This is a genomic window from Arthrobacter bambusae (assembly GCF_022606295.1).
GTDB lineage: Bacteria > Actinomycetota > Actinomycetes > Actinomycetales > Micrococcaceae > Arthrobacter > Arthrobacter bambusae_A.
Genome location: NZ_JAHHZS010000017.1, coordinates 56,874 through 106,562, shown reverse-complemented (window position 1 = coordinate 106,562; position 49,689 = coordinate 56,874). Strand labels below are relative to the sequence as shown.

At 65.5% G+C, this 49,689-nt stretch carries 44 protein-coding genes (1 of these 44 cut by a window edge); 20 read left to right on the top strand and 24 right to left on the bottom strand.

Going from position 1 to position 49,689, the window contains the following annotated elements:
• Positions 1–30: 30 nt before the first annotated feature.
• Positions 31–1,182, bottom strand: coding sequence for a resuscitation-promoting factor (locus KNN17_RS13380; protein ID WP_241709521.1), 1,152 nt, complete (start codon positions 1,180–1,182; stop codon positions 31–33).
• Between the two features lie 265 nt (positions 1,183–1,447).
• A complete protein-coding gene (locus tag KNN17_RS13375; protein WP_241709520.1) occupies positions 1,448–2,332 on the bottom strand; it encodes a TatD family hydrolase in 885 nt (294 codons plus the stop codon).
• Positions 2,333–2,519: 187 nt separating this feature from the next.
• On the opposite strand from KNN17_RS13375, the gene KNN17_RS13370 reads away from it, so the two are divergent.
• From KNN17_RS13370 to KNN17_RS13360, 3 genes are all read left to right on the top strand, one after another.
• On the top strand, positions 2,520–3,596 hold the full coding sequence (locus tag KNN17_RS13370) for an AAA family ATPase (protein ID WP_241709519.1): 1,077 nt from the start codon (positions 2,520–2,522) through the stop codon (positions 3,594–3,596).
• A 22-nt stretch (positions 3,597–3,618) separates the two neighbouring features.
• Positions 3,619–5,040, top strand: a complete 1,422-nt coding sequence (locus KNN17_RS13365; RefSeq protein ID WP_241709518.1) for a DUF58 domain-containing protein — start codon at positions 3,619–3,621, stop codon at positions 5,038–5,040.
• A gap of 134 nt (positions 5,041–5,174) precedes the next feature.
• A complete protein-coding gene (locus KNN17_RS13360; protein ID WP_241709517.1) occupies positions 5,175–7,529 on the top strand; it encodes a transglutaminase TgpA family protein in 2,355 nt (784 codons plus the stop codon).
• Between the two features lie 166 nt (positions 7,530–7,695).
• On the opposite strand, the gene KNN17_RS13355 is transcribed toward KNN17_RS13360, so the two are convergent.
• Together KNN17_RS13355 and rsmI are read right to left on the bottom strand one after the other, a co-directional pair.
• The gene (locus tag KNN17_RS13355; RefSeq protein ID WP_241709516.1) at positions 7,696–9,177 is read right to left on the bottom strand and encodes an NAD-dependent succinate-semialdehyde dehydrogenase; all 1,482 of its coding nucleotides are present in this window, start codon (positions 9,175–9,177) and stop codon (positions 7,696–7,698) included.
• A 210-nt stretch (positions 9,178–9,387) separates the two neighbouring features.
• Positions 9,388–10,311: a 16S rRNA (cytidine(1402)-2'-O)-methyltransferase gene (gene rsmI, locus KNN17_RS13350; protein ID WP_372489678.1), complete on the bottom strand. Its 924-nt coding sequence runs from the start codon at positions 10,309–10,311 to the stop codon at positions 9,388–9,390.
• 68 nt (positions 10,312–10,379) lie between these two features.
• On the opposite strand from rsmI, the gene KNN17_RS13345 reads away from it, so the two are divergent.
• Entirely contained in the window at positions 10,380–12,026 is a 1,647-nt protein-coding gene (locus tag KNN17_RS13345; RefSeq protein WP_241709515.1) for a dolichyl-phosphate-mannose--protein mannosyltransferase, read from the top strand.
• Between the two features lie 95 nt (positions 12,027–12,121).
• Here the strand turns inward: KNN17_RS13345 and KNN17_RS13340 are convergent, their stop codons facing one another.
• Together KNN17_RS13340 and KNN17_RS13335 are read right to left on the bottom strand one after the other, a co-directional pair.
• Positions 12,122–13,237: a TIGR01906 family membrane protein gene (locus KNN17_RS13340; protein WP_241709514.1), complete on the bottom strand. Its 1,116-nt coding sequence runs from the start codon at positions 13,235–13,237 to the stop codon at positions 12,122–12,124.
• A 146-nt stretch (positions 13,238–13,383) separates the two neighbouring features.
• Positions 13,384–14,376 carry a stage II sporulation protein M gene (locus KNN17_RS13335; RefSeq protein ID WP_241709513.1) on the bottom strand — a complete coding sequence of 331 codons (993 nt, stop codon included), beginning with the start codon at positions 14,374–14,376 and terminating at the stop codon, positions 13,384–13,386.
• 139 nt (positions 14,377–14,515) lie between these two features.
• Here KNN17_RS13335 and KNN17_RS13330 point away from each other — a divergent pair, with 139 nt between their 5' ends.
• Complete coding sequence (locus KNN17_RS13330; protein ID WP_241709512.1) at positions 14,516–15,316, top strand: RDD family protein; 801 nt, start codon at positions 14,516–14,518, stop codon at positions 15,314–15,316.
• A 64-nt stretch (positions 15,317–15,380) separates the two neighbouring features.
• Here KNN17_RS13330 and KNN17_RS13325 read toward each other — a convergent pair whose 3' ends face one another.
• The 5 genes from KNN17_RS13325 to KNN17_RS13305 all read right to left on the bottom strand — a co-directional run bounded on the left by KNN17_RS13325 (position 15,381) and on the right by KNN17_RS13305 (position 20,498).
• Positions 15,381–16,613 (bottom strand): L,D-transpeptidase, encoded by a 1,233-nt coding sequence (locus KNN17_RS13325; protein ID WP_241709511.1) that lies wholly within the window; start codon positions 16,611–16,613, stop codon positions 15,381–15,383.
• 116 nt (positions 16,614–16,729) lie between these two features.
• Positions 16,730–18,061: a L,D-transpeptidase gene (locus KNN17_RS13320; protein ID WP_241709510.1), complete on the bottom strand. Its 1,332-nt coding sequence runs from the start codon at positions 18,059–18,061 to the stop codon at positions 16,730–16,732.
• A gap of 120 nt (positions 18,062–18,181) precedes the next feature.
• Complete coding sequence (ahcY, locus tag KNN17_RS13315) at positions 18,182–19,675, bottom strand: adenosylhomocysteinase (RefSeq protein WP_241709509.1); 1,494 nt, start codon at positions 19,673–19,675, stop codon at positions 18,182–18,184.
• A 42-nt stretch (positions 19,676–19,717) separates the two neighbouring features.
• Positions 19,718–19,957: a Trm112 family protein gene (locus tag KNN17_RS13310; RefSeq protein WP_241709508.1), complete on the bottom strand. Its 240-nt coding sequence runs from the start codon at positions 19,955–19,957 to the stop codon at positions 19,718–19,720.
• Between the two features lie 163 nt (positions 19,958–20,120).
• Positions 20,121–20,498 (bottom strand): DUF3499 domain-containing protein, encoded by a 378-nt coding sequence (locus KNN17_RS13305; RefSeq protein ID WP_171983396.1) that lies wholly within the window; start codon positions 20,496–20,498, stop codon positions 20,121–20,123.
• A 97-nt stretch (positions 20,499–20,595) separates the two neighbouring features.
• Here KNN17_RS13305 and KNN17_RS13300 point away from each other — a divergent pair, with 97 nt between their 5' ends.
• Entirely contained in the window at positions 20,596–21,114 is a 519-nt protein-coding gene (locus tag KNN17_RS13300; RefSeq protein WP_241709507.1) for a metallopeptidase family protein, read from the top strand.
• Here KNN17_RS13300 and KNN17_RS13295 read toward each other — a convergent pair.
• The 3 genes from KNN17_RS13295 to KNN17_RS13285 are packed head-to-tail and all read right to left on the bottom strand — an operon-like array spanning position 21,108 to position 26,642.
• Positions 21,108–22,769 (bottom strand): DUF5719 family protein, encoded by a 1,662-nt coding sequence (locus tag KNN17_RS13295; protein WP_241709506.1) that lies wholly within the window; start codon positions 22,767–22,769, stop codon positions 21,108–21,110. The two genes, KNN17_RS13300 and KNN17_RS13295, sit on opposite strands and share 7 nt — an antisense overlap.
• Entirely contained in the window at positions 22,762–26,097 is a 3,336-nt protein-coding gene (locus tag KNN17_RS13290) for a glycosyltransferase family 2 protein (protein ID WP_241709530.1), read from the bottom strand. The genes KNN17_RS13295 and KNN17_RS13290 overlap by 8 nt, the downstream gene beginning before the upstream one ends.
• Positions 26,097–26,642, bottom strand: coding sequence for a WhiB family transcriptional regulator (locus tag KNN17_RS13285; protein WP_241709529.1), 546 nt, complete (start codon positions 26,640–26,642; stop codon positions 26,097–26,099). The genes KNN17_RS13290 and KNN17_RS13285 overlap by 1 nt, the downstream gene beginning before the upstream one ends.
• Before the next feature lie 364 nt (positions 26,643–27,006).
• Between KNN17_RS13285 and KNN17_RS13280 the strand changes: the two genes are divergently transcribed.
• The gene (locus tag KNN17_RS13280; RefSeq protein ID WP_241709505.1) at positions 27,007–27,705 is read left to right on the top strand and encodes a TIGR03089 family protein; all 699 of its coding nucleotides are present in this window, start codon (positions 27,007–27,009) and stop codon (positions 27,703–27,705) included.
• Here the strand turns inward: KNN17_RS13280 and KNN17_RS13275 are convergent.
• Positions 27,692–28,264 (bottom strand): GtrA family protein, encoded by a 573-nt coding sequence (locus KNN17_RS13275; protein ID WP_241709504.1) that lies wholly within the window; start codon positions 28,262–28,264, stop codon positions 27,692–27,694. The genes KNN17_RS13280 and KNN17_RS13275 overlap by 14 nt on opposite strands.
• 171 nt (positions 28,265–28,435) lie before the next feature.
• Here KNN17_RS13275 and KNN17_RS13270 point away from each other — a divergent pair, with 171 nt between their 5' ends.
• From KNN17_RS13270 to KNN17_RS13255, 4 genes are all read left to right on the top strand, one after another.
• Positions 28,436–29,623, top strand: a complete 1,188-nt coding sequence (locus KNN17_RS13270; protein WP_284763997.1) for a 5-(carboxyamino)imidazole ribonucleotide synthase — start codon at positions 28,436–28,438, stop codon at positions 29,621–29,623.
• Positions 29,620–30,213 (top strand): 5-(carboxyamino)imidazole ribonucleotide mutase, encoded by a 594-nt coding sequence (gene purE / locus KNN17_RS13265; protein ID WP_241709503.1) that lies wholly within the window; start codon positions 29,620–29,622, stop codon positions 30,211–30,213. Before KNN17_RS13270 ends, purE begins: the two co-directional genes overlap by 4 nt.
• 76 nt (positions 30,214–30,289) lie before the next feature.
• Positions 30,290–31,540: a mannose-6-phosphate isomerase, class I gene (manA, locus tag KNN17_RS13260; RefSeq protein WP_241709502.1), complete on the top strand. Its 1,251-nt coding sequence runs from the start codon at positions 30,290–30,292 to the stop codon at positions 31,538–31,540.
• A gap of 2 nt (positions 31,541–31,542) precedes the next feature.
• Positions 31,543–32,478 (top strand): lipid II:glycine glycyltransferase FemX, encoded by a 936-nt coding sequence (locus tag KNN17_RS13255; RefSeq protein WP_241709501.1) that lies wholly within the window; start codon positions 31,543–31,545, stop codon positions 32,476–32,478.
• Positions 32,479–32,510: 32 nt separating this feature from the next.
• Here KNN17_RS13255 and KNN17_RS13250 read toward each other — a convergent pair whose 3' ends face one another.
• Together KNN17_RS13250 and glpX are read right to left on the bottom strand one after the other, a co-directional pair.
• A complete protein-coding gene (locus KNN17_RS13250) occupies positions 32,511–32,855 on the bottom strand; it encodes a hypothetical protein (protein WP_241709500.1) in 345 nt (114 codons plus the stop codon).
• Positions 32,856–33,057: 202 nt separating this feature from the next.
• Positions 33,058–34,077: a class II fructose-bisphosphatase gene (glpX, locus tag KNN17_RS13245; protein ID WP_171983398.1), complete on the bottom strand. Its 1,020-nt coding sequence runs from the start codon at positions 34,075–34,077 to the stop codon at positions 33,058–33,060.
• 204 nt (positions 34,078–34,281) lie between these two features.
• Between glpX and KNN17_RS13240 the strand changes: the two genes are divergently transcribed.
• The 6 genes from KNN17_RS13240 (at position 34,282) to KNN17_RS13215 (ending at position 40,370) form a co-directional block, all read left to right on the top strand.
• Positions 34,282–35,001: a DUF4245 domain-containing protein gene (locus KNN17_RS13240; RefSeq protein ID WP_372489677.1), complete on the top strand. Its 720-nt coding sequence runs from the start codon at positions 34,282–34,284 to the stop codon at positions 34,999–35,001.
• A 9-nt stretch (positions 35,002–35,010) separates the two neighbouring features.
• A complete protein-coding gene (locus KNN17_RS13235) occupies positions 35,011–35,625 on the top strand; it encodes a carbonic anhydrase (protein ID WP_078105935.1) in 615 nt (204 codons plus the stop codon).
• 98 nt (positions 35,626–35,723) lie between these two features.
• A complete protein-coding gene (locus tag KNN17_RS13230) occupies positions 35,724–37,160 on the top strand; it encodes a class II fumarate hydratase (protein ID WP_241709499.1) in 1,437 nt (478 codons plus the stop codon).
• A gap of 132 nt (positions 37,161–37,292) precedes the next feature.
• Positions 37,293–37,961 carry a TetR/AcrR family transcriptional regulator gene (locus KNN17_RS13225; RefSeq protein ID WP_241709498.1) on the top strand — a complete coding sequence of 223 codons (669 nt, stop codon included), beginning with the start codon at positions 37,293–37,295 and terminating at the stop codon, positions 37,959–37,961.
• The gene (locus tag KNN17_RS13220; protein ID WP_241709497.1) at positions 37,958–39,682 is read left to right on the top strand and encodes an MDR family MFS transporter; all 1,725 of its coding nucleotides are present in this window, start codon (positions 37,958–37,960) and stop codon (positions 39,680–39,682) included. Before KNN17_RS13225 ends, KNN17_RS13220 begins: the two co-directional genes overlap by 4 nt.
• Positions 39,683–40,169: 487 nt before the next feature.
• Positions 40,170–40,370 (top strand): hypothetical protein, encoded by a 201-nt coding sequence (locus KNN17_RS13215; protein WP_241709496.1) that lies wholly within the window; start codon positions 40,170–40,172, stop codon positions 40,368–40,370.
• Here the strand turns inward: KNN17_RS13215 and KNN17_RS13210 are convergent.
• Positions 40,358–40,831: an NUDIX hydrolase gene (locus tag KNN17_RS13210; RefSeq protein WP_241709495.1), complete on the bottom strand. Its 474-nt coding sequence runs from the start codon at positions 40,829–40,831 to the stop codon at positions 40,358–40,360. The two genes, KNN17_RS13215 and KNN17_RS13210, sit on opposite strands and share 13 nt — an antisense overlap.
• Before the next feature lie 164 nt (positions 40,832–40,995).
• Positions 40,996–41,577, bottom strand: coding sequence for a prepilin peptidase (locus KNN17_RS13205; RefSeq protein WP_241709494.1), 582 nt, complete (start codon positions 41,575–41,577; stop codon positions 40,996–40,998).
• A gap of 59 nt (positions 41,578–41,636) precedes the next feature.
• Between KNN17_RS13205 and KNN17_RS13200 the strand changes: the two genes are divergently transcribed.
• A complete protein-coding gene (locus tag KNN17_RS13200; protein WP_241709493.1) occupies positions 41,637–42,407 on the top strand; it encodes a hypothetical protein in 771 nt (256 codons plus the stop codon).
• Between the two features lie 153 nt (positions 42,408–42,560).
• A complete protein-coding gene (locus tag KNN17_RS13195; RefSeq protein ID WP_241709492.1) occupies positions 42,561–43,205 on the top strand; it encodes a GNAT family N-acetyltransferase in 645 nt (214 codons plus the stop codon).
• Between the two features lie 144 nt (positions 43,206–43,349).
• Here the strand turns inward: KNN17_RS13195 and KNN17_RS13190 are convergent, their stop codons facing one another.
• Both KNN17_RS13190 and KNN17_RS13185 read right to left on the bottom strand, forming a co-directional pair.
• On the bottom strand, positions 43,350–44,624 hold the full coding sequence (locus KNN17_RS13190; protein ID WP_372489676.1) for a PhoH family protein: 1,275 nt from the start codon (positions 44,622–44,624) through the stop codon (positions 43,350–43,352).
• Between the two features lie 372 nt (positions 44,625–44,996).
• Positions 44,997–45,758 (bottom strand): isoprenyl transferase, encoded by a 762-nt coding sequence (locus KNN17_RS13185; RefSeq protein ID WP_078105947.1) that lies wholly within the window; start codon positions 45,756–45,758, stop codon positions 44,997–44,999.
• A 243-nt stretch (positions 45,759–46,001) separates the two neighbouring features.
• On the opposite strand from KNN17_RS13185, the gene trhA reads away from it, so the two are divergent.
• Positions 46,002–46,643 (top strand): PAQR family membrane homeostasis protein TrhA, encoded by a 642-nt coding sequence (trhA, locus tag KNN17_RS13180; RefSeq protein WP_241709490.1) that lies wholly within the window; start codon positions 46,002–46,004, stop codon positions 46,641–46,643.
• Here the strand turns inward: trhA and KNN17_RS13175 are convergent.
• The 3 genes from KNN17_RS13175 to mca form a co-directional block, all read right to left on the bottom strand.
• Positions 46,640–48,871: a thioredoxin domain-containing protein gene (locus KNN17_RS13175; RefSeq protein ID WP_241709489.1), complete on the bottom strand. Its 2,232-nt coding sequence runs from the start codon at positions 48,869–48,871 to the stop codon at positions 46,640–46,642. The genes trhA and KNN17_RS13175 overlap by 4 nt on opposite strands.
• On the bottom strand, positions 48,849–49,154 hold the full coding sequence (locus KNN17_RS13170; protein WP_078105950.1) for a hypothetical protein: 306 nt from the start codon (positions 49,152–49,154) through the stop codon (positions 48,849–48,851). Before KNN17_RS13170 ends, KNN17_RS13175 begins: the two co-directional genes overlap by 23 nt.
• Positions 49,155–49,224: 70 nt before the next feature.
• On the bottom strand, positions 49,225–49,689 hold the 3' portion of the coding sequence (mca, locus tag KNN17_RS13165) for a mycothiol conjugate amidase Mca (RefSeq protein ID WP_241709488.1). The gene runs 441 nt beyond the window's last position; 465 of the gene's 906 nt are visible here — the last part of the coding sequence; its start codon lies beyond the right edge, outside the window — the gene reads right to left on this strand; it ends in the stop codon at positions 49,225–49,227.

Genomic DNA, 49,689 nt, shown 5'->3' with positions numbered 1-49,689 from the left:
GAGATTCCGGACCCGGCCAATTTCACGTGCCTAGCTGGAAGCTGCCCATCCGCAGCCCCACGGCGACAGGCCGCGCTGAGCGTAGACGCGGTTGGCGATGTCGATCTGCTGGGCCTTGCTGGCGGCGGCGGCGTTGGGAGCGTAGGCGCCACCGCCGTTGCCGACCCAGGTCTGGATGTCGAACTGCAGGCCACCGTAGTAACCGTTGCCGGTGTTGATGGCCCAGTTCCCACCGGACTCACACTGTGCGACTTTGTCCCACATTGCCTCGTTCGGCGCCCCGGTGGGTCCGGAGGCCACAGCAGCGGCGGGGGCAGGCTGGGGACGCGCCTTGGTTCCGACCGTCACCTTCGCAGGGACGGGCTGGACCGTGACGTCAGAGGAGACCAGGGTCCTGGAAGCCTCTCGGCCATCCACCAGGACGAGTTTGAACGTCTTGCTGAGCAGCCCGAGGACACCTTCCTGGGTTACCGTCTTCTGGTCGCTGAACTGGGTGGGGTCCTGGGTGGTGACCGTGTCGAAGGGAACGTTCTCCGTCTCGGTGGCGGTCTTGCTCGTGTCCACCCGGGAAACCTTGATCACCATGTTGGGGACAACGGGGGCCGAGTTCGGCTGCGAAACCCGGTCGTTCGCGCCGAGCGAGACGCCGGCATCACTGAGCACGGTGCCTACGTCGGGCGCCGTCGTTGTCTTCGAAGAGCTCTGGCCATCAACGATCAGGCTGATCGTCTTGGGGGTCAGGATCGAAACGTAGGATCCGGAAACGGCCAGCTGGGTGTCCTTCGGCTGGGACACAGCCGAAGCGCTCGCGACGCCGAGCTCGGAGACGAGGCCTTCGACGTTGGGAGCCGTGGTGTTGACCGTCCGTTGGGCGCCATCGAGGCTGACGGTGACGGCCTTGGCCAGGTTGACGTTGATGATGGAGCCGTTCTGCACCGAGGTATTCAAAGCCGGTGAAACCCGGTCTTCGGCCTTCAGGTCGACCTTGGCTGCCTTGACCACCTGGTCAACGGTATTGCCGAAGGTCTGGACGGAACTCACTTTGCCGTCGACGTTGAGGGTGACTGATTTGTTGTTGCCCGTAAAGGCAACCACTCCCAGTACCAGCGCCGAAAGAACCAGCAGCTGCGCACCGACCTTGACGAAACTGAACTTGCCGCCCGTGGTGAAGAACTTGACCATGTTTGCCCGTAACTTTTGGACCATCCGGGCACGGGGAAAAGCGCACAGGGGCCTCCTGCCGCGGTCCCGAAGCAGGCAGAAGCATGCTGGAGGACTGCAGCGGAGCTGGGCGCCGCCACACTCAATTCAACTAAAAACACCAATTGCGAACGGAGTAAGTTGTCCGAAGGCCTTCCCCGACCCCGGCTACTGGTTACCCACTGTAACCGAAGCGTTATAAAGTGACCAAGATTTTTACATACCGGGTATGTAGTGCGACTTCTGCTCAGTCCCAGGATCCATATGTCGCCACGGTGTTTTGGGCCAGTTGCGAGCACAGCGCCGAAAGCTCGGTTCCCGTCACTTCAGCCATGGAACGGACCGTGTACGGGACCATGTAGCTTGCGTTCGGACGGCCCCGGTAAGGGTGCGGAGTGAGGAACGGGGAATCGGTTTCGACGAGCAGCAGTTCCGGATCCGCGATGGCCAAGGCGTCCCTCAGGTTCGCCGCATTCTTGAACGTCATGGTGCCGGCAAAGGACATGTACCAGCCGTTCATGTTACAAATCCGTGCCAGTTCTTCATCGCCCGAGAAGCAATGGAATACCACCCGCTCCGGGGCCCCCTCCTCCCGCAGGACCTGGACGACGTCGTCATGGGCGTCGCGGTCGTGGATCTGGAGGGTGAGGTCCAGCCTCTTTGCGATATCGATGTGGCGGCGGAAAGACTGGCGCTGGTGCACTAGGCCCTCGCCGTGGGTGCGGAAGAAATCAAGCCCGGTTTCGCCGATCGCGCGCACCCGTGGGTGGGCAGCCAGCTCTTCGATTTCCGCGAGAGCCGATTCCAGCTCTCCGCGGCCCGCGTACACGGGGGCGTCGTTGGGGTGGATGGCGACAGCTCCGAGGAGCCGCCGGTCGGCGTCGAGCGCCTGGACCGTGAACCGCGACGACTCCAGGTCGCAACCCACCTGCACCGCGCCCTGGACGCCCACGGCTTCGGCCGCGTCCAGGGCATCCGCCACCGCGACGTCGATCAAGCCGTGCCGGAAATCGAGGTGCGTGTGGTTGTCCATCACGGGGACCGGCAGAGGCTCGGGCGCAGGTGGGTACTCCTTGCGGGAATCGCCGGTATCCGGCGCGCGGTAGGAAGCCGGTGGGAGGGAATTGCACATGGATCCACCCTATCTTTCCCTGCTGATGCCTCCCTGACCGTTGCCGCATCCCACCCATGCCACTTGCTTCGGAAAGCTGCCCCTGTCTGCGGCGGGCCTTGGCTGGGTAGTCTGGTACAAAGGCGGTATATCCCGGCCAGGGCACCGCCGCCCGGCCGGGGTGCCGTCATGGCTGAGGGGATAGTCCATGGACTCAAAGCGACACGGCACCGTTGATGAACAGTTGGTACGGGACGAGGCCGTGGTTGCCCTGCCGCCTGAGCGCGAGTCCTTCAACGGGCACAAGCAGACGGTCATGGACCCTGAGCAATTCCACGCTGCCGGTGAGAAGATCCTGGCGGCCATCAACAAAGTCATCGACGGCAAAGCCGAGGCCGCAAAACTTGCCCTCACCGTGCTCCTCGCCCAAGGCCACCTGCTGGTGGAGGACGTCCCGGGTGTCGGCAAGACGCTGCTCGCCAAAACCCTCGCCCGCACCATCGATTGCAGGGTCAGCCGTATCCAGTTCACCCCGGACCTGCTTCCCTCGGACGTCACGGGGGTCTCGATCTACAACCAGTCCTCGCGCCAGTTCGAGTTCCGGATGGGCGCGGTGTTCGCCAACATCGTGATCGGAGACGAAATCAATCGCGCCTCCGCGAAGACGCAGTCAGCCCTCCTTGAATGCATGGAGGAACATCAAGTGACGGTGGACGGCCATTCGTACCAGCTGGGCGAACCGTTCATGGTTGTCGCGACGCAGAACCCCATCGAGATGGAAGGCACGTATCCGCTTCCGGAGGCACAGCGGGACCGTTTCATGGCCCGCATCTCGATGGGCTACCCGGACAAGCTCTCCGAAATCGAGATGCTCGAGACCCATCAGGCGGTCTCGCCCCTCGCCAAAGTCACCCCGGTGGTCACCTCCGCCGACGTGGCCGCGATGATCGCCACGGTGCAGCAGGTCTACGTCTCCCAATCCGTCAAGGAATATACGGTTGCCTTGGGCCGGGCCACCCGGGACAGCGCCCGGCTGCGCCTCGGAGCCAGCCCCCGCTCCCTGCTGCAACTACTGCGGGCGGCCAAAGCGACCGCCGCCCTGGACGGAAGGGACTTCGTCCTCCCTGACGACGTCATTTCCGTAGCCGAGTCCGTCCTGGCACACCGCATCATCCTGGACCGCAAGGCCGCGAGTTCCGGTGACACCCCGCAAAGCATCATCCGGGCCATCCTGGCCTCCCTCCCCGTCAGCCAAGACGCTGGCGCGGAACGCCGCGGCGCCTAGGGCAGCGAAGAAGGGGGCAGGCATGGCGCTGATCGATCTACTTCCGAAGCATCTGTTCACGAACCGGGGCTGGGGCTTGCTTGCCAGCGGCGTAGGTTCCTTGCTGCTGGCCCAGATCATGGGCAGGCGCGATCTGCTGGCCCTCGGGATCTTGCTGTTGGTGCTGCCGCTGGTATCGCTTGCCGGCGTCCGTATCCTCAAACCGCGCTTCCAGGTATTCCGCGAATTCCATCCCGCGTCCGTGGAGACTTCCTCCACGGCCACCGTGCGGCTGGCCGTGGCACGAACCGGCGCCGCCGCCGGACCGGTGATCATGGAGGAGCAATTGCCGGCACGTTTCGGCGAACCTCCGGCCTTCCGCTTTCCTGCCCGTGCCGCGTCCGGCGGCACCAGCCGCTACGAATACCATTTGCGCTCCGGCAAGCGCGGCCAGTTCAGGATCGGCCCGGTGACGGCCGAGTTCTGCGATCCCTTCGGCTTGTCGCTGCATCGCCACGAGATCGACGACGGCGACATCCTCACCGTAACGCCGGCCGCCGTCGAACTCCCCGCCACCGGGCTGGCCGGCGCACGCGGAAACGACGGCGTGACGGCCACCCGGATCCGGGCCAATCCCAGCGACGACGACGTGATGACCCGCGAATACCGGCACGGAGACCCCATGAGGCGAGTCCACTGGGCCGCGACAGCGCGGCACGGCGAACTCATGGTGCGGCAGGAGGAATCCGTCACCACGCCCGAGGCGACCATCATCCTGGACCAGCGCTATTCCGCTTTCGTGTCCGGCTCCGCCGCGGTCTTCGGTCCTACCCACGAGGACGCTTTCGAACTGGTGAGCAGCGAAAACTTCGAATGGGTGGTGACGGCAGCGATGTCGATCAGTGCCCACCTCGCCGACCGCAACTATTCGCTGCGTTTCCTCGATGCTGCAGGACACCCCGCGTTCCGCGCATCCCGCTCCGCACCGTATCCCGAAACCGAGGAATTCAGTGGTCTGGGAGGCCTGCAGTCCATCGCCGAAAGCCTGGCCGCCATCCAGCTAAGCGGCCCGCGGCATGTCCACGGCGAGCGCAGCCACAAAGAGGCCGCCGGCGTCGCCGATGGTGCCGAAGCGCCTTTCGACGACCATCTGATGGATAAGCTCGCGGCACACCGCCTGCGTGGTCCCGTCCTCGCGCTGCTCGGCAACATGCCGCTCTCGGAGGCCCGTGCGTTGGCGCCGGCCGCAGGCTACGGGGCCAACGCTTTTGCCCTCGTGGTGACCGACCACCCGCACCATGTCCAGCCGGTCATCGAAGCCTTGAAACTGGGCGGCTGGCGGGCCGTCGCCGTGAGTTCGAGGACAGACCTTCCCGCTGCATGGGCCGGTTTCGACCAAGGAGAGATCGTCGCCGCCGCTGCGGCAGCGATGGACGTCCGCCGTGGCGCGGCGGTGCCGCGATGACCACTACCTCCAGGAACGGCGCTCCGGGACGTTCCCCGCTCCCGGCGCCGGCAACGGCAGGCAACACCCCGTCGCGCGGCCCGGGAAGGTGGCTCCGCCCGCGAAAGGCAGGGCCGGGAGCCTACCCTTGGGCAATGTCCGCGGCCATCGCCGTCGCCGTCCTCGGAGCGTCACTCTCACTCAATGGGGTCTTCAGGGGCTGGGTGTGGCTGGTTCCCGCGATCACCACGGTGTTCATCGTCGGATTGACCCTGGCTGTCCTCCGTGCCCTGGGGGTCCACCCGGTGCTCACTACCGTGGGCGGCTTGGTCGCGTTGGTCTTCATCCTCGACTTCACGTTCTTCCGGCCGGAAAGCATCGCGGGCTTCATTCCCTCCGGCGCTACCCTGGACACGCTGGGCCAGTTCCTGAAACGGGCCGGCGAAACCGTGGTGTCGGAGACCGCCCCCGTCTCCCCGAACGCCGGAATAGTGTTTGTCGCCTGCGCGGGCCTGGGCTTGGCGGTTGTCCTGGTCGATGCCCTGGCGGTCCCGCTCGGCATGCCTGCGACGAGTGGCCTGGGCCTGCTGGTTGTCCTCGTTTTCCCGGCGACCATCAAGCCGCAAAGCGTCGGGCTCGCCGGGTTCCTCGCCGCCGCCGTCGGCTTCATTCTGATCCTGGGTTGCAGCCAGTGGTTCGCACCGGACTCGCGGCTGCAGAACGACACCGCCCACGGCACGGGGCAGCTCAAGCGGTCCATGGTGATCGGTGGCGTGGCCTTGGTTCTGGGGTTGCTGTTGCCGTTGGCGGTTCCGGGATTCGAGCGCGGGACGTTTCCCGTGGGTTCCCGGCTGAACCCGTGGGGCGTCTCCAACGGCCTGAATCCCATGATTACGCTCGGCAACAGCCTGCGGAATCCTACCGGCGACGGCAGCATCACCTATGCCACGAGTTCCACGGCCCCGGTGTACCTGCGCTCCGTCACCATTGACAAGTTCGACGGCGATACCTGGGCACCGGACGACCGGGAGGCCTCCCGGCGCATCGGACCGGGCCGGATGGCGCCGGACTACCCGCTCCCCTCCGAGTTGGTGCGCCAGGTGACGGTGATCGATACGGGGCAGTTCACCAGCCCGTATCTCCCGGTCCCCTATGCCCCGACAGCCGTCAACGGCCTGAGCGGACGCTGGTCGTGGGATCCTGAGACGCTCAGCATCCGTGGCGAGGACGGCACGACGAGGAACCAGCAGTACACGGTGTATTCAGCGCTGCCGGCCCTGACATCGGCAACGTTGAGCCAGGACAACGCCAAGCCCACTTCCATCTCGCAGGATTTCATCCAGTTGCCGGGCAACGTTCCGGACATCGTGAAGAACACCGCCAAGACGGTGACGGCCGGCGCCAACGGCAATTATGCGAAGGCGATGGCGATCCAGGACTACCTGCGCTCGTCCCAGTTCACCTACTCACTGCAGGCTCCCGTGCAAGGCGGTTACGACGGCAACGGGATGTCCGTGCTGGCGGACTTCCTGCAGCAGAAGAGCGGCTATTGCGTTCACTTCGCCTCCGCGATGGCGGTCATGGCGCGGCTCGAGGGAATCCCCAGCCGCATCGCCGTGGGCTACGCGCCGGGCCACTCCACAGGCGCCACGGTTGCCGTGGCTGGACAGGAACCCCTGCCGGAGTTCCAAGTGGATTCCCGTGACGCCCATGCCTGGCCTGAGCTCTACTTCGAAGGAGCCGGCTGGGTCGCCTTCGAGCCAACGCCTTCCCGTGGCGTGGTCCCGGCCTACGCGAGCGAGCCTGTGGCAGCGGGCGGCCCGAGCACCAACCTGCATGACGAGAACCTGGTGCCGGGTTCCTCGACTCCCGCGCCGAGCACCGCCGCTGTGCCTCCGCTTGCGGCTCCGGGGGTCGGAGCGGGCACGGCCACGGGCTCGGGAACCGTTCTTTACGTCACCGCGGCCGCGCTCCTTTTGGCGGTGTTAGTGGCCTCCCCGCGGTTGGTCCGCTCCGGCATCCGGGCGCGGCGCTTGAGGCCCGCGCGGGCACGACAGCGCGGTTCGGGACACGCGGCCGGCCCGGGCCCGCCCCGGGACGGCCCGGTCCTGGCATGGGCTGAGCTCCAGGACCTCGCCACGGATTACGGCGTACCGCCGGTGCCCAGCGAAACGCCGCGGCATTTCGCGGCCCGATTGGGCACCTCGGCTGCGCTCGGAGCACCGGTGGCGGCAGCGTCGCCGTCGGGCGCTTCCGACGACGCCGGGCGGCGCGCGCTTGCGTCACTCACGGGCGACTTCGAACGGCAGCGTTACGGTCCCCCGGCGGGAATCCCCGCGATTGCGGCAGCGGAGCAAGCGAACTCGGCCGCGGCCCGGATCGCGGCGGTCCGTGCCGCGTTCCGGCGCAATGCCTCCTGGATTGCCGTCTTGCGGGCGGACTGGTTCCCGCCGTCCTTGATGTCCAGGTGGTTCCAACTCCTGTGGTCGCCCTTCCGCTGGCGGCCCTGACCCAACTAGCTCGCATTAGATGTCGTTATGGGCCTCGAAAACGACAACAAATGCGAGTCAGTTGGGCTTGGAACGGCAAAGGCAGGGCACCGGAACCCAAATGTTCCAGTGCCCTGCCCTTCACTCAACGGCAGTTCCCCGTTGCGAGAGGTCCGCCGAAGTTCTACTAGTCGGCGTACGGATCCGCGATGCCGACGTACTGTGTGGTGAGGTATTCCTCGATGCCTTCGAATCCGCCTTCACGGCCCAGCCCGGACTGCTTCACGCCGCCGAACGGTGCTGCGGCGTTGGAGATGACGCCGGCGTTGAGGCCGAGCATGCCGGTCTCGATCCTTTCGCTGACGCGCAGTCCACGGTTCAGGTCCTTGGTGTAGACATAGGCGACCAGCCCGTACTCGGTGTTGTTGGCCAGGTTGATTGCCTCGTCTTCGCTCTTGAACGTGATGATCGGGGCAACAGGTCCGAAGATCTCTTCCTTCAGGATGCGGGCGTCCGCGGACACGTTCTTGAGCACGGTGGGCTGGTAGAAGTAGCCCGGGCCGTCCACCGGGGCGCCGCCGGTGACGGCAATCGCGCCGTTGGCGACGGCGTCGGACACGAGTGCATGCACCCCGTTGCGGGCCTTGCCGTCGATCAGCGGGCCGACCGTTGAGTCCGGCTCGGTGCCGCGCGCGGTGTTGAGTGCCGAGATCTTGGCAGCGAACTTGTCGGCGAAGGCGTCAGCGATGGAGTCGTGCACAATGAAGCGGTTGGCTGCAGTGCAAGCCTCGCCCATGTTGCGCATCTTGGCCGCGACGGCGCCTTCGACGGCCTTGTCCAGGTCAGCGTCCTCGAAGACCACGAACGGCGCGTTGCCGCCGAGCTCCATGGAGCTGCGCAGGACCTTGTCCGCGGCTTCGCGCATGAGGGACTGCCCGACGGCGGTGGAGCCCGTGAAGGAGATCTTGCGCAGGCGGTCGTCCTTGATGAGGGGCCCGGTGACTGCGCCTGCCGTGGAGGTCTGGATGACGTTGAGCACACCTGCGGGGAGGCCGGCTTCCTGCATGACCTGCGCGAAGAGCAGGCTGGTCAGCGGGGTCAGGTTGGCGGGCTTGAGGACCATGGTGCAGCCGGCAGCCACCGCGGGGGCGATCTTGCGGGTAGCCATGGCCAGCGGGAAGTTCCACGGCGTGATCAGCAGGCAGGGACCAACGGGCTTCTTCTGGACCAGGATGCGGTTCTTGCCGTCCGGAGCCGCGGAATAGCGGCCGCTGACGCGGACGGCTTCCTCGGAGAACCAGCGCAGGAACTCGGCACCATAAGCTACTTCGCCGCGGGCTTCGGCCAAGGGCTTGCCCATTTCCAGGGTCATGAGCAGCGCGAAGTCTTCTGCGCGCGCCGTGACCAGCTCGAACGCGCGGCGCAGGATTTCGCCACGCTCGCGGGGAGCCGTACGGGCCCAGGAGGCCTGCGCGGCTGCGGCGGCGTCCATCGCCGCGGCGCCGTCTTCCACTCCGGCGTCGGAAATACTCACGAGCACCTTGCCGGTGGAGGGATCCTCGACGTCGAACGTCTTGCCGGATGCCGCAGGCAGCCACTGGCCGTTGATGAGCAGCCCCGTGGGAACGGATGCGAGAAGTTCGCTTTCGCGATCGGCGGTAACAGTCACAGTGACTCCTTCGTCAGTCAGCGCAGCTTGTAGGGATGCACCAACACTTGATTTTTGTGGAATTACTGTCACGGTACTGCCCGCCGCGAAGCAGTGTCTACGCCTTCGCGCACTGCCGCGGGGGGTGGAGTTTGTGCAGTTGCACAGCCCCTGGTGAGGCGGAAGCCACCGCACCCGCCAGTACGGCACTACCGCGCCGCGAGCACGGCCTTAACGCGCCGCGAGCACAGCGGAGTAGAGCTCGCGCTTGCTGATGCGGGCCTCCTCGGCCACCGCCGCCACGGCTTCCTTGAGCCTGATGCCTTGTGCAATGAGTTCATTGACCGCGGCAACATGGTCTTCGGGCTTGCCTGGCGCCTGTTCGGGGGCGCCGGCCACGACGACGGCGATCTCGCCGCGGACCTCGTTGTTCTCGGCCCACTCCAGCAATTCCCGGACGGTTCCCCTGATGACCTCCTCGTAGGTCTTCGTCAATTCACGGCAGACCGCGATGCGGCGGTCAGAACCAAACCGCTCGTGCAGGGCGCGGAGCATGGGCTCAAGCCGGTGCGGTGCCTCGAAAAACACCATCGTCCGCCGTTCGTCGGCCAGGTCCGCAAGCCGGGAGCTGCGTTCTCCGGCTTTGCGCGGCAGGAATCCCTCGAAACAGAAACGGTCCGTGGGCAGCCCCGAGAGCGCCAGCGCCGTCAAGACGGCGGACGGGCCCGGGAAGGCTGTGACGAAGAGCCCGGCCGCCACGGCTCCCTCCACGAGGCGGAAGCCGGGGTCGGACACTGCGGGCATGCCGGCGTCGCTCACCATGATGATGGTCTTGCCGGCCCGCACGTGATCCAGCAGTTCCTCGGTCTTGGCGGCCTCGTTGTGCTCGTGGTAGCTGATGACGCGGCCGGACACGGTGATGCCGAGCGACTGGACCAGCCGGTGCAGGCGCCGGGTGTCTTCCGCGGCGACGATGTCGGCCGTCTGCAACAACTCGATGAGCCTGCTGGAGGCATCGCCGACGTTGCCGATGGGGGTGGCGGCCAGCACGATCCGGCCTACGCCGTCGGGCAGCACGGGAAGAGCCTGCTCCTCGAGGGGCTCCGCCGGGTCGGGAACGGTGGTTTCATCCGGGGAGCTCAGCTGTTCAGTCACCCAACAAGCCTAATGCCCCGGCTGCGGCTTTCAGTGAGCTACCGGAGCCGAAAGGTAGCATGGGCTGAGTGACCGATACCTCCGTGCGCCCCGCCCCGCAAACCTGGTTGATACGGCCCCGGGAGGCTTTTACGGCCGAGGCCCTGCGGACGCGGCTCATTGGCAGCATCCAAAGCTGGCGGGATTATCCGCCGTCGTTGAGGCTGTGGTTCTGGCTGATCCCCACGATCACGGCCGTGATCGGCGGAATCCTGCGTTTCGTCCGCCTCGATGATCCGCACAGCCTGGTCTTCGACGAGACCTACTACGTCAAGGATGCCTACTCGCTCCTGGTCAGCGGATACGAGCGCAGCTGGCCGGACAAGGCCAACGACGCCTTCAATGCGGGCAACCCCAACGTCCTGCTCAACTCCCCCGAGTACGTGGTCCATCCCCCGGTGGGGAAATGGATGATCGCCTTCGGGATGTGGCTCTTCGGTTCGGACAACTCCTTCGGCTGGCGGTTCTCCGCCGCCCTGACGGGCACCCTCTCCATCTTCCTGATCGCCTTGATCGCCTTGAAGCTGTTCCGTTCCCACATCCTGGGCGCGGTCGCGGGGCTGCTGCTCGCCGTCGACGGCCACCACCTGGTCATGTCGCGGACGTCCCTGCTGGACATCTTCCTGATGTTTTGGCTGCTCGCAGCCTTTGGCGCCTTGCTGATGGATCGCGACGACGGCCGGCGGCGCCTGGCGGCACGGCTTGCCGCGCTGGCAGCCGCTTCCAAGGACGGACGGCCGACGGCGTTGCACCTCGCCTCGGGCCCGTGGCTCGGATTCCGGTGGTGGCGGCTGGCGGCCGGCGTCTGCCTCGGCTTGGCGGTCGGCACGAAGTGGTCGGCCCTGTTCTTCGTTGCCGGTTTCGGCCTGATGACCGTCTTCTGGGACATGAGCGCCCGGCGCATCGCGGGCATCCGGAGCTGGCCCAGCGCGGGAATCATCAAGGACGGCATTCCCGCATTCCTCACCATGATCCCGGTGGCCGGTGCCGTGTATTTGTCGACGTGGACCGGCTGGTTCCTCTCCAAGGACGCCTATTACCGGCACTGGGCGGACACGAATCCCTCCGCCACCTGGGGCTGGATTCCGGGGCCGTTGCGTTCCCTTGCCTATTACCATGTGCAGGCCTACAACTTCCACCAGGGCCTCAGCTCGCCGCACCCGTATTCGGCCAGTCCATGGACCTGGCTCGTCATGGGGCGCCCCACGTCGTTCTACTACGAGTCCCCCAAGCCGGGAACGCCCGGCTGCGACCTGCCCAACTGCACCTCGGCAATTCTGTCCGTCGGCAACCCCGTGGTCTGGTGGGGTGCCACGATCGCGCTCTTTGTGGTCCTGTTCTGGTGGGCCGGACGCCGCGACTGGCGGGCCGGGGCCATCCTGGCGGGCGTCGCCGCGGGGTACCTGCCCTGGTTCATGTACCCGGAGCGCACCATGTTCTACTTCTATGCGCTCTCCTTCGAGCCTTTCCTGGTCCTGGCCCTCGTCTATGGCTTGGGCCTGGTGCTGGGCAGGAGTGACGCTCCTCCGTGGCGCCGCCGGTCCGGCCTGTACCTGGTGGGCCTTGTGGTTGTCCTTGCCGTGCTGTTGTCGGCGTTCTTCTATCCGGTCTGGACGGCGGAAGTGATCAGCTACCAGGACTGGCACATCCGCATGTGGATGCCTTCCTGGATCTAAGGGGGCTGCTCCGAAGGGCGGGCACACACAAAGGAGCGGCCCGCCCGGGATTGGAGATTCCCGGGCGGGCCGCTTCTTTCGTTGGTGGCGAAGTGTTACTTCTCCGGCACGCCGGTTTCCACGGGAGCCTCCGTGTCAGTGTTCGCGGCGTCTTCCGCAGCGGCTTCATTCCTGGGAGGAAGTCCGCGACGACGGCGGGTAGGCCAGGTGAAGATGAGGGTCAGCAGCGCCGTGAGGAAGACCAAAGCGCCGATCGCGATTCCGGAGTCCATCCAGTACTGCCCCGGGAACAAGCGGATCAACGTGTCGTCGAGCGCAAAGGTCCAGGTGCCGTTGGCGAAGAAGATGTGGTGGAAGTCCGTGAAGAACTGCTGCCAGCCCAAGGCCGCTAGCGTGCCCAGTCCGATAATGAGCACCAAGGTGACGATCGAACCGGCAAACAGTCCGCGGCGGATCCCGCCGGTGCTCCGCTTGCGCAGATAGATCATTGCGATGATGCCAATGATGATCATGAGGGCACCGGCGCCGAAGGCGGAGAGAATCACGGTCTTGACGTCGGCCATGTGGGCAACTTCGCCCTCCTTGAACAGCTTCTCGCCGTTCTGGTTGACGAGGTCGCCCAAGTATCGTGGCCCGGACCAGTTGGTCAGGTAGTCCACCGCATAGGAACCATAGGTCATGCGGTCATCGGCGTTGAAGCCGTAGCCGTCGCCGGGGAATCCCGGCCGGTAATACTCCACCCACAGGAACAGCGGGCTCGCCACGGCGCGGATTGCGAGTATCAGCAGGACCACGGGGTAGAAGACAGCCAGCAGGACCTGGAAAATGCGCGGCGCCAGCGGCTTGGCGTTGGCAGCCTGCTCCCGCTCGTGGTTGCGGCGTTCCACCTCGGCTTCCGGGGGACGGACCTGAAGGGCCGACGTCGGCAGCGGCTCTGCGAAGAGGGCCGGTTCCGGCCCGGTCTCCGCAGCCTCTGCGGCTTTGCGGTCGGCCCGGCTCTCCGGCTGTTGTCCTGCCAGGGGCTCGGCTGGCGCATTTCCTTCCTTGGGCGCCCGCTTCGAAGAGTCCCGGGGTGCGTCAGCAGCACCTGCCGGGCGCGCGTCAGCGGCCGTGGACTTGGGGGCGGGCTTCATCCATTCGAAGGCCGGCTCATCGCCGCCGTCGTGGATATCCGCGTCCGGGTCGTTGGGGATCGGGCTCTTCTCGGTCACTTGGATTTCACTTCCGTAGGATTCACATGCCGGAGCAGGAACGGTCCGCTGGCAATCTTCTCTGCCTTTGAGCCTACCGTCAGCCCTCGCGGAGAGACGATGAGCCACCCCGGCGGACGTCGGATTGCGGCCGGACCCGGGCGCCGTCAGGCGGCTATCTCACGGTAACCGGCGTCGTTTGCGTCCAGGTCGCCTGTGGCGCCGGCGCGGAATGCCCGTCCGCCCAGAACCAAGGCATAGACCCAGTATGCCGCGAGAACGAGCGAACCGATCAGGATCTTGGCCCACACTGGAAGCGGGCTGGGCGTCACAAAGGCCTCGACGAGTCCCGAAACGAACAGGACAAGCACCAAGCCAAGTGCCACCGTGATCAGGGAGCGCCCCTCGTCCGCCACTGCCTGCATCCTGCGCCGCGGTCCCGGGGCAACCATGGCCCAGAATATGCGTAGTCCGCCCGCGGAGGCGATGAACACGGCTGTCAGCTCCATGAGGCCGTGCGGCAGGATGTAGCTGAAAAACACGTCCATCTTGCCGGTGGCGGCAAACACACCCGCAGCAATCCCCAGCCCCTGTGCATTTGCGAACAGCGTGTACGGCACCCAGAATCCGGTGATGCCCAGGGCCACGGCCTGCGCGCCGATCCATGCATTGTTCGTCCAGACGGCGCCGGCGAAGGACGCAGCAGGGTTCTCGGAGTAGTAGCCGACGAAGTCATGGTCGACGTATTGCTTCACGGCATCGCTGCTTCCCAGGGCCCGCAAAGCGTCCGGCGACGTTCCGATCCAGAGCGTGTAGGCCGCGGCAACAAGGCAGAAGAACGTCCCGCACCCTACCGTGAGCCACCGCAGGCGGTAGAACGCGGCCGGCAGGGAGACCACGAAAAAGCGGGCGAGGTCTTCCATGAAGTTCGATCTCGCCCCGGTGAAGCGGGTTCGGGCCTGCGCGAGGGCCGCCGACAAGGACGCCGAGAGTGCGCTTTCCGGCGCCACGGATCGAATGAGGGACAAGTGTGATGACACCACTTGGTACAAACGCAGGAGCTCGTCGGCTTCGCCGCCGTCGAGGCGCCGTTTGTGCGCGAGCTCATGCAAACGGGACCATTTGGTCCCGTTCACGACAGAGAAGGCATCCATGTCCACGGCTCCACCCTAATCCCAACCTTCGCCAAACAGTCCCACATCCCAGCAAACCCTGCTCCACGGCCGTTGCCGCCGCTAGACTCGATCCAGCGGGAGCCGTCCGGTCCTGCGGACATCGTGGCAAGGCTTGGGGGCGGGCTTGAGTTCGATCATTACCGGCGAGGCCGTGGTCCTCGAACTGCGGCCGGCGTCATTCGGGGCAAGGGCGCTCGGGCTTATGCTCGACGTCCTGGTTCAGGTTGTTTTGTTGCTCGGCCTGTTGTTCCTGCTCGGTATGGTGGCGCCGGATGTGGACGCGGCAGCGGGCCGTGCCATGGCCTTGTCCAGCGTGGTGCTGTGCCTCGTGGTCGTCCCCGTTGCGGTGGAAACGCTGAGCCGCGGCCGCTCGCTGGGCAAGTTGGCCACGGGGCTCCGGATCGTGCGCGACGACGGCGGATCCATCCGTTTCCGGCACGCGGTGATCCGCGGGTTGATTGGTTTCCTGGAGATCTACGCAACGTTCGGCGGATTGGCGATCGCCGTCGCGCTGTTCAACGGCAAGTCGAAGAGGCTGGGAGACGTTGTGGCCGGTACGTATTCGCTCAGGCAGCGCGTTCCTTCCGAACCCAAAATCCTTGCCTACGCGCCCCCGTACTTGCAGGCGTGGGTGGGACTCGCGGACATCGGCAGGGTTCCGGACGGCACGGCGCGGCGGGCTTCGCAGTTCATCCAGCAGGCTTCCCGGATGGCTCCGCGCTCGCGTGCCAGCCTGGCGGCAGCCCTCGCAACGGAACTGGCGGCGTACGTCGCCCCGCCTCCCCCGCCCGGAACAACGCCGGAGGGCTACTTGCACGCAGTACTGGGCGAGCGGCGAAACCGGGACCTGGAACGGCTGCGCCGCGCAGAACAACGCAGCGCCGTCGTCGGGGATCGACTCAACAAGCTCCCGTTCACGGGCTAGTGCAGACGCGCGCACCCACGGTGCGCACCGCCGTCGGGCCATCTGCGGCACGTTCCGGAAGCGCTCAGCGCTTTGCGTAGCGTGTCCAGTCAATGTTCCAGTCGCCGAAGCCTTCAAGCGGTTCCACTGCGGGGGCGCCGGTGTTCAGCACCTGCACCACGTCCCCTGTCCGCATGTTATTGAAGAACCAGGCGGCGTCGTCAGGGAGCAGACCAACACAGCCGTGCGAGACGTTGTCCACGCCAACGGCCCCGTACGCCGAGGGCAGCGCTTGGTGCACATACACCCCTGAGTTCGTGAGCCGGTTGGCGTGCTCGACGACGAGCGGCGCGTAATAGCCCTTGTCACCGGGTTTGAGGCCGATGCTGCCCGCATTGAACCTGGAATGGCGTTCCTGCTCCATGATCACGGCGTAGCCGGTGGGCGAAAGCCAGTCCGGGCTTCCGAGGGTGACAGGAGCAGTCTTGACGAGTGCGCCGTCGAAATACACTTTCATGGCCTTGGTGGCGTCATCCACGACCGCTATCCGCTGCGGACCGGTCGTGAACGTGGACCTGACGTTGGAATTGCCGATCATTCCGCTGCCGAAGTCCCTGCCGAACAAGGGCAAGTCCACGGCGACCCTCGTGTCGGCCGCCCAGAATGCTTCAGGGCGGATCCGCACTTTCCGGTCCGAGTACCAGCGCCAGGCCACTTCCTGGCCCGAGGAAACACTGATCTTCACGGCCTCTTCCATGGCGGCTTTATCCGCCACGGGCTCGCTGAAGTTGATTTCGATGGGCTGCCCTGAACCCATGATGGAGCCATCGCGGGGGAACACCACCGCATTGGCCTCGTTGGCCGTGGATACCGTGGTGAAGGACTGGGTCTTCCGGGTTTCCCGGCCCGCGCCGTCAACAACGGTAAACCCGTAGCGGTATTCGGTGTTGAACTCCAGGGGATCCAGCGTGGACCACGTGCTGCCGTCGGCGCTGATGGTTCCCCTGACGGCTTTGCCACCCGCGGCCGGCACCAGTTCAACGTCTTTCAGGGTGCCGTGCACCGCCTTCACGGAAGGCCCGACGGCGGGATTCACTTCGCGGGCACCGTCAAGGGGCGTGATTCCCAACTCCACTGCCGTCACGACTGCGGATCCGAGCCCGGCGTCGGTGCGCTGGGGCGTTCCCGCTTCCGATTCAACCGCTGTTTGCAGCCAATCAGGGGCGGTTGCAACACCGAGTCCTCCGGCCGCAACGCCGGCACACATTCCGATGATTCCGAGAATCTTCCCGGTCTTGCGTTTCCTTTGCGTCCCCACGGCAACCCCACATCCCCCGGCAGAAAGCCAGCCCCCAAGACTGACCCGCCCAGTCTACCGGGGGTGCCGATCCGTCCTGGACGGTGCCCGGAGGTCGCCGTCGGTTGGCGTACTGCCTAGTTGGCGTATTGGGCCCAGGGGATGTTCCAGTCGCCGAAACCGTCGTCGAAGTTGGCGTAGTCACCCTGCGTATTGACCACTTGGACGACGTCTCCGGTGGTCATGTTGTCGAACACCCATTTCGCCCCGTCAGGTCCCAGACCGATGCAACCGTGGGACAGGTTCGTGACGCCGATGTACGGCAACGCCGAGTCGGTGGCCTGGTGGATGAACTCGCCGCTGGGTGTCAGGCGCGTGGCGTAGTTGACGTCAAGCTGTCCGTAGTAGGCCGGATCCCCCGGTTTGAGGCCGATGGTGGAGGCATCCATGTGCTCCACCCGGTACTTTTCCATGAGCACCAGGTAGCCGCGCGCGGAAGGGAACCTGGTGTCTCCCATGGTGTCCTGCCACTGGCCCACTTGCTGGTCGTTGACGCTGACCGTGAACGTGTGGGCAACTGCGTCGGCAACCGCCACCTTCTTGTCGCCGATCTTGAACGTGTTGGTCTTGTTGAAGTTGCCGATCTGGCCGTTGCCGAAGTCCACCCCGAACAGCTTGAGGTCCACGGTGACGGTACTGTTCGCTGCCCAGAAGTTCTCCGGGCGGTAGCGCACCATGGTGTCGCTGAACCAGTGGAAGGCCCCGGCCTGGCCTGAGGTGGACGTGACCTTGATGGCCTTCTCGACGGCGGCTTTGTTGACCACGGGTTCACTGAACGTGAGCTGGAGGGGCTGCGCCACGCCTACCTTGGACCCGTCCAGGGGGTACATGGCGGCGTCTGCCTCGTTCTGGGTGGATACCGTCGTGAACGATCCGGTCTTCGACGTTGCTCGGCCGACAGAATCCGCAACCGTGTAGTTGAAGGTGTAGGAGGAGTTGAACTCGAGGGGCGTGGAGGCAGTCCAGCTCAGTCCATCCGGAGTCAACGCACCATCGACGGTCTTTCCCTGGGAGCTCGTCAAGGAGACCCTGTCCAGCGTTCCGTCTTTGACGCTGATCGTGACGGGAGCAGCCGGATTCACTTGTTTGGCACCGCTCGCAGGCGAGGCGACCACCGTGGCAGGCTTCACGACGGGCAACACGGCTGCCGCTTCGCTGCGTTCGCCTGATGACCCCTCGGATTCGATTGCCGCACTGGCCGCGTGCGGGGCCACTGCCGCGAACGTGCCGCTGAGCGCGGCGATGAGGCAGACCACCACGATCCAGGCGACCTTCCGGAACCTGCTTCGCTTCGTTGGCGCAGTGTCCAAGAGACCGGCGTTGCCGCTGCCCTGTTCATTGTCGAAGAGCCGCGCGGCGTCCACATGCTCGAAAGTGTCCGCTTGCTCGCCGTCGGGATTAAGACCCATTCCTGTTTTCTCCAAAACTCACGCCCCCCAAAAAAACCCACGCCCCACAACCGCATCCTAAACGGCGCGGCTTGATATTGGCTGGGAGCGCGCCCGCGGGCTTGCTCCCAGCCGGTGTTCTCAGTACCGGTAGTGCTCCGGCTTGTACGGACCGGCGACGTCAACGTCCAGGTATTCCGCCTGCTCCTTGCTGAGTTCGGTCAGTTCCACGCCCAAGGCATCCAGGTGCAGCCGGGCGACCTTCTCGTCGAGGATCTTGGGCAGCACGTAGACCTGGTTCGAATATTCGCGCTCGGCCCCTGGGCCAGAGCCGGTCTGGTCCTTCTTGGTCCACAGCTCGATCTGCGCGATCGTCTGGTTGGCGAAGGAGTTGCTCATGACGAACGAGGGGTGGCCGGTCGCGTTGCCCAGGTTCAGGAGGCGGCCTTCGGAAAGCACAATGATCGATCGCTCTTCGCGGCCGTCGGCCGCGGCGAACACCCACTCGTGCACCTGCGGCTTGATTTCGACCTTCTTGACGCCGGGGACCTTCGCCAGTCCGGCCATGTCGATCTCGTTGTCGAAGTGGCCGATGTTGCCCACGATCGCCTTGTTCTTCATCCGGAGCATGTCGGAGGCCATGATGACGTCCTTGTTGCCGGTCGTCGTGACGAAGATGTCGCCCTGTTCCACCACCGAGTCCAGCTTGGCCACCTGGTAGCCGTCCATGGCTGCCTGGAGTGCGCAGATGGGATCGATCTCCGTCACGATCACGCGCGAGCCCTGGCCACGGAGCGCCTCGGCCGCGCCCTTGCCGACGTCGCCATAGCCGCAGACGACGGCGACCTTGCCGCCCATGAGGACATCCGTGGCGCGGTTGATGCCGTCAGGCAGGGAGTGGCGGATACCGTATTTGTTGTCGAATTTGCTCTTGGTCACCGAGTCGTTGACATTGATGGCCGGGAACAGGAGCTTGCCCTGTTCGGCGAGCTGGTAAAGACGGTGCACGCCCGTGGTGGTTTCCTCGCTCACGCCACGGATGCCGGCGGCGACGCGGGTCCACTTCTTCGGGTCGGCGACGAGGCTCTTCCGCAGCACGTCGAGGACGAGTGCGTACTCTTCGGGATCGCTTTCCGTCGCGGCCGGAACCGCACCCGCAGCTTCGAACTCGACGCCCTTGTGGACCAGCAACGTGGCGTCGCCGCCGTCGTCGAGGATCATGTTGGGTCCGAGCTCCGGGTTGGCGTCCGCGCCCGGCCAGCTGAGAATCTGCTCGGCGGTCCACCAGTATTCGTCGAGGGTCTCGCCCTTCCACGCGAACACGGGGACACCTTGCGGATCCTCGACGGTTCCCTGGCCGACCACGACGGCGGCAGCGGCCTCGTCCTGCGTGGAGAAGATGTTGCAGGAGGCCCAGCGGACCTCGGCGCCGAGGGCTGTCAAGGTCTCGATGAGCACCGCGGTCTGCACGGTCATGTGCAGGGATCCCGCAATGCGCGCACCCTTGAGCGGCTGGCTCGGACCGAATTCGGCGCGCAGCGACATGAGGCCCGGCATTTCGTGCTCGGCGAGGCGGATCTGGTGGCGTCCGGCTTCAGCCAGGGAGATGTCTGCAACCTTGTAGTCGAAAGTCATGGAAGTCCTTTGGAAGTACCGAATGGTCAGGTCAGGTGGAGCTCAGGCGTGCCGGAGACCGTCGTGCAGTCCTGCGTCGTGTTGGTCCGAGGCCGCGGCGTTGGCGGCTGCCAGCAGCTCCGGCGGCAGCAGCAACGGGATGCCGTCCTGGATGGCATAGCGGATCTTTTCACCCGAGGCGGCCGCGGCCGTCGAGACGAGATCATCGCCGTCCTGCTCCAGCGGGGACCCGGTGACAGGGCACCGCAGGATGGACAACAATTCAGGACTGACCTTTGGCATGGTTGAAGCTCCCTGGATGGCATCTCACGGACGCCGCTATGGACAGATATGGCAGCTTCCAGAGTACAACCCGGCGGCGCTGAGCACGTTGTCACAAAAGCCCGTCCCGCGGGAACAGCGACACACTGCGTCAGACGACGGCCAGTTCCCGTCGCGCCGGACTTCAGGAGGGATCGCGCAGGATGCGCAGGTGCCTCCTGGTTCCCTCCACAGGGGCCGGCCCGTCAAAAGGGGTGCGGACGCTGCGAAGCTCGGGTGCGGGTGCCGGGGCCGATGCGGCCTCGCGCACGGCGTTGGCCAGGGCAAGGAGATCGTCCGGTCCGGGCTGGGGCGGGGAGGACGGCATGGCCAGCCGCATGACTTCCCAACCCCTCGGTACGGTCAACGACTCCGCATGCTGCGCGCACAGATCGTAGGAGTGCGGCTCGGCATACGTAGCCAAGGGACCAAGCACCGCCGTGGATTCGGCGTAGACGTACGTCAAAGTGGCCACCGCGGATTGGCGGCAGGCTGATCTGGAACACTGACGAATTGCACCCACAACATCCCAGATTAGCCGCACTTCGCCGCGGCGCGGTGCATTGCCCCTTTGCGGGCATTATGTCGCGTTGGCCGAATCACGGGTCTAAAGTCGATATATGCAGTCACAGCACCACGTTCCGGGCTTTACGGTCCATTTGTCCGACACCGGGGACAGCCAGGAAACGACGACGGCGGGCTCGTCCGCACGCGGCTTCAGGGAGCGCCGCAGGAACCGCCACGGGCGGGGATTGCGGGGCGAAATCATCCTGCCCAACCTTCCGGGCTACCGGACGCGTGCCGAGAGGTTCGACGACCTTGTGCTCGATTCCGCGGAACGGCTGCAGGATATGTGGGGCAAACGGCTCGACGGCGTCGCGTTCGCCGTCGAAGAGATCCCGCCGAACCTTGAACAACTGGTGGCCGAAGGAACCGCGGCGCCGCTGGGTTCCTACACCCCGGCGGCCCACGGTGCCGGACCCGTCATTACGCTCTATCGGCGCGTCGTCGAGCACACTACCGGCGGCCGCGAGGACCTGCAGGACCTGGTGCACGACGTGGTCGTCGAGTACACCGCCGAGATGCTCGGAGTGCCGCCGGAGACCTTGGATCCCGTGTACCGCCGTCGTTATCAGTAACCCAGGGTGACCTGTACTTTTTCGTGGCCGGCAGCGCCGTCCTGGATGGTCAGGACCGAAATCCCGGGCTGATCGCCTTGGCCCAGCACGAGCGCGCCGTAGGCCGCGTCCCCTGACGCCGACACGATGTAGCCCGAAACCGCCGCGCCGTCGGACTTGTCCGGAACGCCGATGACCGAAGTGGTCCCCCCGGCAATGTCCACGGTTTCCGTTTTGTGCACCTTGCCGTCCGAGGTGACGGGCGTGTAACTGACCGTCGCACGGCCCGTCGGCACGCCGAAGCTCAGGAAGCGGGTGCCGCCTTGAGGTACTGGCACCATGTGCTGGCTTCCGAGACGGACCGCAGCCGGAGACCAGGCGAAATCAACAGGATCCGCGGACTTCAGTCCCCGCGTCACGCGTGAGGACGCGGCGAAGGAAACATCCGAGGTGGCGCTCACCGTGTACATGCCGGCCGGGACGCCCGTGAGCGGTACTTCGGTGACCGAACCCGCTTTGGCGGTCACTGCTCCCCCGCCGGGCAACGCGCGCTGGCCGTTCGGCCCGAACAACCGCACATCCACCACGGCGTCGACGGGACCCGGGACCGTGATCTGCAAGGCAGGAACGACATCGGCAAACCCGGGCTTGTCCGCGAGCGACTTCACGGCGGCCGGGTCCTGGATGTCCACCCCGGTCATGACCTGGGAATCGGCGACGCCGGCACCGGGAGTAATGAGTTCGACGCCACCGGCCGTGAGGCCACGAAGGACGCTTTGCTGGATGGTTGCCGCGACGGGGCCTCCACCGCTGCGCAGATGGACGGAGAGCTGACCCTCGTTCGGGGCCAGTCCGGCCAAGTTGATGGAACGGGTCGTTCCGGGCGAAACCAGCAAGCCACGGCTATCCGGGGCTTGGATCTGGCCACGGGCGCCGAACAAGTCGAGATTGACGGTGGCCGGCGTGCCCGAGGCATTGCTGATGTTCAAAACCGCCGTCCGCCCCAGCGCGGTGTTGGCGCCAAGGAGCCATGCATCGTTGACCGGCTGTTGGCAGGGCGCCGCAGCCAGTCCGCGGAGATCGCCGTCGCCTGCGGTGTAGCTCATCAAGCCCGCTACCGCGGCCTGCTGCCCGCTGATGGGATCGGCGTCCACCACAGTGACGTCGCCCGCGGGCCTCTGTGCCACGACGCCGGCATTCAGGACGGGAGGTCCTGACGCCGGCGGCTGCGCGGCAGCGGGGGGTTTGGCAATGCCGGCGATCGCGGAGCCACCGAGCGCGGCGAGGTTGCTCCCTGGGACGGATCCGGTGGCGTCACTGAGGACCACCGCGTCGAGGAAGCTCTTTGCCGAGCGTGAAACAGGATTGAACTGGGTGTCGGTGCCCGCCGGGGTTCCTTCGGCGAGGCGGGGAGGTGCCGGGCACACCGCGGTTGTCTTTCCTGCCGGGACATCCGCGAGGGACATGTCCAGGGTTTTGTTCCCTGCCGGGGACGGCACGATGGATGCTGCCGACACCATCCCGGCCCCTGCGGCAAGGAGCAGCGTTGCGGAAAGCGCTCCCAACACAACAGCTTTGTTCTTGTTCTGGCCTTTGTTCCGGCTCTCGGCTTTGCGCTGGCCGCGCCTCCGCGACCCCGCGCCGGCCTCGGGGGCCGGGCCTTGGTTGTCAGACACTGCTGTACTCCTTACGGAGAGAGTTTTGTTCCTTCAGGAGGCCCGCCTTCGGCCTGCGGGCGGGCATGGGGATGGCCAGCAGGACGGTCAATCCAATGACCACGGCCTGCAGGATGCTGAGCCAAGGCTCCCAGACGGTGGTGTAGCGGATCTCGATCTGGCCGCCTGCGGGCGGCAAGGTGAACGCTTGCGCCCATCCCGACGTCGTCGGGCTCAGTTGACGCCCATCCAACCAGGCGCTCCAGCCGGAGTCCGCCCGCTCGGCGAGCACTACCTGGCGTCCGTCCGTGCCTGCCGGGATGCTGCCGACGGAAGACGTCCCGAGGGATGGCAAGAGGGCAACAACGGCACCCTTGGCGTCCACCACCCTGGCACGGTGCGCCGTCTCGGCGTCGGCTGCAGCGGCCTGGTTGAGCGGCGTGACCCGCCACAGCCAGCCGGAATCGGTCTTGCCCACGGCGACCAGGCCGGGAACGGAATCGATCCGGTTGGCCGTCAACTGCGCAGCCGTGTCCGACGACTTCAGAACCACGAATCCGGCACCAAGCTGCTCAAGGCCGGGCCGGGGGTCCACGCCCGTTCCCGCGACAATCGTGGCTACGGCGTTACGGATGGACGCGGTGGCGTCGTCGTCGGCCACCAGGCGTTCCTGTCCGGGTGATCCGACGATGGAACGTGCGGCAGCAACAGTGGAGAGCGAATCCAATGTAGTTCCGGCGCCGCGCATAAGTGAGGACGTGTAGCCACCACTGTCATCCGCGGTGATGACCAGCGTCCGTGTCTGTTCCGGGCCTTGGCCGTGGTCGACGGCGGTGGCAGGCAACGTGCCCTGCCCGGACGGCTGGACAAGCCGCGGCGTGCCAAGCGCGCCGCTGGCCGAAGGCGAAGTGCCTGCACCGGCCAGGGCATTCTGGGTTGCCCACAGGCCCATGCTGGCCAAGGGCCCGGCAATGAGGAGGAGGGTTGCGACAGCGGAGACGATCCGTGCTGCCGCGCGCTGGACCGGGCGGCCGCCCTCTGCCTTGACCTTCAGCTGGAAGAGGTTTTCAGCGCCGATCAACGCCGCTCCGAGGAACGCGAAGCCCGCGGCGGAAACTGCCGGGCCCGTGAAAGGAGCCACGAGCAGGTTGCCGTCCACTCCGGTTGCCACGTGTCCGGCGAGCCATGACCAGGCGAGGAGCACAAGGGCCCCGGCCCAGAGGAAACGTGCGATGCGTGACCGTTTTCCGGGAACAAAGAGTGCGGCAATGGACAAGAGGAGGACCGGCGCACCAAGCAGCAGGGCAAGGGCCAGAGCCCACGGAATACCCGACGGGCCAAACGGCGCCAACCCGGCCAATCCGCCGTTGACGTCGAATTTCAAGGGTTGGCCAAGCAGTTGCTGCCACAGCGGTGCCGCTTGGAACCCCAGCGGGAGGCCTGGATCGGCCAGCATGGCGCGGGGTCGTTCCAGGACCGAGAGGACATACGGCGCAAAGAGCGCGGCGCTCGGAAGCAGCGACCACCAAATGGTCCGCCCGCGCCGCCCCAAGGCGATGCCGCAAAAAACAATGAGGACTACCAACGGAAGCAGCAGGGACGGCGCTGAGGCCGTCACCACCGCCAGCGCCAGGCCGGCCGCGGCAGCAGCCGTCCACGACGGAGTGCCGTTGACGCCCGGCTTGCCGGGGAACGGCTTTGTTGCGGCGTAGCCGGCGGGTTGGACCCGGTGGCTATTCAACGCAGCGTCGCGCCCGAGCGCAGAACCAGTGGCCCGGAAGAGGGCCAGCGCCAGCAGGGGCATCGCCACGTGTGCCAGGAGGGCGCCGGCCCGTCCCTGGTTCAGTGCGACCTGGAGGGCCGGTGCCCCGGCCCAGATCAGCGCCGCAATGAAACGGTATCGGCGCAGCGTGGTCATGGCGCCCGCCGCAAACCAGGCGCCCAGGCCGGACAACGGCATGGCCAGCAACAACAGCCACACGATGGCTGTGCTGGAGTCTCCTCCCCCGAGCAATGAAACAAGCCACAGGATGTAGGCGAACGGATCACCGTGCCCGGGCAAGCCTGCCCCCAAGTTGATCCACCAACTGGACGCGGACCGCCAAATGTCACCGGCTGCGGACAACGGCAAGAGGCCGCCGCCGGTCACCGCGCTGGCCCCCAGGAGCCCCAGCAGCCCCACGATGGAGGCGGCCAGCGCAACAAATCCGGCGGCCACTGCGCCTGTTCCGATCCAACCCCGCTCGTTCGTCGCGAGGGCCACGAAATCGTCGCCGGCGTCGCCGCTCGGTTCAGGAGCGAGGGAATCCGTCTCCTGGAATTCGTCGGCGCCAATCGCCTCGATGAGGGAGCGGCGGTGGGCCCGGACCTCGCGGCGCGGGGTCTGAAGGCCCTTGACCATCGAGCGGCGTACGCGTCGCGTCCGGGCGGCGTTCTGCCTGGACCGCCAAATCGCCCTGGGACGGCCGAGGGCCGCGATGGTGGCGCCGAGCTGGGAAATTCCGTAACCGGGCTCTTTGACCAGGATGCTCACGACGAGCCTCACCATGCTTCCGAGCAACGCGCCGAGCGCATGCAGGGGAACCTTCCACGGCGAAGCATGGGTAAGCCTCAAATGGATCTGGCTCTTGCGGGCGGCGGCGGGTGTCGCAAGGCTGTGGGGACGATGCTCGACATGGAACATGCGCGCGGCCGGGACCACGACAACCCTGTTGCCCGCAAGCCAGTTGCGCCAGCAGAAATCGACGTCGTCTCCCACGCCGGGAAACGCGGGGTCGAAGCCGCCCAGTTGCTCCCAGGCGTCGCGGCGGATCAACATGCCCGCGGAATTCACCGCGAAAGTGTCCGTGCGCCCGTCGTACTGGCCTTGGTCGAGCTCGTCGGCTTCAATGAGCGTCAGACGCTCGGCCCAGCGGCTCGTGGAAAGACCGGCGTCGATGAGCCTGCGCTCCGCGTCCCAGGCCAATTGCTTGCAACCGGCCACTGTGACCGACGGCGCGCGCTCGACTGCCTGAAGCAGCTCGGCGAGTGCGTCCGGGGCCGGAGCGGCGTCGTCGTGCAACAACCAGATCCATTCGACGGCCCCCGGCTCCCGCGAAGGGGCCGAACGGGCCAGGCCAGCCAGGACGGCAGCACCGAAACCTACTTTGTGTTCGCCGGTGCTGGTGACGTTGGCCGCGCCGAGGGCCCGCTGCAGCAACGCTGCGGACTTGTCGCGGGAGCCCGTATCAATGCCAATGGCGGCATCTGCCGGACGCGTCTGGTCCAGCAGAGCCGCCAGGGTTCTGGGGAGATAGTTACCGCCGTCGTGCGAGACGACGACGGCGGTAACGTGTACTGCCTTGAGAATCAGACCGCTCGCTTCCTCAGCCTGCGGCGTTCACGCTCGGAGAGCCCGCCCCAGATACCAAAACGTTCATCGTTGGCGAGTGCGTATTCAAGGCACTGCGAACGGACATTGCACGCACCGCATACCTTTTTGGCATCCCGCGTGGAGCCGCCCTTCTCGGGGAAGAACGCCTCCGGGTCCGTCTGGGCGCACAAGGCGTCCGTCTGCCAGCCAAGTTCGCCTTCATCGTCGAAGTCACCTTGGCCCGGAAGCCCGATCCACACCGGCTGGGCCGGATTGTCGAGCGGACCGCGCAGCTCCATGGGAGGATCATCGAGATCGTCCTCCGGATCTACCGGTGCTCCTCCCACGAGAGCCTCGTGCGCAGCAAGAAGGGCTGTTGCCTCATCTTCCAGCGACTCCCGAGTGGCCTCGATATAGCGGTCGGCCGCCTGCGGATCTGCCGGGTCAACATACCAATCCCCCGGAACTTCGCGCGACCGGTATTTCACCGACGCATAATCCGCGACGACTGCATCTTCCTGGATACGCAACGCTTGCCCCATGGCGTCCCTCCTGATTTTTGCAGCTGCTGCCGTGCTCATTCGGTACTCGGTTATGTACCCGATACTCCCGCAGCGGCGTTCGATATCTAATTACACGTGTGTAACTACCAAGCCGTCAAGCCGCGCCGGGATAATAATCAACTTTCCGCACTAACCAGCGCCGCGCCACGCCCGGTATTTTTTCGCCCCGCCCGCGCGCCATGGCGGAAAACGGAAGCTTTGCATCACTTAAGATGTATTTTCATTGAATTTCAGGGAAATCGTTTGACCCTTCGAGCGCCGCACCCTCGCCGTCCCACAGCTCCATGTGGCGCAATTCACACGCCCCGGGACCTGATCTGACGCCCCGTGGCAAGATGTAGCCATGAGCACCCCCGCGATGAACTTGATGGCAGCCCTGCGTTCCGGACACGCCACATCCCCCCGCCTGACCTGGTACGGACCGGACGCCGAACGGGTGGAGCTCTCTGGGCGGGTCCTGGACAATTGGGTGGCCAAGACCAGCAACCTGCTCCAGGACGAGTTCGACGCCGAACCGGGCATGAGCCTTCGCCTGGACTTGCCCGCCCATTGGAAGTCCCTCGTGTGGGCGCTGGCCGGATGGCAGCTGGGCATGGAACTCGTGCTCGACGGCGGCAGCGCGGACCTGCTTGTCACGGACACCCCCGACGCCGGCGCGGGAGCCGGCTTCGACGCCGTGGTCGCCGTGCCGCTCGCGGCACTCGCGATGCGCTGGCCGGGAGAACTGCCGGCCGGCGTCGTGGACTACGCGGCCGAAGTCCGCTCCCACGGAGACGTATTCATGGCGCACGCCGAACCCGACGCGGCACTGCCGGCCCTGCGCCGCCCTGAAACCGGGCACTCGCACGGCGAATTGCTGGACGGCTTCGCCAAGGACCATGACTCCGGCGTACGGCTGCTGGTCCGCGCGGCCGACGGCTTGGAGTCGGCCCTCGCGGACGCCCTCGGCGCATGGAACAAGGACGGTTCAGTGGTCCTGGTGCACCCGGACGTTGATGTCACCCGGCACCTGCTGGAGAACGAGCGCGTCAGCGGCGCTTGACCGCGTCTTCGCCTTCGTCGGAGCCAGCCTCGGAGCCGGCGGCATGCATGGCCTTGGCCTTGGCCCTGTGGTGGGCCTCGATGATCTCGTGGTCATGCGAGAAGGCCTCTTCTTCGTCGAGCTCCTTGTTGAACACCAGGAAGCGGTAGGCGAAGAAGCGCACCACGGTGGCCACGAGGATGCCGACAACCCCGGCTGCGAAAAGGACGTTCTTGTCCTGGATGTTCATGCCGTATTTCGCGATGGCGGTCAGGCCGGTGGAGATACCGATCCCAATGCCGTTGATGACGATGAACATCACGAACTCGCGCACCACGTTCGCCTGGCGGCGGTGGCGGAAGGTCCAGAAACGGTTGGCGACCCAGGAGAACACGGTGGCCACGGTGGCGCCGACGAAACGGGCTTTGGCCTCACTGTCGGACATCGGGCCGTGCATGAGATAGTAGGTCAAGCCGTTATCTATGACGAACGCAACACCGCCGACAGCGCCGAACTTCGCTACTTCGCGCCAAAAGAGCGAGGCGAGCCCGCGCATGCGATCTGCAAGTGTGTTGATCATGACCCTCCATGGCCGTTGTTCTAGGGGGCCGATGGGCCGAGGCTCTATTTTAGCTCCGATTCCTTGGAGCTTGCCGAATTATTCGGCCCCAAGAGCCACGGGCCAACGCTGCATGGGGCCGGCGACGGACAAAATCAAGGAACCGGCCGCTGGTTCGGTAGGCTGAACCTTGTGACTTTTCCTGTAATTGGCGTGGTTGGCGGCGGCCAGCTCGCACGAATGATGGCCCCGGCGGCAACCGCTCTTGGCTTTGAACTCCGGGTCCTTGCCGAAGGCGAGGACGTTTCCGCGGTCCGGGCCGTGGCAACGGCTCCCATTGGCGACTACAAGGACCTCGCGGCACTCCTTGAGTTCTCGGAGGGCCTGGACGTCATGACGTTCGACCACGAGCACGTCCCCACCGAGCACCTGAGGGCGCTGATCGAGGCCGGAGTCAACGTCCAGCCCGGCCCCGATGCCTTGGTGCACGCCCAGGACAAACTGGTGATGCGCGCCGCGATCGACCGCCTGGGGCTCCCCAACCCGGCGTGGGCTGCCGTCACCGGCGTCGAAGACCTGGTGGCTTTCGGCGAGCAGACCGGCTGGCCGATCGTCTTGAAAACCCCCCGGGGAGGCTATGACGGCAAGGGCGTGCGCATCATCCATTCCGCCGACGACGCCCGGAGCACCACGGACTGGTTCGACGCCATGAGCCCGCTCCTGGCCGAAGAGAAGGTCGACTTCAGCCGCGAGCTTTCCGCGCTCGTTGCGAGGACGCCCGACGGCGAATCCCGCGCATGGCCGGTTGTCCACACTGTCCAGGTGGATGGCGTCTGCGACGAAGTGATTGCGCCGGCCCAGGACATTCCCGTGGAGGTCGCTGCGGCAGCCGAAGAGGCCGCGCTGCGGATTGCCAATGAACTCGGAGTCACGGGAGTGATGGCTGCGGAACTCTTCGAAACGCCCGGCGTCGGAGTCGGGTTCCTGGTCAACGAGCTCGCCATGCGGCCGCACAACACCGGCCACTGGACGCAGGACGGCTCCGTCACCAGCCAGTTCGAGCAGCACTTGCGCGCAGTCCTCAACCTCCCGCTCGGTGCTACCGACGCCCTGGGCGCGGTGGTCGTCATGAAGAACTTCCTCGGCGGCGACAACCAGGATCTCTACAGCGCGTACCCGAAGGCCCTCGCCTACGAGCCGGCCGCAAAAGTCCATTGCTACGGCAAGTCCGTGCGGGCCGGCCGCAAGATCGGACACGTGAACCTCGTCGGCAACTCGACGGCGGACGTCGACTCCATCCGACACCGCGCCACCATAGTGGCCGACATCATCCGTGACGGCCGCATGCCGGCCGAGACCACCTCCGAGGAGACCGCATGAGCGCAGAAACAATGGATCCCGAAAACGCGGGGGCAGCGAACGCCTCCCCGATCGTGGGGCTTGTCATGGGCTCCGACTCGGACTGGCCCGTCATGGAAGCCGCAGCCGACGCCCTGGCGGAATTCGGCATCCCCTTCGAAGCCGACGTCGTCTCCGCGCACCGCATGCCCACGGAGATGATCCGCTACGGCCAGACCGCCCATGAGCGCGGTATCCGGGTCATCATCGCCGGAGCAGGCGGCGCAGCCCACTTGCCGGGCATGCTCGCCTCCGTTACCCCGCTGCCCGTCATCGGCGTCCCGGTCCCGCTGAAGACCTTGGACGGCATGGACTCCTTGCTGTCCATCGTGCAGATGCCCGCCGGCGTTCCCGTGGCCACTGTTTCCATCGGCGGCGCCCGCAACGCCGGCCTCCTGGCTGTACGCATGCTGGCGTCCGGAACCGATGACCTTGCCGTGCGCCTTCGTGGCGAACTGCTCGAATTCGCGCAGGAGCTCAACAACACCGCCACGGAGAAGGGTGCCAGGCTCCGCGACAAGGTTGCCGAAGTCTTCTCGACGGCGAACGTCTCCGCCCGGAGCACTCGTTAAGAGCCCGGGCAGCCGCACAGAGGTCATCCCCGGCAATCCCGAATGAACCGTCCCGCAATGACAAGGATCCCCCGCCGTGTACCAGCTTGAGAATGTTCTCCGCCCCTACGCATGGGGATCGACGACGGCGATCGCCGCCCTGCTGGGAAGGCCCGCCTCGGGTGGTCCGGAAGCGGAGTTGTGGATCGGAGCGCACCCGGACTCGCCGTCCGTGGCCACCCGTCCGGATGGCTCTTCCGTCGCCTTGGACGCCTTGATCAGCGTGGATCCCGTGCATTTCCTTGGTGAAACGAGCGTGGCCGAATTCGGTCCCCGCTTGCCGTTCCTCACCAAGCTCCTTGCAGCCGACAAGCCCCTGTCCTTGCAGGTCCACCCTCGCCTGCAGCAGGCCAGGGACGGCTTCGCGAAGGAAAATGCCGCGGGCATGGAAGCGGACTCACCGGAGCGCAACTACCGCGATGACAACCACAAGCCGGAGATGATCTTCGCGCTGACGCCGTTTCACGCCCTTTGCGGTTTCCGCCCGGCCGCCGATTCGCAGCGTGTCTTCGAGCACCTCGCGACCCTCCTGGACCTTGCCGCCGTCGACGTTCCGGACGTCATCGCCGGAGTCATCTCGGACCTTTCCGGCTCCGATGAGCCCTCGGCGCTCAAAGCTGCGTTCACCCGGCTGATTACCGGCGGGGAGGCCGTCTCCGCGGCCACCGATCAGGTGGTTTCCATCCTGAAATCGGGCGCGCCGATGGGGCAGCACGCCGCGGAACTCTCGACGTTGATGGACATCAACAGCGAGTTCCCGGGCGATCCCGGTGTCCTGATTTCCCTGCTCCTGAACCTTGTGTTCCTGTCCCCGGGCGAATCGGTGTACTTGCCGGGCGGAAACGTCCACGCCTACCTGAAAGGCCTCGGCGTGGAGGTGATGGCGGCGTCGGACAACGTGCTCCGTGGCGGCCTCACCCCCAAGCACGTGGATGTTCCGGAACTCCTGAAGACCATCGAATTCGCTTCCCTCGGCGTGCCGCGCATCGAGCCCCGGATCTCCGGCTTCGGCCAGGATCTCTATGTGCCGCCCTTCAAGGAATTCCAGCTCCAGCGCATCGAGCTGGGACCCGGAGCGGAACCGGTGCCGATGGCCCAGGCGGGTCCCGCCGTCGTCGTCGTGGTTTCGGGTTCCGTGGTGCTCGACTCCCCCAAGAGCGAGCTCGCCGTCGAGCGTGGGGGGAGTGCGTTCATCCCGGCGTCGGAAGAGCCCGTCATGGTGCACCCGGTTGCCGGTGCCACGGGAACCAGCGTCGCCTTTGCCGTGACAACAGGCTTGGGGAATTAACGGTGGAGTACTTCCTGCAGACGCCCGCATGGGCGTCCTTCCAGCGATCCCTCGGACGTACCGTGCACGAGGAATCCGGGCGGGGGTGGCGTTTCCTCGCAGTGGAGGAAACGAACCCCGCCGGCAAGGTGATCTACACGCCCTACGGACCCGTCGCCGATTCGCTGGAGGCCTTCGACGAAGCCGTAGCCGCCCTCGTGGCGATCGCGCGCCGCAGCCGCGCTGTGTTTGTCCGGATGGAACCAGTCACCGCCGGGTTCGAAGCCGCCGACGCCGGTGCGGTCCTGCGGGAACGCGGCCTGCAGCCGGCGCCGTCCAACCAGCAACCGGAATTGAGCTGGATCGTGGATCTGGAGGGCGACTTCAAGGACGTCCTTGCGGGCATGAAACCCACCAACCGGAACCTGTACCGCAACATCCACAAGAAGGGTGTCACCTTCCGGTCCTCGCAGGATCCCGAAGAGATCTCGGTGCTCCTGGACTTCCTGCACATGACCGCCGCACGCAACGGCTTCAAGCCCCAGAGCGACGACTACCTCAGCGCCGTGGCCCAATCCCTCATGCCGGCCGGTGCCGGCACCCTGTTCATCGCGGAACTCGACGGCGAGCCCATCGCGGCGGCCCTGGCGTACGACTCTGCCGACACGCGAACCTACGCCCACGCGGCGCTCGATGATACGCATCGCAAGCTCAGCGCCGGCATTCCGTTGCTTGTGACGCTCATGGCGGACGCCAAGGACAAGGGACTCAAGCACGTCGATTTGTGGGGCGTGACCCCGGAAGACCAACCTGACCACAAGTGGGCCGGATTCACAGCCTTCAAGAAGTCCTTCGGCGGCCGCGAAATCGCCTACCCGGGCACATGGGACCTTCCGGTCAACAAGCTCCGCTACGGGGCCTACCAAGTAGCCCGGAAACTCCGCGACAAGCTCCGCTAGGATTCCTCCGCGCGAACTGGCAGCAGATGACCTCAAAATCCGATTGATGTCCCTCTGGTACTGCTCAGCTTCCCCATGGTGCCGCCCGTCGTATTGGAGGGCGACCCGCTCTTTGACGTAAGCGGCATCGGGCGCCGGCCCGGGACCAGGTGAAGGGCCAGCCGGGCCTTGCGTACGCCACGCATGCCGGGACGGGCTGACACCATCGCCTTCAAGTCGTCAATGGTCGCCAAGGGCTCGCGGGGCCTGGGATGGTTGTCGCCGTGCTCGACGACGATCGAGTCGCCCGCCGCGACAGTGTCGTCGATACTCATCAATTGGGCCAGGTCCAGCCACGTCCGGGCAGGCGAGGTGAGCCGGACGCCGTCGAGCACCATCACTTCACCCGGTTTGAACGTAAGTTGGTGCCCTACAACGTTCCGGCCCGGACCTTTCTCCCAGTTAGCCCGACGGAAGTCTGCGGACACGCAAAAGGGCGGTGGGATCGTGACAGCGGCGTCAGAATCGACAAGGTCCGTGAGGACAAAGCCAGAGATAGCCGCCGAGCGATCGTGCCGCCCTTTTGGACTAAGCCAGGAGTTACTTGCGGGCGTAACCTTCCCACTTGCTGGCCTGGTGCTCGCCGTCGACGAAGCGGATCGTGCCGGACTTGGAGCGCATGACGATGGACTGGGTCAGGACCTTGTCCTTGGAGTAGCGCACGCCCTTGAGCAGGTCGCCGTCGGTGATGCCGGTAGCTGCGAAGTAGCAGTTGTCGCTCGTCACGAGGTCGTTCGTGGAGAGGACGCGCTCGAGGTCGTGTCCGGCGTCGATGGCCTTCTGCTTCTCGTCGTCGCTGGTGGGCCACAGGCGGCCCTGGATAACACCGCCGAGGGACTTGATGGCACATGCGGCAACGATGCCTTCCGGCGTGCCGCCGATGCCCATCAGGGCGTCGACGCCGGTGCCGGAACGTGCGGCGGCGATGGCGCCGGCAACGTCGCCATCCATGATGAACTTGGTGCGCGCACCGGCTTCGCGGATTTCCTCCACCAGCGGGCGGTGGCGGTCGCGGTCAAGGATCATGACGTTGAGCTGGTTGACCTTGACGCCCTTGGCCTTGGCGATCAGGTGCAGGTTCTGCTTCACCGGCAGGCGGAGGTCCACCATGTCGGCGGCTTCAGGACCCGTGACGAGCTTCTCCATGTAGAACACGGCGGAGGGATCGAACATGGTGCCGCGTTCGGCCACTGCAAGCACGGCGAGGGCGTTGTTGATGCCCAGGGCAGTCAGCCGGGTTCCGTCGATGGGATCGACGGCGACGTCGCACTCGGGTCCGGTGCCGTCACCGACATGCTCGCCATTGAAGAGCATCGGGGCTTCGTCCTTTTCACCCTCGCCAATGACAACGACGCCGTTGAAATGGACCGTGTGGAGGAAGGAGCGCATGGCGTCAACGGCCGCGCCGTCCGCCTTGTTCTTGTCGCCGAAACCAACCCAGTGGCCGCCGGCGATGGCCGCAGCTTCGGTGACCCGGACAAGTTCGAGGGCCAGGTTGCGGTCCGGCTCATCGGTCCCGACGGCGAGCGCCGGCGAAATAGTGGAATACTTCTGGGACATTGGCGCTGGAGACACGTGAACCTCTTCTTCGATGACGCGATTCGTGGGACCAGGAATGGCTGGGCTTGGCGGCCTGAATGATTCCTCTACAAGAGATCATAGTCGCGGCGGAGCGGCACGGTCATGGGATGACCAACTCCCGGAACGCCCCTTGCGCGGACCGGCCGATGTGTATTAGCCGCTTGGATAGGAGACTATTGAAGCGTGAGTGAAACGCAAGACAAAGCAATTGCCGCTGTCCCGCCAAGCAACGGAGGCACCGAGGCAGCTGGCAGCAATGACGCCGGCCGGCCGGCCGTCAAGCCTGTAATCGCGGCAAAAGCCGCCAAACGGGCCAATGCTTCCGTCATCGGCATGCTCATTGCGTTGCTCCTGTGCGTGCTGGCGTTCCTTCCGATCGTGCTCATGAATCCGGCGCCAAAGAGCAGCGGTTACAAGCCCGACGTCGATGTGGCCGCAACGGCCGCCAATGCGAAAGATGTGGCGGGTTTCACACCTGTGGCGCCGAATACGGGCGACACATTTAGTCCGAACTACGCTCGCTGGTCATCCGGGACCGGCGACGGCGTACCCACGTGGGAGGTCGGCTACGTGACTCCCCAGCAGATGTTCATCGGGCTTGTCCAGACCCGCAAGGCCAATCCAACCTGGATTTTCCAGCAGACCGGCAGCGCTCCGATCACCGGCACGCGGAGCGCCGGCGGCCATGACTGGGAGCTCCATGACACGGCCAAGGGCAACCGCAGCATGGTGCTGAACTACCGCGGCACCACGATCATCCTGAGCGGGAGCGCAGGACTGGACGAGTTCTCCACGTTGGCCGCCGCCGTGGTCAAGGCGATGGACGCAGCTCCTGTCGCCTCCGCGGACGCGGGCACGAAGCCCGGCGACACAGTTTCGCAGCCTGCCACCCCAAAGCCGTAAAGTAGCGCCGTGGCTACCTATCTGACTCCCGCACTTGCCTGGCGCCGTTTGCGCGAAGGAAACGAACGCTTCGTCGCCGGCGAGTCCCTGCACCCCAACCAGGACGCTTCGCGCCGGCACTCCCTCGTCGAGGACCAGCATCCATTTGCCGTGATCTTCGGCTGCTCGGATTCCCGCCTGGCCGCGGAGATCATCTTCGACCTCGGCCTGGGAGATGCCTTCGTGGTCCGCACGGCCGGGCAAGTGATCGACGACGCCGTCCTCGGTTCGCTGGAATACAGCATCTCCCAACTTCATGTTCCGCTCATCGTGATACTTGGCCACGACAGTTGCGGCGCGGTGACTGCGACGAAGAGTGCCGTGGAGACAGGTGAAATGCCGGCAGGTTTCATCCGTTCCCTCGTGGAACGCATCACCCCCTCCGTCCTCACGGCAATGCGCAACGAGCAAACGGACGTCAACGAGATGGTGGTGGAGCACGTCAAGCAGACAGCCCGCCGATTGGCCGACAGTTCCCGTGTGATTTCCGACGCGATCGACGACGGCCGGGCCGCCGTCGTCGGGCTTTCCTACAAACTGGACGAAGGCCGCGCGGCGCTTGTTTCCGGGATCGGCAAGCTCTAAGCCGGATGCCGGGCCGCCCCCGGAGGGGCGGCACCAAGCGGCCGTAGCTTTGCTCCTCCGGTTTTCGGTCAAGCGGCTGCTCGCCATAAGCTAGCCCCATGACTTCCACTCAAGAATCCAACGCGGCCGAGTTCCGTATTGAACATGACACGATGGGCGAAGTTCGCGTTCCCGTGAACGCCCTGTACCGCGCCCAGACGCAGCGCGCCGTGGAGAATTTCCCGATCTCCGGCAAGACGCTTGAGCGCGCGCACATCGAGGCCCTGGCGCGGGTCAAGAAGGCCGCGGCCCTCGCGAACGCCGAACTTGGGGTGCTCGACGGCGAGCTCGCCGAGGCGATTGCCAACGCAGCCGATGAGGTTGCCGCCGGAAAGTACGACGGCGATTTCCCCATCGATGTCTTCCAGACCGGTTCGGGCACGTCGTCCAACATGAACACGAACGAGGTCATCGCCGAGCTGGCGACGCGTGCCCTCGCGGCCACCGGGAGCGACAAAGTTGTCCACCCGAACGACCACGTCAACGCTTCCCAGTCCTCCAACGATGTCTTCCCGACGTCGGTCCACGTCGCCGCGACGTCGGCCCTGATCAACGACCTGATCCCGGCCCTCGAGTACCTGGCTGCTTCCCTGGACCGCAAGGCAGTGGAGTTCAAGGATGTCGTCAAGTCCGGCCGCACCCACCTCATGGACGCCACGCCCGTGACCTTGGGCCAGGAGTTCGGCGGCTACGCCGCGCAGGTCCGTTACGGCATCGAGCGCATCAACGCTGCGCTCCCCCGCGTCGCCGAGGTCCCCCTGGGCGGCACCGCGGTGGGCACCGGCATCAACACCCCGGAAGGCTTCCCGGAGCGCGTCATCGAGCTCCTCGCGGCCGACACCGGCCTGCCGCTGACCGAGGCGCGCGACCACTTCGAAGCGCAGGCCAACCGCGACGGCCTCATCGAAGGCTCCAGCCAGCTGCGCAACATCGCCATCTCCTTCATGAAGATCAACAACGACCTCCGCTGGATGGGGTCCGGCCCCAACACGGGACTCGGCGAGATCTCCATTCCGGACCTCCAGCCGGGCTCGTCGATCATGCCGGGCAAGGTCAACCCGGTCATCTGCGAAGCCTCGATCATGGTCTGCGCCCAGGTCATCGGCAACGACACCGCCATCGCCTGGTCGGGTACCAACGGCGCCTTCGAGCTCAATGTCGGCATCCCCGTGATGGCCGCCAACCTGCTCGAATCCATCCGGCTCCTGGCCAACACCAGCCGCGTCATGGCCGACAAGATGATCGACGGCATCACGGCCAACGTGGAGCGCGCCCGCTTCCTGGCCGAGGCTTCCCCGTCCATCGTGACCCCGTTGAACAAGTTCATCGGTTACGAAGCAGCCGCAAAGATCGCCAAGAAGGCCGTTGCCGAGGGTTTGACCATCCGCGAAGCCGTGATCTCCCTTGGCTACCTTGAGCGTGGCGAGCTGACCGAAGAGCAGCTCGACAAGGCCCTCGACGTCACCACCATGACCCGCCCGGCCCACAAGGCCTAGCCTCCCACCAGTCCGACTGGTCTGCCCGACGGCGGCCGGCGCCTTCCCCTCGGAAGGTGCCGGCCGCCGTCGTCGTTTCCTCCCGCAGAACTCTTCTTGCACTATTTAACTAAAGGTGCAAAACTTTACTTTGTGGAAAATAGTGCAACCAATGACGGCGGACTTCGGGAGCGCAAGCGCGCTCAGACCCGCGCGGCGATCTCAGCCATCGCCCGCTCCCTGACGGCCCAGCGCGGACTCAACGGCTTCACGGTCGAGGAAGCCTGCGAACAGGCCGGGATTTCGCGGCGGACCTTCTTCAACTATTTCCATACCAAGGAAGACGCGGTGATCGGCTCGTTCTCCGACGAGCTTCCCGAAGAGGCCCTGGAGGCCTTCAACCGCAACCCCGCCCGTGCCGCCGGCACCATCTCGGACTCGTTGCTGTCCGCGCTGCGCCAATTCACCCTGGCGGTCCTCGAGCGGTCCACCGTGAGTCCGTCGGAGATCCGTCAGCTCATCGCGGCAGTCACGGCCGAGCCCCAGCTCCTGGGCCGTTTGACCCGCGAAGGCGAAGTCCGAGAGCGCCAGTTCGCCGAACTCATCGCCGCCCGTGAAGGCCTCCCGGCGGATCACACGGAGGTCGTCATGGCCGCCGCAGCCTTCGGTGCGGTCACCAAGAAGACGAGCAAGCAGTTCTTTTCCGAGGAGAACACGCAGCCATACCGGGAACTGCTGGACCGGAACCTCAACGCAGCCCGCACGCTCTTCGCCCAACCGCTGGACATCAACCCCGTCGAACCCCAGAAGGATCAACCGTGAGTACCACTCTCAAGACCAAAGCGGCCGCACCGCTGCTTTTGACCCAGAGAAGGATCTGGATCATTTTCTCGGCGTTGATCGCCGGCATGCTGCTCTCGAGCCTGGACCAGACCATCGTGTCCACGGCCATGCCCACGATCGTCGGCAAGCTCGGCGGCGTGGAGAACCAGGCCTGGATCACCACGGCCTACCTGCTCGCCACCACCATCGTCATGCCGATCTACGGCAAGTTCGGTGACATCCTGGGCCGTCGGAACCTCTTCCTGATTGCCATCGGCTTGTTCACGGCAGCTTCCATCGGTTGTGCCTTCGCCACCGATTTCTGGGGCTTCGTGATCTTCCGCGCCATCCAGGGCCTGGGCGGCGGCGGACTGATGATCCTCTCGCAGGCCATCATCGCGGACATCGTGCCCGCCAAGGAACGCGGCAAGTACATGGGCCCGCTCGGTGCCATCTTCGGGCTTTCCGCCGTGGCCGGTCCGCTCCTGGGCGGCTTCTTCGTCGATCACCTGACCTGGGAATGGGCCTTCTACATCAACATCCCCATCGGCATTGCAGCCTTCACCATCGCCTGGTTCACGCTCACCCTGCCAAACAAGAAGGCCGAAAAGCGCATCGACATCCTTGGGGTCCTGCTGCTGTCCGCTGCCACGGCATGCTTGATCTTCTTCACCGATTTCGGCGGCAAGAAGGACCAAGGCTGGGACTCCCCCCTTACGTGGGCCTTCGGCGCCGGCATGGTGCTTGCCGCCTTCCTCTTCGTCCTCGTGGAGCGCAAGGCGGAAGACCCCATCATTCCGCTGAGCCTGTTCAAGAACCGGATCTTCATCAACGCAACCGCCATCGGCTTTACCCTGGGGCTGGGCATGTTCGCCGCGATCGCCTTCGTGCCGACGTTCCTGCAGATGTCCTCCGGTACTTCAGCCGCGGTTTCCGGCCTGCTCATGCTGCCGATGATGGTCGGACTCATGGGGACGTCCATCTATTCGGGTATCCGCATCTCCAAGACCGGCAAGTACAAGATGTTCCCTATCGTCGGAGCCAGCCTCACGATCGTTGCCATGTTGTGGCTCACCACGCTCACCGCGGCAACTCCGATCTGGGTCATCTGCATCCAGCTGTTCATCTTCGGCGCGGGCCTGGGCTTGATCATGCAGGTCATCGTCCTGGTGGTCCAGAATGCGGTTCCGGCCGGGCAAATCGGCACGGCAACGAGCACGAACAACTACTTCCGCGAGGTCGGTGCTTCGTTGGGCGTCGCCGTCTTCGGCTCTATCTTCACGACGCGGCTGGCCGAGTCCCTCACCAAGGCATTCACAGGCGCCGGGGCTTCCGCCGCGCAGGCTGCACAGTCAACCAGCAAGCTTGATCCGCAGACCTTGGCCCAGCTGCCGGTCCAGGTCAAGGACGCCATCGTCAATGCCTACGCCGACTCGCTGGCACCGGTGTTCTGGTACCTGATCCCGTTCATCGCGGCCGCCCTCCTGCTCGCCGTCACCCTCAAGCAGATCCCGCTCTCCGACACCGCGGGAATGGTGGCCCGGGGCGAGGCTGTCGGAGGTGAGGAGGCGGAACGACTTGAAGCCGAACGCCTCGGAGTTTCCTCCGACTCGACCGTTGACGCGGTCGCCAAGCCTGAGTCCGACCCGGTGGGGCCAGTGGGGCTGGTGGAGCAGGAGGAGCCGGTGGAGGATAATGACGGCGAGCTCGCCCGGCGCTGAGCCCGGGACATGTCCAGCGTTGCCTCGGACGAGTGGACATGCTCGGCGCTGAGCCCGGGACATGCCCAGCGTTGCCTCGGACGAGTGGACATGCTCGGCGCTGAGCCCGGGACATGCCCGCCGCAGGCTCGGACGAGTGGACATATGAGGAATATGTCCACTGCCCGAATGCAAAGCCGGGCATGTCCACTGGGCCGAAAGTAGGGCTCGCGGGACATACGCCGGACTCGCGGGGTAGCTGGCCGGGCCAACAGGGGCGCCGCAATCTTACGGGGGGGGTTTGCGGCGCCCCTGTGTTGTCCGGCCTTGGCTCGGACGAGTGGACATGCTCGGCGCTGAGCCCGGGACATGCCCGCCGCAGGCTCGGACGAGTGGACATATGAGGAATATGTCCACTGCCCAAATGTAAAACAGGGCATGTCCACTGGGGCGAACGTGGGACTCCATGATCGAGTGGACTTGCGGAGTCTGGCCTAGGCTGGAACCCATGAGTCCAGAGCCCGAAGAATCCGCAACCATCAGTCCCGCCGTTCGATGGGGATTAGGGGCAGTCCTTTTCGGGCTTCTGGCTGTCTCCATTGCCGCCGCCAAGGGCGAATGGTGGACCATCGCCGGCGCTATTGTCTGCGGTGCAACCGCTTTCGTCTTCGCTGCCCGCGCGATCCTTGCGGCCCGTCAATCGCGCTGATACGCGACGGCGGTGCCCGGCTCCAGCGCAAGCCGGATGGTTTCGCGGTGGCCGGTGCTGATCTCAGGCAACTCGTCGAGGGCAAACCAGCCGACGGCGATTGACTCGTCGTCGTTGACGCGGGCCTCCCCCGAGAGATAGCGGCATTTGAAAGCAATATCCAGGAAGTCGCAGACGTCTCCGTTGGGATACGTGACCGGGCCGATCACGCCCACTGCCAGGATGCGCTCGGTTTCGGCGACTACGGCAGTCTCCTCGAAGATCTCGCGGATCAAACCAGGGGCTGGATGCTCACCCGGTTCGAGCATTCCGGTGATCAAGGTCCACCGGCCGTTGTCGGCCCGTTGGCACAGCAGGACCCGGTTCTCCTCGTCCAGGACCACGCCCCGCACTCCGGGCAGCCACAACGGATCGTTGCCGATTTTCTCGCGGATTTCACGGATGAATTCCGGGACCGGCACGGCCTAGCCCGCTTTCGCTGAAACAGTCATCACCAACACGAAATCTGCCTCCGTTTCCGGGTCGGATCCTCCAGTAGGGCGAGTATCCCACCGGCGATGCCCGAATGACAGCGGGCCAGGCTGCTCACCCTGTCGTTTCCCGCCGCCGTGGCCCACGGCTCTCCTCACGCGGGCAGTGCAAACATCGCCGCTGCCGCACCGGCAAGCATGAATGGCCCGAATGGAATTGCCGATTTCAAGGTTCCCCTCCGGGCCGCCAGGACTCCCAGGCTCCACAACCCGCCGAAGAGGAACGCCGCAAACGTTCCGGCGAAAACATGCGCCCAACCCAGGTAGCCAAGGTATAGGCCGAGGACACCGGCCAATTTGACGTCGCCGAAGCCCATCCCGGGCGGATACGCCAAACGCAGGATGAAGTAGAAAACCCACAGCACGGCTCCCCCGGCCACGATGCCCAAGGCGGGCACGCCGAGGAAGGAGGCACCGCCGTCGGGCGTCTTCCCTGCCGCTCCGCCGGCGAGGTCCGTCGCCTCTCCCCCAGCCAAGGTGACGGCTATCGCCGCGCCGAGCAGCAACACGCCGGCGATCGCATAGGACGGGAACACGATCCGGTTGGGCAAGAGGTGGTGGCGGACGTCGATGACGGTGAGACGGGCAGCCATGATCGCAAAGTAAACACATGCTGCCAGCAGGAGCCAGAAGGCCGGGACACTGGTTCCCCACAATTCGCCGAGTCGTCCGATCACCCTCGGATGCTATCGGTTTTCTCAAAGCTGCGCCGGTCACGCACGCTTAGACTGTGGATATGGGGCGCTACAGTGCAGAAATCCAAGGCAATCAGGACGCCGACATGTCCTCCACCTTCCGGAACCTCTGCCGTTCCTCCCCGTGGAAATGGACTAGCCTGAGGTTCGAATACCTCGACCGGCCAGGCACCCCGGAAGCCACGGTGCGCGCCTGGCTGCGCCGGCCGGGAGCGCTTCGGCTCGAAACCGTCGACGGCGCGTTGCTGCATAGCACCACGGGCATCAACGACTCCCGCGACGGACTTTATCTTGGTTCCAAGCGCAAGTCCTGGCTCTTGCCGGCCCACTTGGTGACCCCCGTTTACGATTCCGCAGGCTTGGTCCGCCGGCGCCCCGAGGCTGCGTATGGTGAACCGTCATTCGGGAACGGTCGGCTCGCGGCAGCACTCGATCCTGTCGAGCTCGCGGGGAATGCGCCGGTGCCGATGGAGTTTCCCGAGTCCAACCGGGTGTCGTTCGGACCCATCCGGGAAGTGGATCACGAGGGGCGCCCGGCCTTGGAGACCATCGCGACGCCGGGACACAGCTACGTGGCGTCCGACGCGGCAACGCCGCTCTGCTTCCCTGGACGCACGCTCTTGCGGGTGGACTCTGGAACGGGCGTGTGCGTTTCCAGCCAATCGCTCGACGGCGACACCACCGGCCACGGGCACTGGATGCGGATACTGGGGGTGGACGAATACATGCTGGACGATCTGTTCCTCGCCGAATCGATGAACCTCACCGACGTCCGGAAGCACATCAGCTGGGACATCGGCCCCCGCGCGTAGTCGCCGGCCCCAAGGAACGCCCGCTCACATATCCGCCCCTCCCGCCCAACCCCCGCTCACATATCCGCCCGTCCCGCCGAACGCCCGCTCACATATCCGCCCGTCCCGCCGAACGCCCGCTCACCTAGGTTGCCTGTCGGCTAGGCTTCCCGGATGAACGAGCTAAATGCGATCTGGCCCCTCTTCGGTCTCACCCTGACCACTCCCCGCCTGGAGTTGCATCCTATTCGGGACGCTGACCTCCCCGCAGCGGTTGAGGCCGCACTCAGCGGCATTCACGCCCCTGGCAAGTCGCCGTTCAGCAACCCTTGGACGGAACTGCCCAACGATGAGTTGGGTGCCAACATGGCCCAATGGTATTGGCGCTGCCGTGCGGGAATGAATCCGGAATCATGGACGCTCCTTCTGGGCATCTGGCACCAAGGAGAGTTCATTGGCTGCCAGGATCTGGAGGCGAAGAACTTCGCATCGTTGAAGACGGTCTCCACCGGCTCCTGGCTCAAGAGAGACGCGCAAGGCCAAGGGCTCGGCAAGGAAATGCGCGCAGCCGCCCTCAGCTACGCCTTCGACTTCCTGAACGCAGAGGTAGCTACATCGGAAGCTGCCGTGTGGAACAAGCAATCCCTGGGCGTATCCACCAGCCTCGGCTATGAACCCAACGGCACTTATCGCGCCCAATGGGGCGCCGGCGTTGTCGAGGTCCAACGCGTTCGCCTCACCGCCGGCTCCTTCATCAGGCCCGATTGGAAGCTAAAGGTAGAAGGCCACGACGCCGCAGCAAAGTTCCTGGGCATGTGAGCCGGCGTCGATGAAAAACCCCACATACGTGAGCGAGCGTCCGCAGGAAACCCCACATACGTGAGCGAGCGTCCGCAGGAAAGTACAAGAATCAGCGGAGGCCTTGGCCGACGAAACCGGCCACGGCCTCCGCGCGTATGCTGCCTAGATTTCCGCCCCTTCGAGCAGTTCCGTCACGAGGGCCGCGATCGGCGAGCGTTCGGAGCGGGTCAGGGTGATGTGCCCGAACAGCGGGTGCCCCTTGAGGGTCTCGACGACGGCGGCAACTCCGTCGTGCCGACCGACGCGGAGGTTGTCCCGCTGGGCGACGTCGTGGGTCAGGACGATCTTGGAGTTCTGGCCGATACGGCTCATGACCGTGAGGAGCACGTTCTTCTCGAGCGACTGTGCCTCGTCCACGATCACGAAGGCGTCATGGAGCGAACGTCCGCGGATGTGGGTCAGCGGCATGACTTCGAGCATGCCCCGGTCCATGACTTCTTCCACGACTTCCTGGCTGACGAGTGCACCGAGGGTGTCGAAGACCGCCTGCGCCCAGGGGTTCATCTTCTCCGCCTCGGAACCGGGGAGGTACCCGAGTTCCTGTCCACCCACCGCGTACAGGGGGCGGAAGACGATCACTTTGCGGTGCTCCCGGCGCTCCAGGACTGCCTCGAGTCCCGCACACAAGGCGAGGGCCGACTTTCCAGTGCCCGCCCGGCCGCCGATCGAGACGATTCCGACGCTGGGATCCATGAGCAGGTCGATCGCAAGCCGCTGCTCCGCTGAGCGGCCGTGCAGTCCGAAGACATCACGGTCGCCCTTGACCAGCCGCACTTGCTTGTCCGCGCCCACGCGGCCCAAGGCGGAGCCCCGGTTTGAGAGCAGCACCAGTCCCGTGTTGACGGGCAACTCGGCAGCTGCCGGGATGAAAACCGGCTCGTGCCCGTACAGGGTGGTGACTTCGTCCTCGCTGGCCTCGATTTCCGCCATGCCGGTCCAGCCGGAGTCCTTGACGAGTTCATTGCGGTATTCGTCCGCGAACAGCCCCATCGCGGAGGCTTTGACGCGCATGGGGAGGTCTTTGGAGACGACCGTGACGTTGTGGCCTTCGTTGGCGAGGTTCTTGGCGACCGCCAGGATGCGGCTGTCGTTGTCCGCGCCGCGGAATCCCGCCGGCAGCACTTCGGTGGACACATGGTTCATCTCCACGCGCAGTGTGCCGCCGTCGGATCCGATCGGGATGGGTTGATTCAAGCCGCCGTGCTCGATGCGCAAGTCATCCAGGAGCCTGAGGGCCTTGCGGGCGAAGTAGCCCAACTCGGGATCGTGGCGTTTGCCTTCAAGTTCGGTGATGACCACGATCGGGACAATGACTTCGTGCTCGGCGAAACGCAACAAGGCGTGCGGATCGGAAAGCAAAACGGAAGTGTCAATCACATAGCTCCGGCCGGTCGGGGTCCCGGACTGTGCAGTCCGTCCACTGTTGGCCCGCTTGGTGCGAGAGGTAGCTGAACTTTCCCCGTCGGAAACGACTACGGGCAGTTGCTCAGAAATAGCCACATCGACTCCAGCCCCGGGCGAACCCGGCTTATTCGTGAGGCGGCTCGGCCGGAAGGCCGGGCGCGGCCCCCCACGTAACTGGTGCGATGATCCGCTCCATCTACTGGCCTCCCCGATCAGCAGGCGGTTTGCCTACTGATGGGATTAACGTATTCCCGTGCGATTACATTTCCAGTTAGCCCAAACGGCGATTCGCGTAGACAAAATGTGAATTTCCCGTAAACGGCGCCGCACCGGAAGGTCACGGCGTCAGGAACCGAAGCGGCGCTGCCGGCCGGCATAGTCCCGCAGGGCCCTGAGGAAATCAACCTTGCGGAACGCGGGCCACAGCGCCTCGCAAAAGTAGAACTCGCTGTAGGCGCTTTGCCACATGAGGAAGCCCGACAAGCGTTGTTCACCCGACGTGCGGATCACCAGATCGGGGTCCGGCTGGCCGCGCGTGTAGAGGAAGCGTGAGATGTCGTCCACGGAAAGTTCATCGGCCAGCTCGGTGATGTCGCGGCCGTGCGCGACGGCGTCGTGCAGCAGTTCCCGCACCGCGTCGACGATTTCGCGCCGTCCGCCGTAACCGACGGCCACGTTCACGTGGAGCCGCTCGCGGATCGGAGTGCGGGCCGTGAGTTTGGTGAGCCGATCGGCGAGATAGTCCGGAAGCAGTTCGGGCGCACCCATGGCGTGGACCGAGATATTGGCGTCGTCATCCAGGCGGTCGAGGGTGTTGGCGATGATTCCCATGAGCAGTTCAAGCTCTTCACCAGAGCGGTTCATGTTGTCCGTCGAGAGCATGTACAGCGTGACGACTTTGACCCCGAGTTCCTGGCACCAGCCGAGGAATTCGTGGATCTTGTCCGCGCCTGCTTGGTGGCCTTCGCTGGTTGGAGCGTTGAATTGCCGCGCCCAACGGCGGTTGCCGTCCACCATGACGCCAATGTGCCTGGGAATCTTTTCCTGCTCGAGGGAACGGAGCAGTTTGCGCTCGTAGAAGCCGTAGAGGAAGCCGGGCCACTCCATCCGGACACTCACCTGACTTCCTTTGAACAGCACGTAAAAACCGAATAAAACAACGACGGCGGCCGGCCCGGTGGGCAGTCGGCCTTCAGTCACACAACAATCGCCACCTCCGGACTGCTGCCGTAGGCGCACCACCAAGGCTACCTTCCCCAGCTGGTCAGTCGGCACACCCGGGCAGCGGAAAACGGTCGCACAACGCATTACTCCGCAGTAACTTATCCAGGCGCGGGTTACGCTTTAACGATGTCGGAGCTGCTCACAATCAAGCCAAGCTGGCGGGGCTGGATACATGCTGTGGCCACGCCATTCGCCGTCGCGGCTGGGATCGTCCTTGTAACTTTGGCGCCTACGACAGATCGCAAAATCGCCTCCGCCATCTACGCTTTGACGGGCGTGCTGCTCTTCGGCGTGTCCGCCGTCTACCACCGCGGCAATTGGGAGCCGAAAGCCAGGATGGTCCTCAAGCGCCTGGACCACACCAACATCATGCTGGTGATCGCGGGCAGCTACACTCCGCTCGCGTGGTCGCTTCTGGAGCGTCCCAAGGCCGTGCTCCTGCTGTGGGTGATCTGGTCCGGAGCGCTGGCGGGAGTGCTCTTCCGGGTACTCTGGACCGGCGCCCCGCGTTGGCTCTACGTGCCCATCTATGTTGCCCTGGGCTGCGGGGCATTGTTCTACTTGCCGGAGTTCTTTGCGGCGAACGTGCCAGCCGCAATCCTGATCTGCGTGGGCGGGGTCCTCTACATCGCCGGCGCGGTTTTCTACGGGATCAAAAGGCCCAACTTCAGTCCGTTGAACTTCGGCTTCCATGAGCTCTTCCATGCCCTCACGGTGCTGGCCTTCGCCGCACATTTCGCCGCGATCATGATTGCCGTGCTGAGCTAGCCAGCGGCCTCCGTCATCGCGTCAAGGCGCTGCACGAGTTCCTCGACGGAGCCAAGCGGCAGGTCACACACCATCCCCCGGCACAAATACACCTGCGGCGAGCCGTCCCCGGCAGGCGGGCGGGACTCAAGCAGCGGCACCTCCGGTTCCGCGGCGCGGTCGCCGGGCGGCGCGCCGTCGTCGGCGGCTGCATCGACAACCATTTCGAGCTGGACGGCCACCACCATCCCCGGGCTCGGCGAAGCCAACAGGGCGCGATGGAGTTCCCGCTGCTGTTGGCCCGGAGGGCCGGACACAGCCGCCTCTACGGGACCGGCCGCGGCCGCCTGGGCGGTCGCCAGCAACCATCCCGCAACCCGCGGTGCCCGTCCGGCTACGGGCGGCAGGAGCGACAGGATGTTGCTTGCCATTGCTCGGTGCTCGTGTGAACCGGAGTAGGCCGCATAGCTCAGCAGCACCCCGGCAAAGGCCGCTGCCCCGCTCGGCGCCGCGCTGTCGAAGGGATCCAGGCCTGCGTGCTGGCCCTGCGCGTTGAATACCTGGGCCGACTCCCCCACGGAATCCGACAACCTGCCGTCCACCACGAAGCGCGCGCAGGCTCCCCTGATCAGCTCCTCCGCCAATCCATACCAACGACGCCGGCCGGTCACGGCGTAGAGAGCCAGGAAGCCTTCGGCGCAAAACGCATAGTCTTCCAATAAGCCGGTAATCCCCCGCGCAGCGCCGTCGTGCGAGACCCTGACCAGTACCCCAGCGCCGGCTTTTTCGGGCGCATCGGCCGTCGCACGCCAATGCACGCGCACCAGGTATTCGGCGAGGCTCTCCGCTGCGGTCACCAGTTCCGGCCGGTCCAGGATCGCACCGGCTTCGGCAAGCGCCGCGATCGCCAGGCCGTTCCAGCCTGCCACGACCTTGTCGTCCCGCGCCGGCTGGGGGCGCGCCGAGCGAGCGGCGCGCAAGACGGGCCTGACGCGGTTCCACAACGTCAGTTCCGCCCCGGACAGTTGGCGCCCGGGATGGAGCGCAGATCCAAGCTCCGAGACCGTTCCGGACGGCCCCACGTTCATCATGCGGGCCACGGCGGCACCGTCCCCCGGGCCAAGCACGGCGTCGAGGGCCGCCGGTGTCCACAGGTAGGACGCCCCTTCGTGGTGCACCCCGTCCACCACGGTATCGGCGTCGAGCGAGGACGCGAGTCCGTCCGGGGCTGCCGGATTATCCACGCCGAGCGAGTCCAGCATCCAGTCCGCCACCCGCGACGCCACACTCGCGGCCTCGCCGGCCGGCAGGACCCAATCACCCTGGAGCCGGACCCAGTGGACGTAGGCGCGGAGGAGCTGGGCATTGTCGTAGAGCATCTTCTCGAAATGCGGCACGGACCAATCCGCGGTCACGGAATACCGCGCGAAACCGCCGTCGAGCTGGTCGCACAGCGCGGAACGGGCCATGGCGGCGAGAGTGCGGCCGGCCATGTCGCGGGCGGCGTCCGACGTGTCCGACGGCACGGCAGCATGCCGTATCAGGAACTCGAGAACCGCCGACGGCGGGAACTTGGGAGCGCCGCCGAAGCCGCCGCCGTCGGGGTCCTCCGAGCGGGCGAGAAGCCGAACGGCTTCGGACAGCAGGCTTTTGTCCAGGCTTTCGGGCGGCCTGTCGAGGAATACCGCCGAGGAGAGCTGGGCATTCGCCATGCCGACGGCGAGCATCCGCGCGTTCTGCTCGACGGCGTCCCGGCGTTCCAGCCACGCCTCGTGGACCGCTTCAAGCACTTGGCGGAAGGACGGCCTCCCGGGCCGGGCCGTTGGCGGGAAATAGGTGCCTGCGTGGAAGGCCAGGCCTTCGGGCGTCAGGAAGACGGACATCGGCCAGCCGCCCTCGCCGCTGATGGCCTGGGTGGCTGCCATGTAGATCGAGTCCACGTCCGGGCGTTCTTCGCGATCCACCTTGATGGCCACGAACCGTGCGTTCAGGTAGTCGGCGGTGTCTTGGTCTTCGAAGGACTCGTGGGCCATGACGTGGCACCAATGGCACGCGGCATAGCCAATGGAGAGAAAGACGGGAACATCGCGGGCCGCCGCGAACGCGAAGGCTTCATCGCCGAACGGCCGCCAGTGCACGGGGTTGTGCGCATGCTGGCGGAGGTAGGCAGACGGTTCCGAGCCAAGGGCATTGGACGCCCCCGGCCATTCCCGGGTGGTTCCCGGGTCAGCGGGCTCCGGAACCGGCATCGCCGTCGGACTCTTCTGCGTCCGGCTTGCCCTGGACGATTCCGTCAGCCTCAGCGCCGTCAGTCCCGCCAACGAGCGCTTCCTCGACCTGGGCGCGGTAGCGGACCCGCCGGATCCGGCGGACCATGTCCACGATCAGGAAGGTCGTGAGCACCACGATGAAGGCAGTCAGGACGAAACCCCAGGTTCCCGGGGTCACCTGGTCTTCCGACAGGCCGGGGCGCAGCGACGGGGTCGGGGTAGGCGACGGGGTCGTGGCCAGGGCGATGAGAAAGTGGTGCACGGTTCAAACCTTCTATGGGAGTTTCCAGCCGGGTGGCGACTTCTACGCTTGATAGAAATCGCCGGCGATCCTATCTTAGCCCTGCGAACAGGTCCTTTTCGGGCAGTTCGGCCGGGATCCGGGAGTCGATCAGCGTGTAGTCCTCCCACGGCCAGGCCCTGCGCTGCATCTCCGGGGACACCGCGAAGAAGAAGCCAAGCGGATCAACCTGCGTCCGGTGGGCCCGGAGTGCGTCGTCGCGGGCCTCGAAGTAGTCGCCGCAATCCACCTGCGTGGTGGTCTGGTGCATCGGCCGCGGCGGAGTGTGCCCTTCCGCATCGGCTTCCAGCCAGGTCGCCAAGCGTTCGGCGTACGGCGATTGCAGTCCGGCCTCTTCGAGCGCGAAATGCAAGGCACGGAAACGGTCGGGGCTGAAGGCGCGGTCGTAGTACAGCTTGCTGGGCGCCCAGCTTTCACCCGTGCCCGGGTACCGCTCCGGGTCTCCCGCCGCGTGGAAAGCTTCGACGGCAACCTTGTGGGCCATGATGTGGTCCGG

What these genes read in the sequence shown, in the direction of transcription:
- KNN17_RS13215 (WP_241709496.1), top strand. Translation starts at nt 40,170, where the DNA reads ATGAGTCCAGAGCCCGAAGAATCCGCAACCATCAGTCCCGCCGTTCGA.
- KNN17_RS13280 (WP_241709505.1), top strand. Translation starts at nt 27,007, where the DNA reads ATGAGCACCCCCGCGATGAACTTGATGGCAGCCCTGCGTTCCGGACAC.
- KNN17_RS13365 (WP_241709518.1), top strand. Translation starts at nt 3,619, where the DNA reads ATGGCGCTGATCGATCTACTTCCGAAGCATCTGTTCACGAACCGGGGC.
- KNN17_RS13175 (WP_241709489.1), bottom strand. Translation starts at nt 48,871, where the DNA reads ATGCCGGTTCCGGAGCCCGCTGACCCGGGAACCACCCGGGAATGGCCG.
- trhA (WP_241709490.1), top strand. Translation starts at nt 46,002, where the DNA reads ATGTCGGAGCTGCTCACAATCAAGCCAAGCTGGCGGGGCTGGATACAT.
- KNN17_RS13310 (WP_241709508.1), bottom strand. Translation starts at nt 19,957, where the DNA reads ATGCCAAAGGTCAGTCCTGAATTGTTGTCCATCCTGCGGTGCCCTGTC.
- KNN17_RS13250 (WP_241709500.1), bottom strand. Translation starts at nt 32,855, where the DNA reads ATGGTGCTCGACGGCGTCCGGCTCACCTCGCCTGCCCGGACGTGGCTG.
- KNN17_RS13375 (WP_241709520.1), bottom strand. Translation starts at nt 2,332, where the DNA reads ATGTGCAATTCCCTCCCACCGGCTTCCTACCGCGCGCCGGATACCGGC.
- KNN17_RS13285 (WP_241709529.1), bottom strand. Translation starts at nt 26,642, where the DNA reads ATGGGGCAAGCGTTGCGTATCCAGGAAGATGCAGTCGTCGCGGATTAT.
- KNN17_RS13185 (WP_078105947.1), bottom strand. Translation starts at nt 45,758, where the DNA reads ATGGAGTGGCCCGGCTTCCTCTACGGCTTCTACGAGCGCAAACTGCTC.
- KNN17_RS13200 (WP_241709493.1), top strand. Translation starts at nt 41,637, where the DNA reads ATGGGGCGCTACAGTGCAGAAATCCAAGGCAATCAGGACGCCGACATG.
- KNN17_RS13380 (WP_241709521.1), bottom strand. Translation starts at nt 1,182, where the DNA reads ATGGTCAAGTTCTTCACCACGGGCGGCAAGTTCAGTTTCGTCAAGGTC.
- KNN17_RS13370 (WP_241709519.1), top strand. Translation starts at nt 2,520, where the DNA reads ATGGACTCAAAGCGACACGGCACCGTTGATGAACAGTTGGTACGGGAC.
- KNN17_RS13320 (WP_241709510.1), bottom strand. Translation starts at nt 18,061, where the DNA reads ATGGGTCTTAATCCCGACGGCGAGCAAGCGGACACTTTCGAGCATGTG.
- KNN17_RS13230 (WP_241709499.1), top strand. Translation starts at nt 35,724, where the DNA reads ATGACTTCCACTCAAGAATCCAACGCGGCCGAGTTCCGTATTGAACAT.
- glpX (WP_171983398.1), bottom strand. Translation starts at nt 34,077, where the DNA reads ATGTCCCAGAAGTATTCCACTATTTCGCCGGCGCTCGCCGTCGGGACC.
- ahcY (WP_241709509.1), bottom strand. Translation starts at nt 19,675, where the DNA reads ATGACTTTCGACTACAAGGTTGCAGACATCTCCCTGGCTGAAGCCGGA.
- KNN17_RS13300 (WP_241709507.1), top strand. Translation starts at nt 20,596, where the DNA reads ATGCAGTCACAGCACCACGTTCCGGGCTTTACGGTCCATTTGTCCGAC.
- purE (WP_241709503.1), top strand. Translation starts at nt 29,620, where the DNA reads ATGAGCGCAGAAACAATGGATCCCGAAAACGCGGGGGCAGCGAACGCC.
- KNN17_RS13360 (WP_241709517.1), top strand. Translation starts at nt 5,175, where the DNA reads ATGTCCGCGGCCATCGCCGTCGCCGTCCTCGGAGCGTCACTCTCACTC.
- KNN17_RS13275 (WP_241709504.1), bottom strand. Translation starts at nt 28,264, where the DNA reads ATGATCAACACACTTGCAGATCGCATGCGCGGGCTCGCCTCGCTCTTT.
- KNN17_RS13195 (WP_241709492.1), top strand. Translation starts at nt 42,561, where the DNA reads ATGAACGAGCTAAATGCGATCTGGCCCCTCTTCGGTCTCACCCTGACC.